This is a genomic window from Cupriavidus numazuensis, from assembly GCF_905397435.1.
Classification (GTDB): Bacteria; Pseudomonadota; Gammaproteobacteria; order Burkholderiales; family Burkholderiaceae; genus Cupriavidus; species Cupriavidus numazuensis.
Genome location: NZ_CAJPVI010000012.1, coordinates 114,195 through 167,277, shown reverse-complemented (window position 1 = coordinate 167,277; position 53,083 = coordinate 114,195). Strand labels below are relative to the sequence as shown.

Sequence of the window (53,083 nt, the reverse complement as noted above, 5' to 3'; positions counted from 1 at the left end):
AAAATCAACTCATCGTGACCGCGCCCTCTACAATCTGAACCGCGTAACATCCCCTCGCGCGCAACGGTCACGTTGCGCCGGAATCGTCGGTCACGTTCACCGGAATACGCAGTTCGCAAAATCTCTGGGCAACAAAAAGCCCGCCGAAGCGGGCTTGGTGATCCGTGACGCTACGAGTCAGAAGGCCTTCGGTAGGCCTGCCTGCTTGAGAACAACGTTTGCAGTGTGGCGGGACTTGATGTTCGCGTCTACCGGGAACCGCTTGCCTGAAATGGGGTTTTCCCAGATGTCATGGTCACCTTTCCCATGACGAACAAACCTGCAACCAGCTTGCTGGAGTAGACGCTTTACCTGGTCGGCGTAATTGTTGCCCATCAGGCTTGTCGTCTGGTTTCCAACAGCGCTTCCGATATCAGGTGGTACTGGACCGTCTCTCCGTCTTCAATTTCATTTTCCTCAAGCATCTCTGGGACGCGATTCTGGAGTAGCGCAATCATCTCTTCGACGCTTTCCGCTTCCCCCGCCAGACCTGGAACATCACTATCCGCGACGTACCAAACCTTGGCATCGGCATCCCATGCGACTCTTACCTCATAAGCTTTCATGGTTGGCCCTAGACAATCGTGTAGGTATGACTCGAGTGTAGAAGCAACGTTCATACCGGTAAACATACAACCGTTGCGAACCTCATACAGGGTCTTGCCAGATTCCGGTGATGGGAAGTCCGAGATGTGGTGTTACTCCTAGACCACCCGCGGTTGTGCCGGGAACATTGTCGTCGCTTGGCAACCGTGGCGCAAGATTGGCCCGAAGAAGCTGCTTCCGCCTCACAAATCGGTCACTTGCTCAGGCACTGAAAGAATTTTAGGGTGTGCAAGGCGGTACGAGCTTCTCCGCAGGCTTGCCGTCGCGAAGAATGACCACCTCCGCGTCCACCCCCTGTCTACGGCCTCGATAAGCCTGGAAAGCTGCCCCCGGCTTCAAGCAAATCCACGACGCGCATGGCAATTTCCAGTCAGTTGATCCTGCGTCGGGGTATGGGACGCGAGCGTGAATCCTCAACTCATGCACAGTTCGCGCGACTTCGCCTCGAAGACCGAGACGTCGAAGCTCTACGCCTATCCGCTCAACTACCCGCTGTCGTCGCAGGGCCAGACCTGGGACCGCAACCGCACCGGCAGCGCCAAGCTCGGCGACCTGATATCGCGGGCATGGGCATCGAGCTCGAGAAAAACAGCATCCACGGCACCCCCAGCGCGGCTACGACGTGGGCCAACGTGATCAAGCTGAAGAAGACCGTGCTGCTCGATATGAACGCGCTGGGCTGGAGCGCCGAGAAGCTGGAAGCCATGACGCTCATCGATGGCCAGACGCTGGCGATCATGAACGACAATGACTTCGGCCTGCGCTCGACGCTGGTGGATGCCAACGGCAAGCTCATCGACGGCGATCCGACTTCGTGCACGGTCGACGCCAACGGCGCCATCCTGAACGACGGCAACTGCACCACCGGCGCCGTCAGCGTGCGCGCCACGCGCGGCGATGCGGTCAACCGCCTCACGCGCATGTGGATCCTGAAGTTCCCGAAGGCGCTGTCGAACTACTCGGCATCGTAAGCAGCGGCGCTGCCACGGCAGCGTCCGCTGGCTGCACGCAAATCGGGCTCCCGCGCGGGAGCCCGTCCTTCTTGGTCCAAGTTGCCTCCAGATTGCTTCGTGTAGAATGCAGGTCCAGTTGCCCAGCCAGTCCGGTTGGGCTTTGTTGTTTCTGGGCGTCATGTAGCTGCCTGCGGTGCCCGTGGGCACGAATGGAGAGCGCACAGTGAAATTCCTGAGAATCGCGACGGCACTCGCCTGCCTGGCGTCAGCCGCTTGCACCACCACGGCCCCCCACTACTCCGGCCGCCAGATGTCGACGTATGACATGGCAACGGAGTACACGGTGGAATATGTGCCCGATGGCTTCACCCTGAAAGTCGACTACCGCTACCTGCAATTCACGATGCTGCCCGGTACCGCCGCGGCCGAGTGCAAGGCAGCCGCCGTCAATGTGGCCAACAGCCTGGCCGACAGACGGCAGCGGCAGATCGAGCCGATCGACGAGCAGCGCATCAAGCTGAACACCAGCAGGAACTGGTTCGGCAAGGTGACCGCCTGCAACGCGACTGCGCCGGTAGCCTGGAAGCACTGAGTTGCCGGCTGCGCGGAAGCGCAGACACGCAAAGCTATTGCCGTACTCGTCGCGCCCACCAGTAACGGAAGGGATGATCGAGATCCGGGTAGAGCACCGGCCGGTCGAAGCAACCGGCCCACTCCATGAGGCGATGGGCGGCAATCATTGCGCCCCAGTACAGAAGCAAGTCAAGCATGGCAGCCACCCTCGTGACTTCAGTGGCCTGCCTTCATTCTAGTGCCCTGCAAGCCCGCCGCCGGGCAGGGTCTGCGACCAGATCCGTATCAGCGTGAATTGAACACGGGATGCCGCGCACAGGCCGCGAGCACGATGCGCTCCGACTGCCCGAGATAATCGTGAAGCGCCGTGGCCGCCTCGTCGAGCTTGCCGGCCTCGAACAGCTGCAGGATGCGTCCGTTCATGTCCACATAGGGCGCGTGGAGGAACTCGGGGTCTTGCAGCATCCCGAAGGCCAGCCGCAGTTCGGCGAGCAGGCGCGAGAACATCTCGTTCAGCCGCTCGCTGTCCGCCAGCTCCACGATGGCCATGTGGAATTCCATATTGGCCGACCCTACCCCCATCCAGTCGCCCTGGTCGCGGCATTGCGCCGCCAGTTCCACGGCCTTGCGCAGGTGCTTCCCGGCCGGGTGGCGCGGATACGCCTGGCGCAACGCCTGACACTCGATCAGACGACGCACACGGTAGATATCGATGATGGCCGCGATACTGGGGATCGCCACCGAGACACCACGGTTGGGCTCATGCTTGAGCAGCCCTTCCTTGGTCAGCAGCCGGAAGATCTCGCGCAGGGTATTGCGGGAAATCTGAAGACTGTCGCTCAACGCCGCCTCCGACAAGCGCTGCCCGGGAGAAAACTCGCCATGCACGATCTTCTGGCGAATGTCTTCGGCCACGCGTTCGGTCAGGTTCTTCGTGTCAGGACTGGATGTCATCTCGGGTGAAGCTCGCGTTGGCAGGTCGGCCCCAGCTGGGAGAGGGTCCGAACCTCAGCATGTTAGCGCACTTTGATGGACCGACCGCCCCACCTTGATGAACGGATTGCACCACTTTGGTGACAAAGCTGCCTGCTTTGTCTGGCTAGGTGTATACCACAACAGTAAATCACTCACGATTGTTCAACAATACAAGCGTTCTGGTTGAGTTATATGTGATGTTTAAACCGATATGGCATACAGATTGCTAAACCAGACCACATGACCGCAGCGCTGACACCTGGCGCCGCAGGCTGACCCGGACATCGTCGAGAAAGTGGGTGCGAGACGACGTCCACCCTACATCCGCCGTCTTCCCGGAAGGAGAACGCAACCATGTGGCTTAAGGAAACAAACCGAGAGGAGCGCCGGACGCTCTTCGCCGCCTTCGTCGGCTATGGCGTCGATGCCTTCGACTACATGATCTACACGTTCATGATCCCGACCTTCATCCTGGTCTGGGGCATGACCAAGGCCGAGGCTGGCTACATCGCCACCGGCGCGCTTATCAGTTCCGCGATCGGCGGATGGCTGGCCGGCATCCTGGCCGACAAGTACGGCCGGGTCCGGATTCTCCAGCTCACGGTGCTCTGGTTCAGCTTGTTCACGTTCCTGAGCGGATTCACCCAGTCGCCCGACCAGCTGTTCATCACGCGCATGCTGCAGGGGCTCGGCTTCGGCGGCGAATGGTCCGTCGGTTCCGTCCTGATCGCCGAGATGATCCGCGCCCGCCATCGCGGCAAGGCCGTGGGGCTGGTGCAAAGCAGCTGGGCGGTGGGCTGGGGAATTTCCGCCATCGCCTTCTGGGCGGTCTACGCGCTGGTCGACCAGCAACATGCATGGCGCGTGCTGTTCTGGCTGGGCGCGCTGCCGGCCCTGTTCATCCTCTATATCCGCCGCAATATCAGCGAGCCTGAGGTGTACCGCGAAACCAAGGCCAAGCTTGCCCGCACGGGCGAAAGCAACAGCTTCATGCTGATCTTCAAGCCGGGCGTGCTGGGTGTCACGCTGATGGCAAGCCTGCTGGCCACCGGCATGCAGGGCGCCTACTACTCCGTCACGACCTGGCTGCCGACCTATCTCAAGATGGAGCGCCATCTCTCCGTGCTCAACACCAGCGGCTACCTGATGGTGCTGATCGCGGGATCGTTCGCCGGCTACCTGACCAGCGCATGGCTTTCCGACCAGCTGGGCCGCAAGCGCTGCTTCATGCTGTTTGCCGTGAGTGCCGCCGTGCTCGTGATCTGCTACACCCAGTTGCCGATTACCGACGGGGCCATGATGGTCCTGGGCTTCCCGCTCGGATTCTTCCTGTCGGGCATTTTCTCCGGCATGGGCGCTTACCTCACGGAACTGTTCCCCAGCCATATTCGCGGCTCCGGCCAGGGCTTTTGCTACAACTTCGGGCGTGCCGTGGGTGCGGTATTTCCTGCGATGATCGGCCACATGAGCACGTCGATGCCATTGGGCACGGCTATCGGTTACCTGGCCGCCGGCGCCTACACGCTGGTCGTGATTGCCTGCCTGCTGCTGCCGGAAACCCAGGGACGCGATCTGACCGACGATTCGGAGCCGTCGAATCCGCAATTGGCACCGGCCGGCGCCACGCAAGTCGCCGAGCATTGAACCGGGACGGCATGCGATTCGGCTGGCCCCTGTTTGCCCGCAACACGAAGAAGGGATATCACCATGACAAACCACGTGCTTGACGAGGTCCGGTCGGCCGCTGTCGCGGCGGCAAGGACCGCGCGCGAAAGCTATCGCGCCGGCAAGGTCCAGCCCACGGCAGGCGTCGCGCCCGGCATGACGCAGGCCAACATGATCGCGCTGCCGCGCGACTGGGCGTGGGACTTCCTGCTCTACGCCCAGCGCAATCCCAAGGCGTGCCCGGTGCTCGACGTGATCGAAGCCGGTGCGCATCACACCGTGCTGGCCGAAGGCGCCGACATTCGCACCGACATTCCGCTTTACCGGGTGTGGCGCAATGGCCGGCTCGCGGAAGAAGTCGCCGACGCCGCGCCGCTGTGGCAGGAACACCCTGACCTGGTCACGTTCCTGATCGGCTGTAGCTTCACCTTCGAGACACCGCTGCTGGAAGCGGGCATCGAGGTGCGCCACATCACGGACGGGTCCAATGTGCCGATGTATCGCACCAATCGCCAGTGCCGCCCTGCCGGGCGTTTGCACGGCGAGCTGGTGGTGTCCATGCGGCCCATTCCCGCCGGCCGCATCGCCGATGCAGCCATGATCTCCGGACGCTTCCCCTCGGTGCATGGCGCGCCCGTCCACGTGGGCAACCCCGAAGCGCTGGGCATCGCCGACATCCACCGCCCCGACTTCGGTGATGCGGTGCGCATCGAACCCGGCGAGATACCTGTCTTCTGGGCCTGCGGTGTCACGCCGCAGGCTGCGGTGATGGCCTCGGGCGTACCGTTTGCGGTCACCCATGCCCCGGGCCATATGTTCATCACGGACGTGCCCGACAGTACGTACCACGTCTGATCGCTTGCGGAGCCTCAGTTGCGTTTCCTTCCTGTCTCCCTAAACGCCGTGCTGGTGGAGCTGGCCGATCTGGACCAGACCCTGGCCCTGCTGGCCTCGCTGCAGCGCGATCCGCTTCCCGGCGTGGAAGAGCTGGTCCCTGCCGCGCGCACGATCCTCGTGCGTTTTCGCCCCGCTTCCTGTGGCCTGTCGCAGCTGGTGCAGGCCGTCGCCACGCGCGATGTGACATCGCGCGCGCAGCGCGGCAGTACCCTGATCGAAATCCCCGTGCGCTACGACGGCGAGGACCTGGCGGAGGTCGCCCAACTGCTGGGCATCACGCCCGAGGAAGTCGTGCGGCGCCACACTGACAGCGAATACACCGTCGCCTTCACCGGCTTTGCACCGGGCTTTGCATACCTGTCAGGCGGCCATCCGAGCCTCGATGTGCCGCGCCGCAGTACGCCGCGCACGCGCATTCCGGCCGGCGCGGTGGGCCTGGCCGGCACCTTCAGCGGCGTGTACCCGCAGGCCAGCCCCGGCGGCTGGCAGATCATCGGCGTGACACCCGTCGCCATGTGGGACCTGGGCCGCGAGCAGCCCGCGCTGCTGCAGCCCGGCTATCGCGTGCGTTTTGTCGATATCGCCACGCTGGATGCCACGGCAGAAGCCGCCATCCGGGCCGAGACACTGAAAGACTCCGTCACCTCGCCCGCCAGCGACCGCATGCGCGACGCGCTGGCGCCCGGGCAGACGGCACTGCAGGTCAAAGCCACGGGCCTGATGACCTTGTTCCAGGATCTGGGCCGCCACGGCCAGGCAGGCCAAGGGGTCTCGGCCTCCGGCGCCATGGACCAGGCTGCCCTCAAGCTGGCCAACCGCCTCGTGGGCAACCCCAGCGACAGCGCCGCGCTCGAGACCGTGGGCGGTGGCCTGCAACTGCAAAGCCTCGGCGAGACCGTGGTTGCCGTGACCGGTGCCGACGCGCCCCTGACGCTGCGCACGGCGGATGGCCACCAGTGGAATCCGCCTTCCCATCAGGCGCTGGCGCTCGCCGACGGCGACGTGCTCAGCATCGGCCAGCCCGTTGCCGGTGCACGCAGCTACGTGTCCGCGCGCGGCGGCTTTGCGATCGCACCCGTGCTGGGCAGCTGCGCCACCGACACACTCGCCAACGTAGGCCCTGCACCGCTGGCAGTGGGAAATGTCCTGTGCCTGCACCCGGCATCGACCGGCATGGTGGTGAGCGAACCGGCCCTGCCTGCCGCGGACCTGCCCACGCTGGAACAGGAGGTGCTGCTCGATGTGGTCATGGGCCCCCGCACCGACTGGTTCACGCCTGAAGCCGTGGCACGCCTGGCCGCGCAACGCTGGCAAGTAACGCCCCAGTCCAACCGCGTCGGCCTGCGACTGGCCGGCGATACGCCGCTCGACCGTGCCATCAGCGGCGAACTGCCCAGCGAAGGCACGGCCCTGGGCGCGTTGCAAGTGCCCCCGAGCGGCCAGCCCGTGCTGTTCCTGGCCGACCACCCGCTCACCGGCGGCTACCCCGTGATTGCCACGATCGCCCCCTATCACCTCGACCGCGCCGGTCAGATCCCCGTGGGCGCCTGGCTGCGCTTCAACCCGATCCGCGCGTTTGAAGAACTCTCTCCGGCCGCCGCCCATAGCGAAGCCGGCACCTTCCGAGATCTCCGATGAAAAAAGTCCTGATTGCCAACCGTGGCGAAATCGCCGTCCGCGTCGTCCGCGCCTGTGCCGACTACGGCGTGCAGTCCGTTGCCGTCTACGCCAACGCCGACATCGACGCCTTGCACGCGCGCATGGCCGACGAGGCCTACGGGCTGGATGGCGACCGCCCCGCGGACACGTACCTGAATATCGCCAAGCTGCTGGAGATCGCGCGCAAGAGCGGTGCCGATGCCGTGCACCCTGGCTATGGCTTCCTGTCGGAAAGCGAGGCCTTTGCCCAGGCCGTGATCGACGCGGGACTGCGGTGGATCGGCCCCTCGCCGGCCACGATCGCCAAGCTCGGCGACAAGGTCGAAGCGCGCAAGATCGCGCTGCAGGTCGGCGCCCCGCTGGTGGCGGGCACGCCGGACCCGGCCAAGGATGCGGGAGAGGTACTGGCCTTTGCCGAGCAGCATGGCCTGCCCATCATCATCAAGGCCGCGTTCGGTGGCGGCGGACGGGGCATGAAGATCGCCTGGCGCATGGATGAGGTCGAGGAGCTATATCACTCGGCCGTGCGCGAAGCCGTTGCCGCGTTTGGCCGTGGCGAATGCTTCGTCGAACAGTTCCTCGACAAACCCCGCCATATCGAGGCCCAGGTGCTGGCCGACACCCACGGCCATGTCGTGGTGCTGGGCACGCGCGACTGCTCCCTGCAGCGCCGCAACCAGAAGCTGGTGGAAGAAGCCCCTGCGCCCTTCCTGTCCGATGCGCAACGCGAGCGCATCCATACCGCCGCACGCGACATCTGCGCCGCCGCGGGCTACACCAGTGCGGGCACGGTGGAATTCCTGCTAAGTGCAGGCGGCGCGATCTCCTTCCTGGAGGTCAACACCCGCCTGCAGGTGGAACACCCGGTGACCGAGCAGACCACCGGCATCGACCTCGTGGTCGAGCAACTGCGTGTGGCCGATGGCCTGCCGCTCACCATCACGGAAACGCCGGCGCCGCTGGGCCACTCGATCGAGTTCCGCATCAACGCCGAGGACGTGGGCCGTGGCTTCCTGCCGACGCCGGGCCCGGTACGGTGCTTCGAGCCGCCGTCCGGCCCGGGCGTGCGCGTGGACGCTGGCGTGCAATCGGGCTCGGTCGTGCCCGGCACGTTCGACTCGCTGATGGCCAAGCTGATCGTCACCGGCGCCACGCGCGAACAGGCCCTGACCCGCGCCCGCCGCGCGCTGCGCGAATTCCGGATCGAAGGCGTCGCCTCGGTGCTGCCGTTCCACCGTGCCGTGATCGACAACGCCGACTTTGTGGGCACCAATGGCTTCAACGTGCACACGCGCTGGATCGAATCCGATTTCGCCGAGCCGCTGGCCGCCGCCGTCCGTGCGGAGCCCCAGCCCGACAGCAGCCTGCTTCGCACTGCCATCGAGATCGATGGCCGGCGCGTCATGCTGGGCCTGCCGGCTCAACTGCTGGGCGGACTGGCCAATGCGCAGGCGGCAAGTCCGGTCACCGCGCCGGCCGAGGCCGCCGAAGCCGACGCCAGGGATGTGCCGGCCCCGGTCGCCGGCACCGTGCACGCCTGGAAGGTATCCGACGGTGACGAGGTCAAGGAAGGCGACCTCATCGCGGTCATGGAAGCCATGAAGATGGAGATGCAGGTCCACGCGCATCGTGCCGGCCGCATCGTGCTGCGCGCCGCCGCGGGCATCTTCATGGCCGCGGGCGCGCCGATCGCGACCATTGGCTGAGCCACGGCCGATCCGGTGGACTAGCTGGCCAGCACGTTCACCGCATCTTCGAGCGCCTGGGCCTGCTGCTTCAAACCCGTCGCCGCCGCGGCAGATTCCTCGACCAGCGCCGCGTTCATCTGCGTGATGTGCGCCATCTGCTCGACCGCCGCGCTGGTCTGCTCGATCTCCACGCTCTGCCCGCGGCTGGCGTTGGCAATGGCGGAAATCGTTCGCGTCAGCGCCGACACCGACTGCTCCACGCGATCCATCTCGCTGCCGGCACTGATGGCCGCATCGCTGCTGGCCTGCACGACTTCGAGCGAGTTCTCGATCAGCGCCTTGATCTGCTTGGCAGCCGCTTCGGCGCGCTGCGCGAGCGATCGCACCTCCCCCGCCACCACGGCAAAGCCACGCCCGTGCTGGCCCGCACGCGCGGCCTCGACAGCTGCGTTCAGCGCGAGCAGGTTGGTCTGGATGGCGATGTCGTCGATCACCGAGGTGATCTCGGCAATCCTGCGGGACTGCGTGGTCACCTGCTCCATCAGAGTCGCCGAGCGGCGCACGCCGCCTGCCGCTGCCGATGCCGCGTCTGCCGTACTGCGCCCTTCCTGATGTGCACGCTCGGCATCGCTCGCATTCTGCCGCGCGGTTTCGGTGATCTGCGCGAGCGTCGCCGTCGTCTGCTCGATGGCGCTCGCCTGCTGTTCGGTGCGCTCCGACAAGTCCGCATTGCCGCTGGCGAGCCCGACCGAAGACTGCCATACGCTCTCGATCGAATTCCGCGTGTCCAGCAGCACGCCCACAAGCCGTGCGTTCATCTGGTTCAGGAAGCGGCCGAGCAGCCGCGTCTGCGCGTCGCCGCATTCAGGGAAGCGGTGTTGCAACTGCCCGGACAACACGGCGAGCGCGCTGCGGTTCAGGCGCATCACGGGCTGCAGGATGTTGAACGCGAGGTAGCAAGCGGCAGCGCCGCACATCGCCACTGCCGCGCCCGCGAGCGACCACGTGACAACGGGCGGCGCCGCCCAGAGCGTTGCGCTCGCCGCCGCCAGCGCGATCAGCACGACCTGCGCAGCCTGCACCACGAGCAGGCGCGCCACCACAGGCAGCCGCAACAGTCGCTGCACGACCCCGGCCGCGCCCTTACGGAAGACCTCACCGCCGGACAGCCGCCAGCGCGACTGCGCTTCACGCTTCAGGTCCGCATAGAGCCGGGTCGCCGATGCGATCTGCGCCTTCGTGGGCGCCGTCCTCACCGACAGGTAACCCGATGGCTTGCCGTCCTGGAACACCGGCGTGACGTTGGCCAGCACCCAGTAGAAGCCGCCATCCTTGCGCCGGTTCTTGACCACCCCGGTCCACGGCGTCCCGGCGCGAACCGTGGCCCACAAGTCGGCGAATGCGGCGGCCGGCATGTCGGGGTGGCGGACAATGTTCTGCGGCTGGCCAATGACCTCGGCACGGTCGTAGCCGCTGCTGCGAAAGAACGCCTGGTTGGCGTATTCGATATTGCCTTGCGTATCGGTCCTGGTGATGATGACTTCGTCCGATGGCAAGCGGTACTCGTTGTCGGTGACCGGAAGATTCAATCTCATATGCTGGTTGTCTGTGCTGTTGCAACCTTGACTCCGACTTCGCTACGGAAGTCGCCCCTGGTAGTTCCCGCCTGACCCGGCATGGCGTCCGGCCGCGGGCGAGTATTCCCGAAGGGCTGCATCAGGACGAGAAGGGCCGCTTCGAACATCGTCACGATTTGATGGCGCGCAAATGAGCGCCATGCCTACCCCTTCCGGCGGATTGCATTCGCACATGTGTTGACCGGACTGGACCACCGGCAGATGGCAAGAAAAAGGCCCCGGAAGCATGATGCTTTCGGGGCCTTTTTCTGTCAGCGGCAACCAACACCGGCACCGCGGCCGGCGAGGTTCCAGCGACGCCTTCCGCGGCTATTTCAGCGACTGCGCATACGCTTCGAGCTGGGTGATGCAGGTACCCCATCCGTCGAAGAAACCCATTTCCTCATGCTGGTCGCACGAAGCCTTGTCCTTGTGCAGGACCCTGGCCACGTAGCGCGTATGTTCGCCCTCGTCTTCCATGGTGATGTACGCGGTCATCGGCAGCCAGGGGTTGTCGGCGGGGCGCCACTGCGCGACCAGCGCCGTGGTCCAGACGATGCGCGAGCGCGGCACCACATCGAGGAAGGAACCCGGGTTGTCGCTGATGCCGCCATCGGGGCCACGCATCAGCGTGTGGAAGGCGCCGCCCGGCACGAGGTCGAAGGCGAGGACTTCGGTGGTCCACGGCTTCGGGCACCACCATTCCTTCAGGTGGCTCGGGTCGGTCCAGGCTTTCCAGACGAGGTCCCGCGGCGCCTTCAGCACGCGCGAAATTTCGAGGTCGAGATCCTGCTTACTGCTCATTACGAGTCTCCTTGGCATGCAGCGCTTCCACGTAGTCAGCCAGGCGATCGGTGCGCGCTTCCCAGATCGCCCGCTGTTCCGCCATCCATGTCTCGGCGGCCTGCAACGTTGCCGGTTCCAGCTCGCACATGCGCACGCGGCCCAGCTTGTGCGAGCGCACCAGGCCGCTGCGCTCGAGCACGGTCAGATGCTTGAGGAACGATGGCAACGCCATGGCAAACGGCGCCGCCAGTTCCTTGACCGGGGCAGCGCCCAGTCCGAGCCGCGCGACGACGGCGCGACGCGTGGGATCCCCCAATGCGAGGAAGACCTGGTCGAGCGGAAAATAGTTAGCCATATGGCTAACTATATCGGCAAATGCGTCGACGTCAAGGTCGGAAATCCAAAAGGTGCAAAAGCGGGAATCAGCAAGGATCAGGCAGCCGCGCTTTGCCCATGCGAGCCGCGCGCAGAAGTACAAAGGCCAGCCCGTTGGCTGGCCTTTGGTGATTCAGTGCCACGTGAGTCGGTTCCGTGTAACGCTTCCACAGATTGTTCATCCGCTTCTGCATTCACTGCCCAACACTAGCCATCGCCTATCCTGCGGCACCCCAGGACACGACTGCAGCTTAGTACAAATTCCGGCAGATGGTACCCCCGGAATGCCGCCATGCCGGTCAGGTCACTGCGATGCGGTCATCCACGAGGCGAATGTTGCCGCCAGGCTTGTCCTCCATCACCTTGAGCACGCGGTTGCCCACCTGCAGTGTGACGCCGCCGTGGATGCGCCGGCCGGCTTCGATCACCGCGTCGGCGGCCGGGTTCATCTGTGTGCCGAGTTCTGCGATCTTCGCGTCGAGTTCGAACAGGTCGCTCGATGACTTGAACAGCGTGGCGCGCGCCTTCTCGCGCAGGTCGCCGACCGCGCGTTCCGGATGCTTGGCAAAGAAGGCCACCAACTGCTTGACCTTGTTCTGCTCCTCCAGCAGGCGCCGGCGCTCTGCTTCGAGTGCGGCGCGCTGGGCATCCGCGTAAGGGTTCAGTCCGACCTGCACGATGGTGGCGCTGCCCGCGGGCGCGCCGAGCACCGCCGCACGCACGCCCAGCAGCGCGCGGCTGCGGCCGCCGCTGATGCTGCCCATGCCGCTGGTGCCGCCCACCACGATGCGCTCGCCCGCCGCCACATCGCTCTGGCGGATGCCGCTTTCCACGGCCACCTCGGTGCCGGCCTCGACCACGGCGTTCTCGATGAAACGCGCCTGGACGGCGCCCTGGCAGCGCACGCTGGCGCGGCTGATGGTACCGCTCGGTTCCGCATGCCCGGTTTCGGACTTGCCGATGATGCCGCCCTTGACCACGATGCTGCCGCCTGCCTCGATCGTCGCGGCTTCGATCGTGCCCTCCACGAGCACGTCGCCCGTGACCTTCACCGACATGCCGGTGCGGATATCGCCAGAGACACGCAGCGTGCCGTCGAACGCCACATTGCCCGAATGCAGGTCCACGGATTCCACCTGCACCACCGGGCTAACGGCGATGCCATGCATGCCCACCACCGGCGAACCGGCAAGTACTGCCACGAGCAGGTTTGGATCGTTGGGATCGGCAGCGGCGCCGGTCAGGCCTTCGGCAAACGGCGTGTCCTCGACAGTATCTGCAGGCAGCGGCTTGCCAAAGACGTCGACGCCGTCACTGCCCGGCTCGGCCGGTATGCGGCGCATCAACGGCGTGCCGGGGCTGACCAGCATCAGGTTGCCGAGCTCGCGCAGATCCATGGGGGCATCGTCGTCGGACTGTACCGGCTTGCGCGGCTCCAGCAGATTGACGAAGCGCGCCGGCTGGCCCTGCCTGGGCGCCATGCCCGCGGCGATCTCGCGCAACTCGCAGCTCCGTTCTGCCAAGGAGGCTTCGAGCACCAGCGCCTTGATCTGCGCGGTCACGCCGCGTTCGGCGACGGCGCTCCGGATCTCGGTCTCGGTCACCGGGCGGCCGCCTTCCGGGCGCATCAGCGTCAGGCGGACAGCCAGGCCATCGTCGCTGATGTCGAGTTCGAATGCACCGTCGATCAGCGCGCCGACCGTGGCATCGATTTCGCGATCGGCCTGCTGGCACTGGCTCAGGAATTGCGCGACGGCGCGCTGGTCCAGCCTGGCTTCGCTCCAGCCATGGCTGGCCAGGCATTCGCGGAATGCGGTGTGATCGGGCGGCATCCGCCCCGCTTCGGGCACGTAGCACGCACGCACCTGCTCGCCCGGCTCGCTGAGCTCCAGGCGCAACCCTGACTCGTGACTCATGAGTCCCCCAAACAGTTCTTTTGTGCAGCGGGGCAGTCTTCTGTCGCCGCTGGCAAGGCGCAGCGGCGCAGGCTGGTGTGGACGTGCGCCACCCCCGCTTGTTGTCATTGCATTACCTACGGCAATTCACAACAAAACTTGAGGTAGAACAAACCCGGGACTTGCGGCCCTGCCGCCACCAGATGCGCGGACTGTGCCGGCGTTTTCGGTAAACTGTCGGTCTTCGAGGCGTCTGCCGCCTCCCGCATTCCCCGCAGTCATGCCAAATACCCACGAAATCCGCCCCGGCCAGTCGATCGAACTGCTCAAGGAACTCCATATCCTGACGCGCGACGGCAAGATGAACCAGGACAGCCGGCGCAAGCTCAAGCAGGTCTACCACCTGTTCCAGTTCATCGAACCGCTGTTGCAGGAGGTCAAGGCCGAGCGCGACGCCGTCACGCTGGTCGACCACGGCGCCGGCAAGTCGTACCTCGGCTTCATCCTGTACGACCTGTTCTTCAAGAGCTTGCACGACCAGTCGCACATCTTCGGCATCGAAACGCGCGAGGAACTGGTGCAAAGCTCGCAGGCGCTTGCAGCGCGCCTCGGCTTTCCGGGCATGTCCTTCCTGAACCTGTCAGTGGCGGACTCCATCACCTCGGCGGCACTGCCCGAGACCGTCGACGTGGTCACCGCGCTGCACGCCTGCAACACGGCGACCGACGATGCGATCCGCTTCGCGCTGGCCAAGCGTGCGCGGCATATCGTGCTGGTGCCGTGCTGCCAAGCCGAGGTCGCGAGCGTGCTGCGCAAGAACAAGGGCCGCCTGCTCGCCGGCAATCCGCTGACCGAGATCTGGCGCCACCCGCTGCATACGCGCGAATTCGGCAGCCAGGTGACCAATGTGCTGCGCTGCCTGCAGCTCGAAGCGCACGGCTACCAGGTCAGCGTGACCGAACTGGTCGGGTGGGAACACTCGATGAAGAACGAGCTGATCATCGCCCAGTTCAAAGACCTGCCGCGCCGCCGCCCTGCCGAGCGGCTCGAAAATGTGCTGGGCACGCTCGGCCTCGAAGAGATGCGCGAGCGGTTCTTCACTGCCCCTGCGTAGACCGCGGCGTTACTCGTCAGTCTTGCGCGGCGCTGCCGCGTCGTCGTCGCCATCCATCCAGCGCCGCCAGCCTTCATGGCCAAGGCGGCGCACGGTTTCCATATTGCGCTCGTAGATATCGGCCGCGTCGGGGAATGCGTCGGCCGCGCGCGCGATGCTGTCCTCGCGCAGCAGATGCAGGATCGGATATGGCGCGCGGTTGGTGTAGTTCTCGATATCGTCCGGCTCCGTGTCTTCGAACTGGTACTGCGGATGGAAGCTCGCGATCTGCAGCGTGCCTTCCAGGCGCAGGCTCTTCAGCAGGCGTTCGGCGAAATAGAGGAAGTCGTTGTAGTCGATGAAATCGCCCAGCGCATCGGGCACGATCAGCAGCGTGGTATCGACCTGCGCCGCGTCGGTCTCGGCCAGCAGCTTCAGTTCGCGTTCCAGGTCGTCCAGCACGTCAGGCGCTTCCGTCGCATTGCTGACCACGTAGCGGACCTGTTCCTTCACATACACGCTCTTGGCAAAGGGACAGAGATTGAGCCCGATTACCGCGCGCGCGAGCCAGTGGCGCGTGGCGGCAATGACGGCGTCTTGATGGCTGGCGGAGGACGACATGGCGGCAAGGCAGAGACAAAGCACCATTTTAGCGCTCGCGCACGCTCTATAATCCGCGGCGTAGTGCGCCCTCCTTTCTATTGCCATGCCGCCCACCGATATCCCGACCACCACGACCAGCACCTTGCCGGTAGAAGCCGCCGTGATCGGCGGCGGCCCCGCGGGCCTGATGGCGGCCGAGGTGCTGGCCTCCCGCGGCGTGCGCGTGCATGTGTTCGACGCCATGCCGTCGGTGGGCCGCAAGTTCCTGATGGCCGGCAAGAGCGGCATGAACCTCACGCACGCCGAACCCGAACCAGCATTCACCGGGCGCTATGGCGAACGCGCGGATGTCATCGCGCCGATGCTCGCGGATTTCGGCGCACAGACGCTGCGCGAGTGGGTGCACGGGCTTGGCATCGAAACCTTCGTTGGCAGTTCGGGCCGTGTGTTTCCGACCGACATGAAGGCCGCGCCGATGCTGCGCGCGTGGCTCCATCGTCTGCGCGACAGCGGCGTGGAGTTCCATATGCGGCACCGCTGGCTCGGCTGGACGGACGATGCATCGCGCGCGCTGCGCTTTGCCACGCCGCAAGGCGAACAGCCCGTGCAGGCGAACGCCGTGATCCTGGCGCTCGGCGGCGCAAGCTGGGCGCGGCTCGGATCGGATGGTGCGTGGGTGCCGCTGCTCGCGCAGCATGGCGTCGATATCGCCGCGCTGCGGCCGGCGAACTGCGGCTTCGATGTAGCGTGGAGCGCGATGTTCTCCGAGCGCCATGCCGGCCATCCGGTGAAGCCCGTTGCGCTCGCCGTGACCGACGTAAATGGCAACGCGCACTACCGGCAGGGCGAATTCGTGATCAGCGCCGGCGGCATCGAAGGCAGCCTGGTCTATGCGCTGTCCGCGCCGATCCGTGACTTGATCGAGCGAGACGGCGAAGCAGTTGTCCACCTGGATCTGCTGCCGGACCACGATGCGCAGCGCGTGCTGACAGAGGTATCGCATCCGCGTGGCTCGCGCTCGCTGTCGAGCCATTTGCAGAGCCGGCTAGGCATCACGGGCGTGAAGGCCGGGCTGCTGCGCGAATGCCTGTCGAAGGAAGCCATGCATGATGCGGCGGCGCTGGCGGCAGCGATCAAAGCGCTGCCATTGCGCCTGCTGCGTGCACGGCCGATCGATGAAGTCATCAGCAGCGCAGGCGGCGTTCGCTTTGAAGCGATGAACGCGCACCTGATGCTCAATGCGCTGCCCGGCGTGTTCTGCGCCGGCGAGATGCTGGACTGGGAAGCGCCGACCGGCGGCTACCTGCTCACGGCGTGTTTCGCCAGCGGCCGCACCGCAGGCCGGGGCTCGGCCGACTGGCTGATCAACGGCCGTTGACGATGGCCAGGGCTACGGCCTCGGCCACTTCGATGCCGTCGATCGCGGCGGAGTAGATGCCGCCTGCATAGCCAGCACCCTCGCCTGCGGGATACAGGCCTTCGACGTTCACGCTCTGGTAGTCAGCCTTGCGCTCGATGCGCAGCGGCGACGACGTGCGCGTCTCCACGCCGGTCAGCACCGCGTCGTGCATCGCAAAGCCGGCGATCTTCTTGTCGAGTTCCGGCAGCGCCTCACGGATCGCTTCGATGACATAGTCGGGCAGCGAGGTGCTCAGGTCGGTCGGCGTCACGCCCGGCTTGTACGACGGCTCGACCGAACCGAGCGAGGTCGACGGACGGCGCGCGATGAAGTCGCCGACGAGCTGGCCCGGTGCGCTGTAGTTGCGACCGCCCAGTTCAAACGCGCGCTCTTCCCACTTGCGCTGGAACTCGATGCCGGCCAGCGGACCGCCGGGATAATCGTCCGGCGTAATGCCCACCACGATGCCCGCGTTCGCATTGCGCTCCGCGCGCTTGTACTGGCTCATGCCGTTGGTCACCACGCGGCCCGGCTCCGAAGCCGCCGCCACCACGGTGCCGCCGGGGCACATGCAGAAGCTGTAGACCGCACGGCCGTTGCTGCAGTGATGCACCACCTTGTAGTCGGCCGCACCGAGCAGCTTGTTGCCGGCGAACTTGCCGAAGCGGCTGCGGTTGATCAGGCCCTGCGGATGCTCGATACGGAAGCCCAGCGAGAACGGCTTGGCTTCCATGAACACGCCGCGGTCGTGCAACGCATAGAACGTATCGCGCGCGCTGTGTCCCACGGCGAGGATGACGTGCTCGGCCGGCAGGTAATCGCCGGTGGACAGCTTCAGGCCACGCAGCTTGCCCTGTTCGATGTCGAAATCATCGACGCGGGTTTCGAAGCGGACTTCGCCGCCAAGCTCGCGGATCTCCGCGCGCATCTTCTCGACCATGCTGACCAGTCGGAACGTGCCGATGTGCGGACGCGCCTTGAACAGGATGTCTTCCGGCGCGCCGGCGCGCACGAACTCGTCGAGCACCTTGCGGCCGTAGTGCTTCGGGTCCTTGATCTGGCTGTACAGCTTGCCGTCCGAGAACGTGCCCGCGCCGCCTTCGCCGAACTGCACGTTCGACTCGGGGTTCAGCACGCTCTTGCGCCACAGGCCGAAGGTGTCCTTGGTGCGCTCGCGCACTTCCTTGCCGCGCTCGAGGATGATCGGGCGGAAGCCCATCTGCGCGAGCAGCAGCCCGGCCAGCAGGCCACACGGCCCCATGCCGATCACGACCGGCCGCGGCGTGTTGCCGCCCTGCGGCGCCTGCGCGACGAAGTGGTACGCCATGTCGGGCGTAACGCTCCAGTTCGGCTTGCCCGCCATGCGGCGGATAGCGGCGGGCTCGTCCTTCACCTCGATGTCGATGATGTAGGTGAGCTTGATGTCGGAGCGCTTGCGCGCGTCGTGCGCGCGGCGGAACACGGTGTATTGCACAAGCCCGTCGCCCTTCACGCCGATCTGGGCCAGCGCGCTGCGCACGGCACGATCGAGATCGTCTTCGGTGTGTTCGAGGGAGAGCTTGAGTTCGGAAAGGCGAAGCATGGAAACCTGCGAGGATGCGACCACAGTGGTGGCCGGAACGACCGCGTCACCCGTGCCACGTGGCATCAGGAGAGGGCCAGAAAAGGGCACCGGCCGGGCAAAGCCGGCCGGTGCGCCATTCTATCGGGTTTCCGCTTCGACGGGGCTGGTGGTGGCCTGCCATTGGCGGCGCTGTAGTCGTGCGAGCAGTCGGTTCCACAGGCGCTGCCACATGCCCGGCTCGGGTGCATGCCACATCACCTCTGCGGCACCCGATGCGGAAACAATGATCCATCCGCTCTCGCTGACGACGATCACGCCGCCAGCAGTCAGCGAGTGGCTCAGCGCGAAGGCCCCGACAGCGGCCCACTGCGGCGGCAATGTGACCTCAACCCGACCTTGGGCCACATGGAGGACGGTGCCGCGCGCAGCATGGCGGCGCAGGGCTTGCCCCGGGCCGAGCGTGTAGCCAAGCGGGGAATTCGGGTGGGAGGTCGAGGCGGGCATGAGCGGCTCCTGGGCAGGGTTCAGACAGGTTCCAGCGTATCGGCGCCCCCTTCGCTCACACAGCCACAACAGTCCCGGCCGCGGACCAGAACAGTGCAGGTTTTTTCCGTCTGTTACGATGCAGATGCCTGCCGTCTGTATCTGTTCACGCGCCCGCCCGCCGGGCGATCATGCCGCATGGACTCCGCCCCGCTCTACCAGCAACTCGCCGACCAGTACCGCCACGCCATCCGCGCCGGCACGCTGGCGCCGGGGCACCGCATGCCGTCCGTGCGTGCGCTGATGACCACCCATGACGTGAGCCTGTCGACCGCGCTGCAGGCGTGCCGGCTGCTCGAGAGCGACGGCCTGCTCGAAGCCCGCCCGCGCTCTGGCTATTTTGTGCGGACGGCCACGCCGCTGCGCCTGGCGCCGATCACCGAACCGGCGCCCACGCTGCCCGATCCGGCGCAGTACATCGGCATGCACCAGCGGATATCGTCCGTACTCGCCCGCAGCCAGCAGGATCCGTCGACCTTCAGCCTCGGCGGCGCCCGTGGCGCGCCCGCGCTCTATCCGCTTGCCGCACTCCAGCAAGCAGCCGGACGCATCCTGCGGCGCGACCCCACGCTCTTCGGCGAAGCCGCCGCCCCAGGCGGCCACCCGGCCTTGCGCGCCGCGCTGGCACGGCTGGCGCTGCGGCACCGCTTCACGCTGTCGCCCGATGAAGTGCTGATCACGCACGGCTGTACCGAGGCCCTGCAACTCGCGCTGCGTGCCGTCGCCAGCCCCGGCGATGTGATTGCCGTGGAGTCGCCGACCTACTACGGGCTGCTGCAGATTCTGGAAAGCCTGGGCATGCGCGCGCTCGAGATCCCGTGCAGCGCGCAGACCGGACTCTCGCTGGAAGCGCTGGAACTGGCCGTACGCACGTACGACAACATTCGCGCCGTGGTCGCCATGCCGAACCTGCAGAACCCGCTCGGTTCGATCATGCCGGACGCGCACAAGAGCCGGCTCGTGCAATGGTGCGAGGATCACGGCGTGCCGCTGATCGAGGACGACTGCCTGTCCGGCACCGCCGACTTCGACACGCCGCTGGCCGCCGCGAAGGCATGGGACCGCACTGGCAACGTGATCTACTGCTCGTCCGTGCACAAGACCCTGGCACCGGGCGTGCGGCTGGGCTGGATCGCGGGCGGCAAATGGCATGCGCGCGTGGAGATGCTGAAGTTCGCGCTATCACGTCCCAACGAAATGCTGTCGCAGGCGGCGGTCGCCGAATTCATGGCCGCGGGCGGCTATGAGCGCCACCTGCGGCGCTTGCGCGTAGCCCTGCGCCAGCAGCGCGAGTGGACGGCACAGGTGATCGCAGCAACCTTCCCCGCCGGCACGCGACTGACATTACCGCGCGGCGGCTTTCACCTGTGGGTCGAACTGCCGGCCGGCGTAACGTCGGAAGCCGTGTTCGAGCAGGCTCTGCGGGAGGGCGTCTACGTCGCTCCGGGCCTTATGTTCTCGAACTCCCCGCGCTGCGACGGCTTTATCCGCATCAACTGCGGCACGCCGCGTTCCACACAGGTCGAGCACGCGCTCGCTACCCTGGCCGCGGTGGTCCATCGGCTGGCGGCATAGGCGGCGGCATCGGAATTTCACGAGATCCTGATGCAGGACAAGTCGGTCCGGCGGGCAAGCCGATACCATCTGGTGATCCCCTTCCCGGCTTGACCAGGCCGCGCCATGTACGAACCCGACGCCCCCCACCCCCTCCTCCAGAACGAATTGCGCGCGCTTGCCCCGGTGCTGACCGCGGGCTCCCTGCTCCAGGCCATCGCCCTGCAGTTGCTCGCCGAGAGCGAACAGGCTGCCAGCCGGCAGGTGATTGTCCGCGTAGAGCACGTCCGGGCCGCCTGATTGACCGGCGTCACCGCGGCGCCAGGCCTGCCGCTCCCCTTTTTGCAACACCGCTCCCTTTTTCGTTTGTGCTGGCCTATCCTTGTCCGCTGGCGCGGCTGACCGTTCCTGGAGGGTCCCCAGGGGGCTGGCCGCATCGCCGCAGCACCCCAGCGATCAACGGGAATACAAGAAGAAGGGAGAATGGCCTTGCGCAGTGCAACCGCGGCGTCGTGCGTCGACGACGACTACCAAACCCTGTTTCAACTCGCGCCGGTCTCGCTCTGGCTGGAAGACTTCAGCGCCGTGCGCGAGCATTTCGAGCGGCTGCGCGCCGAAGGTGTGACGGACTTGCGGGCCTACCTGCGGGCCAATCCGGATGAAGTCGCGCACTGCTCGTCGCTGATCCGCGTGATCGCGGTGAACCGCCGCACGCTGGACCTGTTCCGCGCGGCCGACCTGGAGGATCTGGTCGCCAATCTGGACACCGTGTTCCGCGACGACATGTTCGACCAGCACGTCGAGGAACTCGGCCAGCTCTGGGATGGCGGCAACCGCTTTGCGAGCCAGACCGTGAACTACACGCTCGAAGGCGAGCGCCTCGACATCCGGCTCGAAGCCACCGTCATGCCTGGGCATGAGGCCACCTGGGAACGCGTGCTGCTGTCGATCGAGGACATCACCGCGCGCGTGCGGAGCGAGCGCGACCTGCGCCGCAGCGAGCAATACGCGCTGGGGCTGTTCGAACATTCACCGGTGTCGCTGTGGGTGGAAGACTTCAGCGTCGTGAAGATGCTGCTCGACGAAGTCCGCGCGGCCGGCATTTCGGACTTCCGTACCTTCCTCAACGTGCATCCGGACTTCGTCTCGCGTTGCATGCAGGAAATTCGTGTGCTCGACGTCAACCAGCAGACGCTGCTGATGTTCGGCGCCGAATCGAAGGAAATCCTGCTCTCGCGCCTGGGCGACGTGTTTCGCGATGACATGCGCATCCACTTTGCGGAGCAACTCATCGACCTGTGGCACGAGAAGCTGTGGCAACAGCGCGAGGTCGTCAACTACGCGCTGGACGGACGTTCCGTCGACGTCTTCATGCAATGGTCCGTGTTCCCCGGATGCGAGCAGGACTGGGACCAGGTGCTGGTGTCACTCACCGACATCACGGCCCGCAAGAAGGCTGAGGCCTACGTCGAGTTCCTGGGCAAGCACGACGTCCTGACCAAGCTGTACAACCGCGCCTTCTACGAGGATGAACTGGCCCGCCTGGGCCGCAAGGGCCCGTGGCCGGTCAGCGTGGTCGCCGTGGACCTGAACGGCCTGAAGACGGTCAACGACCAGTTCGGCCATGGCGATGGCGATGCGCTGCTGCGGCGCACCGGCGAGGTGCTCAAGAAGGCCGTGGGCGAACAGGTCTGCGTGGCCAGAATTGGCGGCGACGAGTTCATGGTGCTGCTGCCCGGCCGCGACGAACGCGGCGCGGCCATGGTGGTGGAGCAGATCGAAAAGGTCGTAGAGCTGAACAACCAGTTTTACCCGGGAACCGCACTCAGTTTCTCGATCGGCCATGCGACCTGCCACCAGGGCGAGCGCCTGAGCGACACGGTCAAGATCGCCGACAGCCGCATGTACGAGGCCAAGCGCGCCCACTACGAAGGCCTGGGGGATCGCCGGCGGGACTGATCGGCAGCCTCATCGCAAAAGAGCCGGCAAATGCCGGCTCTTTTCGTATCCGCACCGGTCTGCCGGCGCTTACAGGTAGATGATCAGCGCGATGCCCGCGATGATCAGTCCGAACTTCGTCACGTAGTAAAGCTTGCGGTTCCACGCCTTGTAGCGGCGCCGATACTGCCCGGCCAGCCAGACGAAACGGAACAGCTTGTTGATCATGCCGGTCTGGTCGTTCTCGTCGTTGGGCGAGCTTGCCGCGGTCATGACCTTGCGGCCCAGCCAGTGGTTGATCTTGCTGGCCCAGCCAAAACGCATCGGGCGCTCGATATCGCAGAACAGGATCAGGCGGTTGGCATCGCTCTTGTTCTCGGCCCAGTGCAGGTAGGTCTCGTCGAACACCACGCCCTGCCCGTCGCGCCAGCTATGGCGCTCGCCGTCGACCTCGATGAAGCAGCGGTCGTCGTTCGGCGTGGCCAGGCCCAGGTGATAGCGCAGCGAACCGGCGAACGGGTCGCGGTGCGGGTTGAGCTTGCCGCCCGGCGGCAGTTCCGCGAACATCGCGGCCTTCACGCTGGGGATGTCACGCAGCAGCGATACCGTCTTGGGGCACAGCACTTCGGCGGACGGATGCTGGGCTTCGTACCACTTCAGGTAGAAGCGCTTCCAGCCGTTCTTGAAGAACGAGTTGAAGCCGGCGTCGTCGTTCTTCTCGGCGGCCTTGATCTTGCGCATCGCGGCCAGGGCCAGGCCCTCGTCACGGATCTCCGGCCAGGCGGCACGGATCCGTTCCAGATCGGGGAAGCGTTCGACCGGAATATAAGGCGTGCGCGGCACGCCTGAAAACGCATACATGAAGCAGTTGACCGGCGCAACGAGCGCCGAATGGTCGAGCAGCTGGCGCCAGATGCGCAGGCGGGCCTTGCCGCGGAAATGCACATACAGGATGGCGCCGAGATACCCGGCGACGATTATCCACTTGATCACCCGAATTTCTCCAAGGCAGCCGCGAGCCGCGCGCGTGCGTAGTCACGCCGCCGGCCGGGGCCAAAACGCGTATTTTAAGCGAAATGGCAGGCCTGCCGCACCGTGATACGGCGGCGCCACATAGCCACCCTTTGCGAGCGGGCGGCGTGCTAGCCGCGCGACTGGCGCGAAATGCGCTCGATCAGCGCGCGCGCATCGTCGGGCATGCCCTGCAGGGTCAGCAGCCTGGCGTTGAGCACCAGGTTTTCCAGCACCAGCTTCGCAGTGGACGCCCACATCGCCGCCAACTGCGCCTCGGCCGGCATGCCGGACGCCTCAAGCTCGTTCGAGCGCTCGGCAATCAGCCGGCACGCGAGCTGGCGCAGCGCGGCATCGTCGAACGGCAGGTTAGCGTAGTCGATGGGGTCTTCCTTCTCCACCTCGACCATGAGTTGCATCAGGATGTCTTCGGTCATCGGCAAGCGCTCCCGGCAATCCACTTCTGATCACACGACTCATCCGCGTCACACGCGGAAATCCGCAGCCATGTCCGCATCGGTGCGCGCTTCGAGCCGACCGGAACGGCAGGCGGCCACAAAGCGCTCGTAATCCTTCTCGACCTGATCGGCATAGCTGTTGGAGTAGCCTACCATCACTTCGGCCATGCGGTCGCTGGTGCCCAGATAGCCGCTGATTTCCGCGGCCAGGCCGCCAGCCTTGGCGTGCGCGCGGGCCAACACCCAGCCACAGAGCGCGCCGTATCTGCCGAGCGCCTCGACATCCATCAGCTCGATCTGCGGTGACAACTTCATGTCGCGCAGCTGGCGCACATAGAAGTCGCGGCCAAAGGGCCCTTTGGTCCACCCAAGGAAGAGATCGCTCGCAGCCTGCATCAGGCGCTGGCCTTCCACGACGCGTCGGCCATCGTGCGACACCGCAGGGCCCTTGAAATAGCGCGCCACGACGGAGCGCGTCGCTTCCTTGATCTGCAGGAACATCGGTTTGCCATGGCTGTCGATCATCAGCTGGATCATGCACCGCGTGCCGACGCTGCCGACGCCCACCACCTTGAAGGCCCGGTCATGGAGCGTGAAATGACTGAGCAAACGCTGGCGGTCAGGGGCCAGGGTGCCGAGATATTCCTTGTAGACCTTCTCCGCGGCGGCCTGAATGTCCTTGGCGGTCATCCAGTCATCGTCCACATCGAATAGCGTATGGGCGCCGCGCACGTGGAAGACGGCCGGCGGCGCGTCGAGGATGGTCCATTTGTCGCCCACGAGCTCCGCCAGCTTGGGCAGCAGCGCCTCGCTGGTGCGATCCGCCGCGCGCTCCATGCCGCGCCGGATACGGCGCTGAATATTCGGTGAGGTCTCTTCCTCGAGCAGGCGATCGAAGGTGATGTGGTCGTACCAGGTGTCGAGGATGCCCATCTCGCCATAGCCCTGCATGCGTGCCTGGTAGCTGCGCACGAGCTGGTAGACGAGGTCATCGGCAACCCCCTGCTTGTGGCGCAGATGCCTGGCCGCCACGACGAAGCTAGCGGCCAGGCGCTTGAGATCCCACTCCCACGGCCCGCGGCTGGTTTCGTCGAAATCGTTCAGGTCGAACAGCAAGGCCCGCTCGGGCGTGGCAAAGCCGCCGAAGTTGGCAAGGTGGCAATCGCCGCAAATCTGCATGTGCAGGCCCGAGTTCGGCGTACCCGCCAGATCGTGCGCCTGCACGATGGCACTGCCGCGGTAGAACGCGAACGGCGATTCGATCATGCGCCCGTAGCGCAGCGGCACCAGTCGCCGCACCCGGCCTTCGCTGCTGATCTTCAGCAACTCGACCGGGTCGCGGTCCACATTGCCGATTTCCGCGTGCGCGCCGCGCGGGACTTTGCGGCGCACGGACTTGCCGTTGTCACGCCGATCGCCGGATTCTTCCGTTGTCGCCACAATGCCTCCATGCCGGGGGGCCGGCCATCGCCATTTGTGCAGCATCTGCAACAGAAGCTAGTTCACGCCCTGCGGCTTGTCAATTTCCATGGAGGATGGGACGGCGCGCAGGGAAAGCCACCTGGTCGGCCAGCGCACGTTCTTCTCAGGGATATCACTCTCTCCACTTCGCGCGGCAGATGATACTCTGCCCGCTGTTCCGAGACCGCCAGGCCGGGACGTGACGCACTCCGCACGAAGTTGGCGGCGGTGTTGCGTATCAGGAATTTCCGCGCCTTTTGCGAGCGCATCAAAAGATGCACTGAACAAAGCGAGCGAGCTGCAGTCTCATTCGCTTTCCACACAAAGAGTCGCGTCCATGACCAAGCGTTTGTTGTCCGCCATGCGTCAGTACGCATGGTTTACCGGTGTCAAACACCATGTCGTCCAAGGCGTTGAAGCCCTGGCCGAGTTGCTCAAATCCCCTTCTGCCGCAGCACGCGCGGTTGCCGCAGTGATTTCCGAGACCGAGCACGGGGTTCAGGTCTGGGTGTCGTACTTCGGCAAGCCGCTGGACCCGCATACGAACTATGTGCTCTGGCCCGGCCGGGCTCTGCGTCCGGCGCGCCGACGCGTCCAGCCCACGCCGCTCGAGTACATGCAGCGCAGACAGGACGACTGAACGTTGGCCTTCGGGCCTCGGCATCATGCGGACTGGAAGGGGCTCGCCCCTTCACTACAATGACTGTTGTGTTCCCGTCGTAGACAAGGAGCGGACATGCCCGAACCGAAACATGACGAAGCGCTGGTCAATCTCTACCTCGAACGTATTTCGGCGCTGTCGGTCAGCGCATTCGACGGGGCCGACGTCAGTAATGAGCTCGATGAAGTCGTGCGTGAAGCCACCTCACGCAGCGGCGGAGACAGCGGCACGCTGAGCGTGCTCGCAAGCCGGCTGCGCGAGCGCGCCGAAGCCGCCGATCGGGAAGGCCAGCCGCTCGTGCGCGACACCTTCGTACAGGCGGCGAGGCTGATTCCATTGAAATAAGAGATAAGCAGATTCGCTCGTTCCGTGCGCACGTGACAAGGCGAATGACATCAGTCCGCGCTATGCATGCGAGGACGAAATCTGCGTGAATTGCTTTGGGAAATTTGGCCGATCGGCCTGAGGAACCAACCACCTGAAGGTGGTGGTTGCGGGGGCAGGACTTGAACCTGCGACCTTCGGGTTATGAGCCCGACGAGCTGCCAACTGCTCCACCCCGCGTCTGAAGAATGAGATTATGCAGGGTTCGCGTGCAGTTGGCAAGTATTTTCTTGCCAACTCGCGAATTTCTCATCCAAGGCGCACGCAAGCGCCATCGCAACCATCAACGCATCATGCGACGCGCCGCTGCTTCGCTTCAGTTCCTGCTTCGGCAAGCACGGTTTCGATGTACTGGTTCACCTGGTCAAGCGCTTCGAGCTTCGTGTCGAACGGATGGTTGGGAAACGGATTGTGCCGCGGTGCCAGTACGCCGCCATCCTGCCTGTGGATGATCTCCACCAGGATCGACCACTTGCCTTTCGGCAAGGCGATCACCTCATAGACGATCTTGTAACCTTCAAATTCCGGCATGGCGTGTACTCCTTTACTGCGTGGCGGACCGGACATCGCCCGCCTCCACATCCAGAGTAGGAGTGCACCCCCGAGACAAAAATGATCTGCGTCAATAGCCGCCGATCAAGGTAGATCACAGCATGATATAAGCCATTGCCGACATCGGAATAATAAAAAGAAGCGCAGGACGGTGCGCATGGATTGCGCACAAGCGACGCCGACACTACCGGCAATGCGTTACCTGGCGGAACCGATGATCCGATCGACAAGCGCATAGCCCGCACTGAATGCGGCAACTTCCGCCGCATGACGCGTCGCGAAATGCTGCGTGCCGCTGACGAGCAACTCCGTATCGCCGGCATCCGCAGGGTCCGCGCCCTCCTGGCTGACGCGAACCTCATATCCCCAGTACGTCGATGATGGCCCCATGCTGACCACACCATCATCGCTTTCATGCTGCTGCGTCACGAGCACGTACACATCCATGTCGCGATACGCCTCCACACGCCATTCGGTCTGGGCCATGCCGATCTCCTTTCTCGATGCTATGCCCTGCTGTTCGAGCCTATGCGCACACGCGACAGATCGCAAGACGAGCCCCTTCGCGCGCAAGGCTAGCGCGTGGGCTGCATCGATGGGAATGAATGTGGCGCGAGATGCGCGGCAAGCAAGGCAGACCGCAAGCGCGCGATAATGAAGAGAAACCGATGGGAACGCCGAAATGGAAAAAGGGCTTCCGTTTCCGGAAGCCCTTTTCTTTCTGCATAGGTGGCGCGGCTGGCAGGATTCGAACCCACGACCCCTTGGTTCGTAGCCAAGTACTCTATCCAACTGAGCTACAGCCGCACTCGAGAAATGAGATTATATCTGAGTTTTGATTTTTGTGAACCCCCTGCGGCACATTTTTTCGTTTTTTCTCGCATACGCGGCCTGCGCGCGCGGTTTTCTATAATGGCTGACCGAAGATGTGATCCCGACCATGAACAAGGCATTTGTCAAAGAGTCGTCTGATGACGACGAAGACGATCTTCCCGAAGGCGCCGCACCGCTGCCAGCGGGCACCAAGAACTACATCACCGCCGACGGCTACCACCGCCTGCGCAATGAACTGATGCACCTGATCGACGTCGATCGTCCCGATGTCGTGCAGATCGTGTCGTGGGCCGCCTCCAATGGCGACCGTTCCGAGAACGGCGACTATCTTTACGGCAAGAAGCGCCTGCGCGAGATCGACCGCCGCATCCGCTTCCTGACGCGACGCCTGGACAAGGCCGAAGTGGTCGACCCGTCGCTGCAGGGCGACAACGACCAGATCTTCTTCGGCGCGACCGTCACTTACGCCAACCAGTCCGGCGAGGAAACGACCATCACGATCGTCGGCATGGATGAAGTGGATCTCGACACGAACCACGTGAGCTGGATCTCGCCAATCGCCAAGGCGCTGATCAAGGCGCGTGAAGGCGATACCGTGGCACTGCGCACGCCGGTCGGCGTCGAACAGATCGATATCCTGGATGTCACCTACCCGCCGCGCAAGGCGGGCTGATTGCGCAATGGCGGCGCTCAGCCGTCGTTGCGGTCGCGGAAGATGCGGATTACGTCCGGGTTCCGCCGCAGGGCACGCATCACGTTAGCCAGGTGCAGGCGGTTCTGTACCTGGATGATGAATTGCATGTAGGTCGCCTCCTGGTGGCCGGCGTCCTGCTGCTCCATCGACACGTGTGCCACGTTGGCATCCGCCGAGGTCAGATCCGCGGCCACGCGGGCCACGATGCCCTTGACGTTGCGCACCATCACCTTGATCGACACGTCGAATGCGCGCGCGGTCTTCTTCGCCCACATGACGTCGATCCAGTGCTCCGGATCCTTGCTGTGCAGGCGCTTGGCCACCTTGCAGTCCTGCACGTGGATCTGCAGGCCTTCGCCCTTGCCCAGGTAGCCGACAATCGGATCGCCGGGGATCGGACGGCAGCACGCCGGGAACAGGATCGACATGCCCTCGTCGCCCGTGATCGGCACCGCCGGCGCTTCTTCGCCCGAGAAAGTCTGCACGGCGGCCAGCAGCGCGCTGTCGACATCGCCTGACAGCTCCTGCAGCAGGATCTCCATGCGCTTGGCCACCACGGCCGGCACACGCCGGCCCAGCGCCAGGTCGGCGAAGATGTCTTCGCGGTGCTTGTTGCCCGTCCACTGGATCATGCGATCCCACACGGTCTGCGGCACGGCCTTCAGCTCGATGCCGAGCTGGCGCGCCGACTGCTCCAGCAGGCGCTCGCCAAGCTGGATCGCCTCGTCGAGCTTGGTGGTCTTCAGGTAGTGGCGAATCGCCGCGCGCGCCTTGCCGGTGCGCACGAACGACAGCCACGACGGGTTCGGCTTCGAGTACGGCGCCGTCACCACTTCGACGATGTCGCCGCTCTTGAGCTCCGTGCGCAGCGGCAGCAGCTCGTTGTTGATCTTCACCGCGACGCACTGGTTGCCCAGGTCACTGTGCACCGCGTACGCAAAATCCAGCGCCGTGGCGCCTCGCGGCAGCGCGCGGATATGGCCCTTGGGCGTGAACACGTAGACCGCGTCCGGGAACAGGTCGATCTTGACGTGTTCGAGGAATTCCTGCGAATCGCCGGTCTGGCTCTGGATATCGAGCAGCGACTGCAGCCACTGGTGCGCCTGCTGCTGGATATCGTTGGCGTGGTCCGCCTGCGTCTTGTACATCCAGTGCGCGGCCACGCCGGCCTCGGCAATCTGGTGCATCTCGCGCGTGCGGATCTGGAACTCGACCGGCGTGCCGAACGGACCAACCAGCGTCGTATGCAGCGACTGGTAGCCGTTGATCTTCGGGATCGCGATGTAGTCCTTGAACTTGCCGGGCATCGGCTTGTACAGGCTGTGCAGCGCGCCCATCGCCATGTAGCAGTGCATCTGCGTTTCCACGACCACGCGGAAACCATACACGTCGAGCACCTGCGAGAACGACAACTGCTTGTCGTGCATCTTGCGGTAGATGCTGTAGAGCGTCTTCTCGCGGCCGGAGAGTTCGGCGACGATGCCAGCATCCGCCAGCGCTTTCTGCGCGGCTTCAAGGATGCGCTTGACCACCTCGCGGCGGTTGCCTCGCGCGGCCTTCACCGCCTTCTCGAGCGTCGCGTAGCGGAACGGCGAGCCGACCTTGAACGACAGTTCCTGCAGCTCGCGGTAAATCGTATTGAGACCCAGCCTGTGCGCGATCGGCGCATAGATCTCCATGGTCTCCAGCGCGATGCGGCGGCGCTTCTCCGGCGGCACGAAGTCGAGCGTGCGCATATTGTGCGTACGGTCGGCCAGCTTCACCAGGATCACGCGCACGTCGCGCGCCATCGCGAGCAGCATCTTGCGGAAGCTCTCCGCCTGCGCCTGCTCGCGGCTCTGGAATTCGAGCTTGTCCAGCTTGGTCAGGCCATCGACCAGTTCGGCGACCTTGGGACCGAATTTCTCGGCCAGCTCGCTCTTGGTGATGCCCTGGTCTTCCATCACATCATGCAGCAGCGCCGCCATGATGGATTGCACATCGAGCCGCCAGTCGGCGCACAGCTCGGCCACCGCCACCGGATGGGTGATGTACGGTTCGCCGCTCTGGCGGTACTGGCCCAGGTGGGCCTCGTCGGAAAACTGGAAAGCCTCGCGCACGCGGGCCTGGTCGGGCACCTTCAGGTAGGCCAGCTTCTCCATCAGCCGCGTGATGGAAATGACCTGCTGGCGCGGCGGCACCGCGGGCTGTGACGTCGGCCCGAAGAAATGCCGGTATGACTGCGCCAGCACAGCATCGATGAACAGGCTGTCGGCTGCCAGTGCCGCCGGCGCCTCCTCCACGGCCGTCAGCTCGTCGTGCATGGCCGATGCCGCCATGCGTGCCTTGCCCTGCGCAATGGGCGGCACGACGGCACGCTCCCCGACAACATCGTTGCCGAGCGGATCAGGGAGATTGGGAGCGCCGGTGCGCGCGTTCACGGATGCCTGGCCGGAAGGAGAGCGCTTACGCGCGGACGCCGCTCCGGCATCGCTGCCCGTCTCGCCGCGCGCTGGTGCGCCGGGGGAGTCGGTTGACGAGGATGGCTGTGACGAAGGCATGGGGACGGCCCCTGGAATCCGGTTGCGGGATGTGTATGCACACGATGCAAGGATGAACCACGGGCCGCCCGGGGAATCAGGTCGGGACCTTCTTGAGCATCTCGATGCCGACCTGGCCCGAGGCGATTTCGCGCAGGGCAACCACAGTGGGCTTGTCCTTCGCTTCCACCTTCGGGGTGTGGCCCTGCACCAGCTGGCGCGCACGATACGTGGCTGCCAGGGCGAGCTCAAAGCGGTTCGGGATGTGTTTCAGACAATCTTCGACGGTAATACGCGCCATATCAAATCCACCTTGGGACAAAACCTGTTGGGTTGCTATTTTACAGCACCGCGCGCGAATCGCCCGGCAGGGCCCCGCGCGCACCGGCGCTCAGTGAATGCCAAGCTCGATGAAGAGCTCGGTATGGCGCGCTTTTTGCGACGAAAAGCGCAGGCGCGTGGCACGCACCACGTTGCGCAGTTCCTCGAGCGCGTTGTCGAAGACCTCGTTGATGATGACGTAGTCCGACTCGGACGCATGCGACATTTCGCTGCCGGCGGCCAGCAGGCGCCGCACGATCACGTTGGGCTCGTCCTGCCCGCGCTTCTTCAGGCGTTCTTCCAGCGCAGTCAGCGACGGCGGCAGGATAAAAATCTCGACGGCGTTCGAGAACCGCTGGTGCACCTGTTGCGCGCCCTGCCAGTCGATCTCGAGCAGCACGTCGTTGCCCTGCGCCATCTGCTCCTCGATCCACACGCGCGACGTCGCGTAGTAATTGCCGTGGACCTCGGCCCACTCGAGGAACTCGCCGCGGTCGCGCGCAGCGCGGAAGGAATCCACGGTACAGAAGTGGTATTCGCGCCCGTCCTGTTCGCCGGGGCGCGGCGCACGCGTGGTGTGGGAGATCGACAGGCGGATCGCCGGGTCCTGCGCGAGCAGCGCGTTGACCAGCGTCGACTTGCCGGCTCCGGAAGGTGCCACCACCATAAACAGGTTGCCGGGGTAGACGGTATCGATGGCGGTGTGAGGCGTATCGCTCATGTGAATTCTTTGGTTCTTCAGGCGCCGTAGCGCCGGGTGAAACGGATGCGTTGAACGGGGCGTTACTCGAGGTTCTGGATCTGCTCGCGCATCTGCTCGATCAGCAGCTTCAGCTCCATCGAAGCGTCGGCCAGCTCCTTGGCGGCGGCCTTGGAACCGAGCGTGTTGGCCTCGCGGTTGAGCTCCTGCATCATGAAGTCGAGCCGCTTGCCGACCTGGCCGCCCTTCTTCAGGATATGCCGGGTCTCGTTCAGGTGTGCCTGCAGGCGCGACAGCTCTTCAGCAATGTCTATGCGGATGCCGTAGACCGTGGCTTCCTGGCGAATGCGCTCGGCGATCTCGTCGCGGCTCATCGACGGCATGCCGGTCGGCGCTGCCAGGTTGAATGCTTCCTGCAGGCGCTCCGTCAGCTTTTCCTGATGATGCGCGATCAGCTGCGGGATAGTCGGCGTGAGCCGCTCGACGATGCCGAGCATGGTGTCGATGCGCTCCATCAGCGTGGCCTTGAGCGCATCGCCTTCGCGGCGGCGTGCCTCGCGCAGCTGGTCCAGCGCTTCGCGCGCGGCACCCATCACGGCTTCGCGCAGCGAATCCTGCGACAGTTCGGGTTCGACCAGCACGCCAGGCCAGCGCAGGATCTCGCCCATGCGCAGCGTGCCGGCGGTCGGAAAGGTGTTCGCGACCGTCGATTCGAGCGCGCGGATCTGCCCAAGGAGGCCCTCATTGAGCGCGAGCGTGGCGCCGCCGGTGTCGGTGCGCTGCAGGTTGATGCGGCATTCCAGCTTGCCACGCGACAGCTCGGCCATCAGCATCTCGCGCAGCGCCGGTTCGAACGCGCGGCATTCTTCGGGGGCACGGAACAACAGGTCGAGGAAACGCGAATTGACAGTCCGGAATTCCACCGAAACGGAAGCCGTTCTGCCGCTGGGCTCACCCTGCGCGTTTGTCAGCGGCGCCTGGCGGGTAGCCAGGCCATAACCTGTCATGCTGTGGATCATTGAATGTTCTCGCGAAATGGCGCGGGCCGGGGGTAGGCTGGCCCGCCGCAAAGGCGTCTTGTATCCGCCGAAAAGGGGCAACAATGCCCGCTATTGTGTTCTTTACAAGTGACCGATTAGCCGTGACAATCCCGAGGCAAATCCGGTCCGATTCCTATGACAGAGTCCAAGGGCGCTACACAACCCAAGAGTGCACCGCTGCCCGTCGGCACGCTGTTGTCCAACTATCGTATTGTAAAGAAGTTGGCCAGCGGGGGGTTCAGTTTCGTCTACCTGGCCACCGACGAGACCGGCGCCCCCGTCGCCATCAAGGAATACCTGCCCTCGTCGCTGGCGCGGCGCAGCCCCGGCGAACTGATCCCGCTGGTGCCCGAAGAAAACGCGGCGTCGTTCCGCCTGGGCCTGAAATACTTCTTCGAAGAAGGCCGTTCGCTGGCCCGCATCTCGCACCCGAGCGTGGTGCGCGTGGTGAATTTCTTCCGCGAGAATTCCACCGTCTACATGGTCATGAACTATGAGATGGGCAAGACGCTGCAGGAGCATATCCTGGCCGCGCGCCAGCAAGGCCGCGCCAAGGTGCTGCGCGAGCATTTCATCCGCAAGGTCTTCCATGACCTGATGAGCGGCCTGCGCGAAGTCCATATCCACAAGCTGCTGCACCTGGATATCAAGCCCGGCAACATCTACCTGCGCGAGGACGAATCGCCGATCCTGCTCGATTTCGGCGCCGCGCGGCAGACGCTCACCATGGAGGCGAAGCGCTTCCAGCCGATGTACACGCCCGGTTTTGCCGCACCCGAACTCTACGGCAAGCACAATGAGCTTGGTCCGTGGACCGACGTCTACAGTCTGGGCGCGACGCTCTACGCCTGCATGGCCGGCATGCCGCCGCAGGAAGCCAACCAGCGCGAGAAGGACGACCGCATGGGCGATGCCGTCGCGCGCCTGCGCAGCAGTTACACCAATGGCCTGGTCGACCTGGTCGAATGGTGCCTGCGGCTGGTCCCCTCCGAGCGGCCGCAGAGCGTGTTCCGTCTGCAGAAGGAGCTGCGCGAGCAGACCAATGCGCTCGGCGAACAAGCCGCTCAGGCAGCGCCGACAGCCCCGCTGGAGCGGCCCGAGCGTACCGGCCCGTCGAGCCGTTTCCTGACTTTGCTGCGCCGACGCGACGATACGGTGGCGCCACCCACGCGACAGCCCGCCAAGACAAGCGGCGATTGAGTCACCTCACTTCACGTCCTTCCCGCACTTCCGTCCCAAACCCATCCGAACAGCCAGACAGCCAACATGCGATTCTCCGTCTATCAGGAAAGCAGGAAAGGCGGCCGCCGCATCAATCAGGACCGCATGGGCTACTGCTTCACGCGCGACGCCCTGCTGATGGTGCTGGCCGATGGCCTCGGCGGCCACGCGCTCGGCGAAGTCGCCGCGCAACAAGCGCTGCAGACACTGGCGCGGCAGTTCCAGACCCAGGCCCGTCCGACCATCCGCAACCCGGCGGATTTCCTGCAGGACACCATCATGCTGGCGCACCGCGAGATCCACCGTTACGCGGAGGCCCACCGGCTATCCGACGTGCCCCGGACCACGGTCGTTTGCTGCCTGGTGCAGCAAGGCCACATCCACTGGGCCCATGCCGGCGATTCCCGCTATTACCTGGTTCGCAAAGGCCGGCTGCTGACGCGCACGCGCGATCACTCGAAGATCGAAAACCTACTGCAGCAGGAGCGCGTGCTGCCGATGGAGGTGGCCAACCACCCGGAGCGCAACAAGCTCTACAACTGCCTGGGCTCGCCGAACCTGCCGCTGATCGACATCGGCGGACCCCTGCGACTCGAACCGGGCGATGTCGCGCTGCTGGGCTCCGACGGCTTGTGGGGACCGCTCGATGAACCGGAGATCGTGGACAGGCTCACGCGGCTGTCGGTCGTCCAGGCCGTGCCCGAACTGATTTCGCGTGCCCTGGAAAAAGCCGGCGAAGGCGCCGACAACACCACTGGCATCGCCATGATGTGGGAGCTGGACGCGAGCGTAACGGGTGACGAATCCGTCATGACCGATACGCTGCCGCTGAACGCCTTCACGACCTCCATCCTGGAACGGCCCGGCACGGAAACCGACCTGCTCTCCGAAGAAGAAATCGAACGCTCGATCGCCGAGATCCGCGCGGCCATCGACAAGACCAGCAATCTGATGCGCTGAGCGCAAACCCCGGGACGGCGGGCACGAGAGGCCTGCCGGCGTTAGAATCGCGGTCTCTACCCGATTCGAGCGAACCATTCCCATGCGACCCAGCGGACGCGCAGCCGATGCGCTGCGTTCTATCAGCCTGACCCGTCACTACACCCGCCACGCCGAGGGCTCCGTGCTGTGCGCCTTTGGCGACACCAAGGTGCTGTGCACCGCCAGCGTACTGGCCAAGGTGCCGCCGCACAAGAAAGGCAGCGGCGAAGGCTGGGTCACGGCCGAATACGGCATGCTGCCCCGCGCCACGCATACGCGCTCGGACCGCGAAGCCGCACGCGGCAAGCAAACCGGCCGCACCCAGGAAATCCAGCGCCTGATCGGCCGCGCCATGCGCTCGGTGTTCGATCTCGCCGCGCTGGGCGAATACACGCTGCATCTGGACTGCGACGTGCTGCAGGCCGACGGCGGCACCCGTACCGCCGCCATCACCGGCGCGTTCGTGGCCGCGCACGATGCCATCTCGACCATGCTGCGCGACGGCCTGATCACCGCCAGCCCGATCCGCGATTTCGTCGCCGCCGTCTCGGTCGGCATGGTCGACGGCGTGCCGGTGCTGGATCTCGACTATGCCGAAGACAGCAACTGCGATACCGACATGAACGTGGTCATGACCGGCAGCGGCGGCTTTGTCGAAGTACAGGGCACGGCCGAAGGCGCGCCCTTCAGCCGCGCCGACCTGGACGCCATGACGCGCCTGGCCGAGGACGGCATCGCGCAACTGGTCCGCCACCAGCGCCAGGCGCTGGGCCTGGCCTGAAGAACGGAACGGAATACGCCATGCAACGCCTGGTACTCGCCTCCAACAACCCCGGCAAGCTGCGCGAATTCGGCGCGCTGCTGGCTCCGCTCGGCTTTGACGTGGTGCCGCAGGGCGAACTCGGCGTCCCCGAAGCCGAAGAGCCCTTCGCTACCTTCGTCGAGAACGCACTCGCCAAGGCCCGGCACGCGAGCCTGCTGGCAGGCATGCCGGCGCTGGCGGACGACTCGGGCATCTGCGTACAGGCGCTGGACGGCGCGCCCGGCGTCTACTCCGCGCGCTATGCGCAGATGGCCGGCAAGCCCAAGTCCGACCAGGCCAACAACCTGCACCTGATCTCGCAGCTCGCCGGCAAGCTGAACCGCCACGCGCACTACTACTGCGTGCTGGTGTTCGTGCGCCATGCCGCCGATCCGTGCCCGATCATCGCCGAAGGCGTATGGCATGGCGAAGTCGTCGATGCCCCGCGCGGTGCCGGCGGCTTCGGCTATGACCCGCACTTCATGCTGCCGGACCTGGGCAAGACCGCAGCGGAGCTGCCGGCCGAAGAAAAGAACGCCGTCAGCCATCGCGCGCTCGCGCTGCGTTCGCTGGTGGCGCGCCTGCAGGGCGAAAGCCGCGGCAAGGCTGCGCGATGATCCCGATCGTACCGGCCGGCGCCGCGCCGGCCGCCACGCCCGACAACACGCAGCTCTGGCTCAAGCCCGGTCAGATCGCACTGCCGGGCTCGCCGCCACTGTCGCTCTACGTGCATGTGCCATGGTGCGTGCGCAAGTGCCCGTACTGCGATTTCAATTCGCATGCCGTGCCTGGCAAGGACGGCAGCCACGACATTCCGGAAGACGCCTACCTCGACGCGTTGCGTGCGGACCTGGAGCAGTCGCTGCCGCTCGTGTGGGGCCGCCCGGTCCATACCGTGTTCATCGGCGGGGGCACACCGAGCCTGCTGTCTGCGGCCGGCATGGACCGGCTGCTGTCGGATATCCGCGCACTGCTGCCGCTCGATGCCGATGCCGAGATCACGATGGAGGCCAACCCCGGCACCTTCGAAGCCGAGCGTTTTGCGAGCTATCGCGCGAGCGGCGTCAACCGGCTATCCATCGGCATCCAGAGCTTCAACGACAGCCACCTGGAGGCCCTCGGCCGTATCCATGGTGAACGCGAGGCACGCGCGGCCATCGATATCGCACAACGCAGCTTCGACAACGTCAACCTCGACCTGATGTACGCGCTGCCCGGCCAGACGCTGGAACAGTGCCGCAGCGATCTTGAGAGCGCGTTGTCGTATGGCACCACGCATCTTTCGCTCTACCACCTGACGCTCGAGCCGAACACGCTGTTCGCGAAGTTCCCGCCCGCGCTGCCCGACGATGACCTCGCCTACGAGATGCAGGACCTGATCGAGGCCCGCACCACGGAAGCCGGCTACCGGCACTACGAGACCTCGGCCTACGCACGCGCGCACCGCGAGGCGCGGCACAACCTGAACTACTGGCGCTTCGGCGACTACCTCGGGATCGGCGCCGGCGCGCACGGCAAGCTGTCGTTCCCCAACCGCATCCTGCGCCAGATGCGGCACAAGCACCCTGCCACCTACATGGCGCAGGCGATGGCCGGCAATGCGGTGCAGGAATCGCGCGAAGTCGGCGCGGACGAACTGCCTTTCGAATTCATGCTCAACGCACTGCGCCTCACCGATGGCGTGCCGGCTTCCAGCTTCCACGACATGACCGGCCTGCCGCTGCATGCGATCAGCCGGCAGCTCGCGGCGGCGGAGAAGAAGGGATTGCTCGACGCGGACCCGACCGTGATCCGCCCTACCGAACTCGGCCGGCGCTTCCTCAATGACCTGCAGGAGATGTTCCTGAAGGACTGAAGCGTCAGGACAGCGGCACGAAAGCACGAAGGCCACGGCATTGCCGTGGCCTTCGTTGCTTTGCGGACCCGATTCAGGATCAGTACGGCATCGCCATGTCGTTCGCCACGCGCGCGCGCATGCCGACCTGCAGGTTGCCCAGGTTGCTCTGCGTCACCGTAGCCACACGGCCATCATCAAGACGGACATTGACGCGATATGCAGTCTGCGTGTTGCTGCCGGCACGCTTCTCGATCTGGTTGCCGGCCACCGCGCCGACCACGGCGCCGCCGATCGTTGCCGCAGTCTGTCCGCGCCCGCCACCGACCTGATGGCCCAGCAGGCCACCGGCTGCGCCACCGATCACGGTGCCCAGCAGGCCCGAACTGTTCTGTGTATTGGTGATCGGCTCAATCGACTCCACACGGCCGTAGTAGACCGAACCTGCCGGGGCCTGCGTGGTGTAGCCACCGTTGCTCGCCGGCGGCGGAGGCGGCGCGTTGTAGCCGGTGTTATAGCCGGTATCGTAGCCGTTGTTGTAGGGCGCCGCGCAACCGGCCAGGCCGATCGCGGCCAGGGCGGCCGCCATCGCGATCCGATTCTTCGACTTGCTTTGCATCTGGGGTTCTCCTCTGTTGCCAGGTAAAGCCGGGAAAGCGGCACTTGATGCTGCACTTGGTGCAATCCCGGCACACCGGTATGAGCCATGCCACGGCTGTAAGGTTCCGCCGTGTCGGACAGGCACCGACAAGGGATCCGCAGATTTGCCCAACGATCCGCACAGGCCTTGTATAATGCGCGGCCGTACTGGTCCTTGCGCCAGCGGCATGTCGCGCAATCCGCGCTACAATGCCGGCACTCCAAGGAAGCGTGGCCGAGTGGTTTAAGGCAGCAGTCTTGAAAACTGCCGATGGGGTGACCCATCCGTGAGTTCGAATCTCACCGCTTCCGCCAATCCTCATTCCGCAGCGTTCCGATACCTTCCCAAGAACTACCCGCAAGCCCAATAACGGCGCGGTTTTGGGGGTATTTCTCTTCTTGCCGGTTCCCAACCACTCCGACAAAATCTTCTCATCGAACAGGGGTGAGAATGGGGGTGGGAAATGGCGACACGGCAGCTGCATCGGCTTACGGCGCTCAAGATCGGCAAGCTGGATGCACCCGGTCATTAGCCGGACGGCGGCAACCTCTACTTCCAGATTTCTGAGACAGGCTCGCGGTCCTGGATATTCAAATGCACGCTGCGCGGCCGATCGCGCGAAATGGGATTAGGACCCTGTCTTCAGTCTCGCTACGCGGAAACATGCCAAGAGACAAAACGAATAGAGGCGCTGCGCGCGCCTCTATGAGACACCACCGGCATGATCATCCCGGCGGCCTGGTGACGGAACGTCAGAAGTCGAGTTGTTGCGGAAAGATGCCGAGGGCAGCAGCGATCTTGTCGCGCGACGATTTGCGCAGCTTGTCGCTGCCCTCCTGCTGCGCGTAGGCACCCTGCGTGATGCCCAGGCGCGACGCCACCTCTGCCTGCGTCAGGCCGAGATGTTCGCGCCAGGCCTTCACGGGAGTGGCACCGTCGACCGTACGCGACACCACTTCGTGCGGAATCACCTCCGGGTCGCGCTGACGTTCGGCCATGTACTGGCCATAGGGGATCACCACATATTCCGGCTTGCCGTCCGGGCCGTTGATGATCTGGATGTTGGTCGGTGCGTTCATTCTGTACCTCTGTTCGTATGAGGGGGGGCAGTGGGCCGGCTTCAAGCCAGCCCCTCACTCAGTAGGTTTGTTCGTTACGGGCTTTCACTTCCTGAACCTCTACAACCCTGATCCCGCCATCCCAGTCAAACAACACTCTGTAGTTTCCGACTCGGAGGCGGTAGCCATGTTCGTGATTCGTTAGCTGTTTGACATTCGAGCAATTCGGCATCTCCTCCAAGGCTTTCACTGCGTCGCGGATCGGTCCCTGATGCTGGTGGTCCAACTTGCGCAGTTGCTTGGCTGCTTTGCGAGTCCAGAGGATTGTGTTCATGGAACTCGATTATACGTTTAATATTAGTTTTATCAAAGAAATATTAGTTTTATCCATGCGCCGCTTTACCTCTGCGCCCATGGTGGTGGCCCTCAAATCGGACTACCTTCTCCCCGAGCCAATCGGTGACCTCCATGAGCCGGTCCTGCAGCGGCTCGACTTCATTGCGCGCGAACGCCGAGCGCGACAACAGCCTGTGCGGGATGAACGTCGGCAACAGGATGTTTCGCTTCACATAGCATCGGGCCAGGTAGCGGGACTTCCACCACGGCCAGCGGTGCCAGGCATGCGTTCCTATGGACGTCGGCAGATGACATGGTCGAGCTCAACAACAAAGTCACCATAGTGCCAGCTTGGCTGGAGTTGATTGCCGCCCTAGCCATCTCGGACAACGGACAGATCGCCGCAGACTCACCGGGCTCGCTTTGATTGAAGGGTCATCGACAGCGCCGTTCGCCGGGGCCATTACGTCGAACTCACGGACCTGGTGGATCTGGTGCGCTCGCGCGAAAGGTTCCTGGGCTCTCAAGTGCTCCCAACCTTCGCTTACACTTGCCCCCTGCCGCAACCTCACACAAAGAACCATGAGAAAAGCAGGTCGGGTCAAGTCATGGCATGCCGATAAGGGCTATGGTTTTATCGACATCCACGCGGACGTGAAGGATGTCTTTTTCCATGTTTCGGCGCTGCAAACGCGCGCCGTTGCACCGAAGCCGGGTGACCGCGTGAGCTTCGAACTGGCTAAGGGCAAAGATGGCCGGATGCAGGCTCTGAATGTAGCGATAGCCGGCGCACCGAAATCCCAGGCAGCGTCCAGCGCAAGCTGGCGGCCGGCATTGGTGGGGCTGTTGGCCCTGGCGATCATGGTGGGAGGCGCGCTTGCCGGTTACCTACCCCGGCCTGCCGCGATTGCCAGCGTGCTGGCCAGCGTCGTCGCGTTTCTCGCCTACGCCACCGACAAGGCGCGAGCGAGCCGTAACGCGTGGCGCATACCTGAGGCTCATCTACACCTGCTTGCGCTGTGCGGCGGATGGCCAGGCGCGCTGGCCGCCCAGCATCTTCTGCGGCATAAAAATCGGAAGCAGGAATTCCAGGTCGTTTTCTGGGCAACGGTCGCCCTGCATACTGGCGCGCTCGCCCTTTGGAGAACAACTCTATCGACGTAAGCAAGTGCGCACCATGTCATGGGCCCGCAGATCAAGGCGTCTGCCTGCGAGCCACGCGCACATCGCTACCGTCCCTACTCCGCATTGTGCTCCGCGGCCTGGAGAACGCTTCTCGCATGCAGACTGCCGCCTGCGCGGCCATTGGCGAGCTCAGGCGTGACGGCTTGCGGCGGCGTCGCGAATCTTCCGGCTTCCTGTTTGAAGCGCGCGGCAATATGCCGTGACATATGGGGAACGGCATATCGCGCGCCGTAGATGAAGCGCAACGCAGGACCAAAGCTCATCGCGGCGGCGGGTCCGAGCACATACAGGTCGCGCACGCTGGTTTCGAAATTCGATGTCAGGCTTGGCGAGCCATCGATGAGCGACAGCGAGCTCAGGATTTCCGATGACATGAACGGGTGCCTGGCCATGTCGACCTTGAAGCCGGTCGCAAGCACGACATGATCGGCGCTGAGGGTAGACGTGCGATTTGCGGAATCGACCTCGATCACGATCCGGCCGTTCCTGACCTCGGCGCTCCTCACCTCTGTCTGCGTCGAGACCTCGAGCTTTCCTTCGACGCGATTGCGCAGCCACCATGCACCAGACGGGCCCCACGATGTCTCGAGAATCCTCTTGCGCTGCTGCAGACTCAGCTTGTGGAATGTCGCGGGATACTCGGACAGCAGGTACGACATCGCCAGCAACCACGGACTGTTCGAATCCCATCCGCGCCCGAGTCCCACACGCGCCCTGAGCAGCCGGGACATGATGCCGTTGGAGGTACGCGGTTCCTTGCTCCAGTTGACCGCGTCGCCGCGTACCAGCAGCCGCACCTTTGCGCCGACCTCGCTCATCAGCGCAGCCAGCCCGATTGCCGACTGGCCGCCGCCGACAATGATGATCTCCTTGCCTTTCGACCACTTCAGGTCGCCGAAGTCACCGGAATGCAGCACGTATGGCTTGGGCACGCCCCGCAGCGCCGATGGCGCCTGTCCGAACGATTTCAGGCCCAGCGAAAGCACGACGCGTCGCGCTACCAGCGTGCTTCCGTCACTGAGGCCCAACCGAAAGTACCCGTCCTTGCGGCACAGGTCCGCCACTTCCAGCGGGCGGATATGCCCGACCAGTTCCGACTGGAACCACTGGCCGTAATCCACGAACGTTTCCACCGGCAGATGCAGGCCCACCGACTTGTATTCCATTCGATTGCGCCGGCAGTAGTCTTCAACCGTATATCCGGCCCACGGCGCGTAGAGATTCGACGCAAAGGCTTCGGAGCGCAGTAGCATCCCGGGCGGCGTGAAGTTCTTCCAGGCGTGCATGGGATGCCCCAGGATCTGATGGGGCACACCAGCCTCTGTCAGATAGGTCGAAGTCGACAACCCGTAGGGACCTGCCCCGACAATGACAGTATCTGTGGACGAGATCATTATTGCTCTTCCCGATAAATATGCCCACTTGCGTCTTCGCGCCGGGCGGGCCACTGCCTGACCATGCTCGGCAGTGGGTGGATCCAGATTCGCATCTCCGGTACGGCCCCGCGCACGCAAGGATCCTGCTGCGCGGCGGGCGGCGCGCCGCTGCTTTCCCGTTGCAGCGATCACGTCACTCAACCAGATGGCGGCAGTCTGGAACCCCCTTGCCGCGCCGTCCGTACGGGCGCGCACACTGCGATGACACATGCGGCCCCTGCCCCGCCTGCACGAATGCGGCGCGGCAGGAACACGCGAGCGAACGTGGCCTTGGCCACATTGGGCGCTTCACAGGGACAGCGAGCCTTGGTTAGATAGGCCATGGAGCAAAAGTCGGAAGCCGTGCATCGGTGATCCGCGAATTCCGCTGCTCCGCGACTCTGGCAGACCGACCATGAAGCGCTTGTTCGATATCGTTTTCGCCGCCCTGGCCTTGCTTGCGCTGGCCATTCCCTTGTTGATCCTCGCGGGCTTCGTGCGCCGCAAGCTGGGTTCGCCGGTGTTGTTCCGGCCGACACGGATAGGCTTGGGCAGCAAACCGTTCAAGGTCACGAAATTCCGGACCATGACCGATGAGCGCGGGCCCGACGGCGAACTCCTGCCCGACGAAGACAGGCTGACGCCATTCGGCCGCTTCCTGCGCCGCTCGAGCCTCGATGAACTGCCGCAGTTCTGGTGCGTGCTGATCGGCACCATGAGCGTGATCGGTCCGCGGCCGTTGCCGCCGAAATACCTGCCGTACTACTCGCCCGAGCAGGCACGCCGGCATCTCGTGCGTCCGGGCATTTCCGGCTGGGCGCAAGTGAACGGCCGGAACTCCCTGTCGTGGGAACAGAAATTCCGCCTCGACACCTGGTACGTGGACCACCAGTCGTTCCGGCTGGACATGAAGATCCTGTGGCTCACGATCGGTACCGTCATACAGCGCCAGGGCATCAACGCCGCTGGCGAAGCAACGGTTCCGGATTTCAAGGGCAGCCAGGTCAGCGCGCAGGAAGACAGCCATCTGGAAACCTCGCCGCGCGCAGACGTTCCGGCCCACTCCGCTGGATAAGCAGACCCGGACACTATCGGGCCTCGCCATCTGTCGTTTCTTCAACGGCGCGCCATGGCGCCGGATGCCACGTGAGGGCCATCACACGGCCCTTCACCACCCACGCCCCCGGTACGTTGAAAGTGCTTCGCTGCCATTCGTGGACGAGCGCACATATCGTGCTTCTTTCTTGCAATGCCTTCTGATTAGATGACACATGCTATGCACCTTCCGGCAAGTGCCGGAAGAATTGCATGACGGACCTGCCGGCAAGAGACAGGACGATTGTGATTGAAATGCCACTGGGGACTGATATGAACGTGCTGCTGACGTGCGTAGGGAGAAGGCGCTATCTGGTCGAGTACTTCAAGGCGGAACTGAACGGCGGCGGCATGGTGTTTGGCGTGGACAACCAGCACAGTGCGCCGGCGGCGAGCATTTGCGATGCGTTCGTGGTTGTGCCGGACATCTATGCGGAGAACTACATCGATGTGCTGGTCGACGTCTGCAGAACAAACCGCATCTCGGTCCTGCTGTCGCTCAATGACCTTGAACTGCCTTTGATCGCGGAGCACGCCCATCGCTTCCGCGAAGTCGGCACCGTTCCCGTTGTGTCGCCCGCGGAGGTCATTCACCTCTGCGCTGACAAGTTCCTAACCGCACAGTTTGCGGAGTCAGTCGGCATATCGACTCCCCGCAGCTATGCGACGCTGAAAAGCGCCGAAGATGCAATCGAAGCCGGCGACATCGACTTTCCACTCGTGGTGAAACCCCGCTGGGGCAGCGCAAGCTTTGGCATCTTCTTCGTCGAGAACCGCGACGAGCTTCGCTTCGCCCATGCCTATTGCGAGCGCATCTGGAAGCAGTCCAAGTTCACCCGCATGGGCCAGCCGGATGCACTTGTCCTGATCCAGGAAATGATCTCCGGCCAGGAATATGGGCTGGACGTCTTCAACGATCTCGAAGCCCGGCCCGTCGGGGTGGCCGTGCGCAAGAAGCTATCCATGCGCGCCGGAGAAACCGACCGTGCCGTCACCGTCGATAGCGACCCGTTCAGCGACATGGCGGGGCGCATCAGCCGCGGACTCCGCCATATCGGCAACGTCGACTGCGATGTCATCGTCCGCGACGGACGCCAGTACCTGCTGGAAATGAATCCCCGGTTCGGCGGCGGCTATCCGTTTACGCACATTGCTGGGGCCAATCTGATCCGCGTGCTGCTGAACTGCATGCGCGGCACGCATCAGGGCGAGCAGATCCGCTATCAGGCCGGGCTCGAGTTCGCCAAGTGCGATTTCCTGGCCAGCGTGGAGCCGCCTGCCGGGCAAAGGTGAACGCCGCAAGGGCATTCACCGCCTTTCATTTGCGTTCAGGGATAGGCCTGGAACACCTTGGCCTTCCCGTCCCGCATCACCAGCAGCACGTCATACGGCGTCCTGCGCCCGCCATACTCCGGGCCGTCCATGCCCGGCGACCCCAAGGGCATGCCGGGCACAGCCAGCCCGACAGCCGTCGGGCGTTCGCGCAACAGGCGACGGATCTCGCGCGCCGGCACGTGGCCCTCCAGCGCATAGCCTTCGACCACCGCCGTATGGCATGAGCCGTAGCGGTTGGGCATGCCCGCCTTGCTGCGTGCAGCGGGGAGGTCGTCCACTTCGTACGTCGTGACCTCGAAACCGTTCGACTGCAAATGCGCGACCCAGTCCTTGCAGCAGCCGCACGTCGGACTCTTCCAGACTTTGACGGCAGTTGCCGACTGGGGCGAAGCGGCCCACGCGGCGGCGGGCAACAGCGCCAGGGCAGCGAGAATGGTTCTGCGTCGGGAATCGGCACCAACAGGTTCAGTGGTCATGGATCGAAATGGATAGCGGGTTCAGAAAATCGGCAGCTAGATCAGGGCACGGGGGACAGCGTGCCGAGCCATGCCACGAGTAACAGCACAAGCATGGCACAACCAGACTCGAACCGCAGGCTTCGGCGCAATGCAGCCAGGGCGGTCCTGTTATCGCCAGTGCGTACGGCGTGCGCGAGCCGCGGGCCCAGGCGGTAGCGATTGACGGCTGCCAGCGCCAGCATGACACCGAACAGCGCGAGCTTGGCCAGCAGCAACGTGCCGTAGCGCGTGGTCAGCAGGCCGGACAAGGTCGGGCCGGCGATCATGACGTAGTTGACAGTCCCCGTCAGCACCAGCGCAAACACGATGCCGGTACCGATGTGCGCAAAGCCGTTCGCGGCCCGGCTCAGTTCGGCAACGCTGTCGTCCGTCGCCGTACAGCCCGGCGATGACATCCGTACGAAGGCGACCAGCGCACCGACCCACGCGCCCGCCGCCAGCAGATGGATGATATCGGCGCTCAAATGGACGGTGTGCCGGATGCCTTCGTCCATCACGCCATGTCCACCCCACGCCAGCGTGGACAGCGCGATCGCGGCAGCCGGCAACTGAATGACCCTGACCCGCCGAAGGCACGGGGCCAAGGTGGCAAGCAGGCACGCCAGCAGTGCGAACACCCTCACTTGCCACGCAACGCCGAAGTCGGTCTCGGCCGCGATCATCCAGACAGTATCGCTGTCGATCTCCCCGTATGACGCCACACCGGTCATCGTTTTCACCGCGAGCACCAGACTGGCGAAGGACAGCACAATGCCCGCCCCCGCCGCCCATGCGGCAACGCGACCGCCATGCCAGCCAGGACGCCCCTCGACGCGCAACCACAACTTCGCGGCAAGCGGAACACCGAACAACAGCATCAGGTCCACATACAGCGCAAAGCGCACGGCGATGGTTGCCCAGTCGGCCTCCATGCGATCACTTGACGGTGAAGGAGAGCTTGCCGGTGATCGGATGCGTATCGGCCGATACCGCGCGCCAGTCCACGCGATAGGTGCCCGGCACAAGCGGACTGGCCGGCGTGATCACCATCGTCTTCGGGTCGTCGCCGGCTGATACCCGCGTCGTCACGTTCATCGGCGCATGGTCGGCCATGCCAGGCATCCCCGTCATGACGAGCTTCGCCCCCGAGACACGCGCTACCAGCGTCTCCGAGAACTGCAATTCGATGCGCGCCGGCGCCGCGATCTCGGCGTTCTCTGCAGGCGTGGAGGCAAGCAATTGCGGATGGGCGAGAGCCTGCCCGGCAGCGAGCAGCGCCGCCGCGGCGAGCAGCGCAACTGCAGTGGTACGAATGGGGGTCATAGGGGTACCTGGATGGAGGATTGGATGGACTGCATTCGCATGGTTCAGAACCAGAGCCGCACGCCAGCCACGAAACGCGTCTCGCCACTGCGGCCTCCGGCTGCCCTGACCATGTCGGACGTGTTGCCGAAGGTCTGGTATCGCTCGACGCCGATATACGGCGCGAACTGCCGGTTGATCTCATAGCGCAGGCGCAGGCCAACGGCACCGCTCGACAGGCCGCTGCCCGTGCCGGTCTCGGGATCGTTCCTGCCATAGAGATTGGCCTCGATGCGCGGCTGCAGGATCAGCCGCTGCGTGATCAGCAGTTCGTACTCTGCCGACAGGCGCAGCGCGGTGCGGCCGCTGTCGCCCACGTAGGCCGTGGCATCGACTTCGAACCAGTAGGGCACCAGGCCTTGCACGCCGAATGCGAGCCAGTTTCGCGCCGGGCGTCCGCTGCCCACATCATTGCGCCAGCCGAGTTGTGTGTCCCAGTACGGGGCGATAGCGTGGCCCCACAGCAGTTCGGTACGCGCATCGTGCACCTTGCCGCCAGCGGCTTCACCCTCGGTCTTGATGACGAGCCGGTTGTAGGTGCCGCCGAACCACGCCTGCGCTTCCCAATTCGCAGCGTTAGCGCCGTTTGCATGTGCCCATTCCAGCCGGTCGACCAGCACCGCGGCGAACGTATGCTCGTCGGCCATGTGGAGGTGGCGTGCGGAACCCAGTGCATACTGGCCGACTCCGAGCTGATAGCCATCGGAGTACGCGTGCGGGTCGCGCGCATCGGCCGGTGCGCTGCCGCCCTGCATCTTCATGTCGGAATGGTCCATGGACGGTGCAGCACTGGAACGCGGCATGGCCGCTGCAGGTGCCGGCCCCTCTTCCATGCCTTGCATACCGTCGTCTTCTGCAGCCGGGGCAGTGGCCGCAGCGTCGGACGAAGGGTGGCCGTGATGTCCGGCATGTGGATCCTGCGCCCAGGCCGATCCGAAGCCTGCCGCGGCGACAATGGCGGCGAGCAGCTTCACCGTGGAACGATGCAAGGCAATGGTGCGTGCGGATCGTTTCATCACGACACCACCACTTCGCGGAACATGCCCGCATCCATATGGAGCATCAGGTGGCAATGCCAGGCCCAGCGCCCAAGGGCATCCGCCGTGACCAGGAAGCTGATGCGCTGCGCGGGCTGCACGGGGATCGTGTGACGGCGTGCCTGGAAGGTGCCGTCAGGCGCCTCCAGGTCGCTCCACATGCCATGCATGTGCATCGGGTGGGTCATCATCGTGTCGTTGTGGAGAATGACGCGCAGCCGCTCGCCATGGCGGAAATGCACGGGCGTCGACTTGCCGAACTCGACGCCATCGAACGACCACGTGTAGCGCTCCATGTTGCCGGTGAGGTGCAGTTCGATCTCTCGCCCCGGCCCGCGCGGATCCGGCGGGCCGCCGAGCGAGTGCATGTCCGCCAGCGTCAGCACGCGCCTGCCGTTGTTGCGCAGGCCGATGCCGGGGTCGTCGAGATTCGTGCGCGGCGTATCCACGCGCATGTCGGTGCCTGCGCCGTATTCCGTGCGGGCGTGGCGCACGGCCTTGCCGGGGACCTTGAGGGGGTTGTCTGCTGCCGCGCCATGCGTCGCATGCTGGCTGTGGTCCATCGCGTGCTGGCTGTGATCCATGGCCATGCCGCCATGGTCTGCACCATGCATGCCGGCCATGTCACCCATCATGTCGCCCATCGTCAGCCACTCGGCCTTGTCCAGCGCAGGCACCGGTGCCGGCAAGCCGTCGCGCACGCTCAGCGTGCCCCTGGCATAGCCGGTGCGATCCATCGACTGCGAGAAGATCGTGTAGGCGTCGTCGCGCGGCTCGACCACGACATCGCACGTTTCGCCGGGTCCGAAGCGGAATTCATCGACCGTCACCGGTTCGATGTTGATGCCGTCGACCTGCACGACCCGAAGCTTCAGGCCCGGGATGCGCACGTCGAAGAAGGTATTGCCCGCACCGTTGATGAAGCGCAGCCGCACGCGTTCGCCGGGCCGGAACAGGCCCGTCCAGTTGCCCGCCGGTGTGAGGCCGTTGGTCAGGTAGGTGAGCGTGGCACCCGACAGGTCCGCGAGATCGGTCGGGTTCATGCGCATCTGGTTCCACATGCGGCGCTTGTCGAGCGCGGCCTTCAGGCCGTCGTTCGACACGTCGCGGAAGAAATCGACAGCCGTGGGCTGGTTGTAGTTGTAGTAGTCGCTCTGGACCTTCAGCTTCGACAGCACCCGCATCGGGTCCTCGTCGGTCCAGTCGGACAACAGCACGGTGTAGTCGCGGTCGGCGCGCACCGGATCTTCCCCGGCGGGGTCGATGATGATGCCGCCGTACAGCCCGATCATCTCCTGGAAGCCGGAATGCGAGTGGTACCAGTAGCTGCCGCTTTGCGCGACCTTGAAGCGGTAGGTGAAGGTCTCGCCGGGCGCAATGCCGCCGAAGCTGATGCCGGGCACGCCGTCCATCTGGTACGGCAGGATGATGCCGTGCCAGTGGATCGACGTCTGCTCGCGCAGGCGGTTGGTCACGCGGATGGTGACCGTATCGCCTTCACGCCAGCGCAGCGTGGGGCCGGGCAACATGCCGTTGATCGTCGTGGCCAAGGCAGGCTTGCCCGTAAAGTTGACCATCGATTCGGCGACCACGAGGTCGAATTCCGTGCCACGCAGCACGGGAGCCGTGCCGAATGCCGTCGCCGCCGGCTGCGCGTGTGCGCTGCCCTGCCACACCGGCAAACCGGCCAGCACGCCACCGGCCGCAAGCCCTTGCACGAAGCGCCGGCGCGACAGGTTGGGCAGCAGCAGGCCAGTTGTGGGATCGCGTCGCATCGAAAATCAGTCCTTGAAAAGTCCATCGCCGCATAGGAACGTGGCAGGCAAAGCATACGGAATGGCGGTGAACGTGCACATGACCCCGAAATTACAATCCGGTAATCTTGGCGTCATCTTGATGTTCACTGCCCTGCGCTACAGTCGCCGCTAGCTTGCGGTGCGCGGCGGCAACAAGGAAAGCGCAGATGAAACTGCTAGTAGTGGAAGACGAGGCCAAGACCGGCGAATACCTGCGGCAGGGCCTGACGGAGGCCGGCTTCGTGGTGGACCTGGCAGCGAACGGGCTGGACGGCCACCACCTGGCCATGAGCGAGGCCTACGACCTGATCATCCTGGACGTGATGCTCCCGGACGTGGACGGCTGGCGCATCGTGCAGACGCTGCGTGCGGCCGACAACCGCGTACCCGTGCTGTTCCTGACCGCGCGCGACAGCGTGGCGGACCGCGTCAAGGGACTTGAGCTCGGTGCAGACGACTATCTGGTCAAACCGTTCGCGTTCGCCGAACTGCTCGCGCGCGTGCGCACGCTGCTGCGCAGGGGCAGCGCGCAGGCAAGCGTGGACCGTGTGCAGGTCGGCGACCTGGTATTGGACCTGCCCCGCCGACGGGCCTCGCGCGGCGGGCGCCGCATCGTGCTGACGAGCAAGGAGTTCTCGCTGCTCGAACTGCTCGTGCGCCGGCGCGGCGAGGTGCTGCCGCGCTCGCTGATCGCCTCGCAGGTCTGGGACATGAACTTCGACAGCGACAGCAATGTGATCGACGTCGCCATCCGCCGCCTGCGCGCCAAGATCGACGACGACTTCGACACCAAGCTGATCCAGACGGTACGCGGCATGGGCTACGTGCTGGAAGACCCCGAGGACACGGTGTGATGCGGCGGTTCTCCCTGACCACGCGCCTGACTGCGCTGTTCTGCCTGTCGTCGGCCGGCGTGCTGCTGGGCCTCGGCATCCTGATCGCGACGGCCATGGATCAGCATTTCGCGGAAGAGGACTTCGCGAGCCTTGGGGACAACGTGCGCCTGATCGAGCGGATTGCCGCCGAAAACGCGGCCGCGTCCGTGCCCGAGCGATTGGCCGTGGCACTCGAGCATCATCCCGGATTCATCACCCATGTCAGCGCGGCCGATGGCCGGCTCCTGTATGCGAGCAACGGCTTCGATTTCCGCACGGTGCTCGGCACTGCTTCGGTACTGCCGGCCGAGCGCGACAGTTTTGTCTGGGATCAGGACGGCAAGGTGTATCGAGGCCTGCGCGCCACCGCGCAGGCGACAGGCGACGCACACACGCCGCTGACCATCGTGGTCGGCATGGACACGGAAATCCACGCGCACTTCATGCGTGCATTCCGCCGATCGCTGGCCTTCTACGTGACGCTGGCCGCGCTGGCCAGCGGCCTGCTCGGCTGGTGGGTGGCGCGTCGCGGGCTGGCGCCGTTGCGCACCATGGCCAGCCGTGCGCGTGCCGTGACTGCGCACAAGCTGGACGCGCGCATGCCTGTGGACGCAGTGCCGGTGGAAATGGCAGACCTGGCCGGTACGCTGAACGCAATGCTGGAGCGCCTGCAGAGCGACTTCGGACGGCTGTCCGATTTTTCCTCCGACATCGCGCACGAACTGCGCACCCCGCTCACCAACCTGATGACGCAGACGCACGTGGTGCTCTCGCAGCCACGCGCTGCCGAAAAGTACCGCGACGTGCTGGCATCCAATGCCGAGGAACTGCAGCGCCTTTCACGCATGGTGTCGGACATGCTGTACCTGGCCCAGATGGAGCACGGCCTGACGCTGCCCAGCGCCGAGCCGATCGACGTCGCGGTCGAGGTCCATGCCTTGTTCGAGTTCTATGACGCGCTGGCCGAAGACAAGGCGGTGCGCCTGCAGTTGCGCGGCGAGGGGCATATCGTCGGCGACCGGCTGATGCTGCGCCGCGCGCTCAGCAACCTGTTGTCCAACGCGCTGCGCTATACGCCGCCAGGTGGAGATATCGTGATCGAGATCGGCGGCAGCCCGGATGCCATCACGGTCTCGGTGGAGAACGACGGACAGGAAATCCGTCCGGATCTGCTGCCCGTCATTTTCGACCGCTTCTCGCGCGGCGATAAATCGCGCGTGCGGCCGGATTCGGACAGCGTGGGGCTGGGACTGTCGATCACGCGCGCCATCATGGCCGCGCATGGCGGCAGCATCGTCGTGCAGTCGGCGCGCGGCAAGACGCGCTTTACGCTCGCGTTCCGCCGGCAGGCAGCGCCTGCTGCGGCGACGGCCTGACGCGTCATTCGCTGCCGGTCAGCAAGCGATACGCCTCGTCTTCCGTGATGTTCAATCGGTATTTGGTGGACAGCATGTGTGCCATCGACCGTGCGGCGTCGGGTGGGCAGTGCCGGAGCTGCTCGCGATAGGCCTCGACTTCGTAGCGCAGGCGCCAGCGCCGGCTCAGCAGATAGAGCACACCCATCAGGCCCCAGCTGCGCCAGAACTGGCGCACATGCACCTTCTCATGCTCGATCAGCGCGTGGCTCGCGCCGGGCCGCAGCAGGATCAGCGGCCCGGGCGTAAAGCCATCAAACCCGCGTGGCACGAGCCAGCGGGTTTCGATCATCAGGCACAGTGGAGAGCGGCAATAGCGCACTTTGCGGACCATGGCCCGAGCATAGCGCGAATCGGGTGGACGCTCACGCCGCGGCGCGCAGTGCCTCCTGCGGTCGCTGGATGGTGGTCGCACCGCCGCGCGAGCGGCCAGAACTCAGATAGCCCGCGATCGAATCCTGCGTCACTTCGCCCAGATAGGCGCCATCGGCGTCGACCACCGGCAGCCAGCTCGTGTTGTGCTGGTACATGCGCGACAGCAGGATGCGCAGGTGCTCGTCGGACGCGGCAGTCGCAGGGAACGCGCGCACCACATCGCTGCAGCGGCCGTTGCCCGCCCGGGCATCGCGCCGCGTGACATAGCCCAGCGTGCGCTGAGCATCATCGACCACCGGCAGGTGGCGCACGTCGGCATCGTCCATCACGCCAAGGGCATCGGACAGGGCCATGTCTGGATTGCAGCTCGGCGGCATGGTGGCCGCATCGCCGGCGTTCACGAGCAGCAGGCGCTTGAGCGTGTTGTCGTGCCCGACAAACGCCTGCACGAACTCGTCGGCCGGGTGCGCGAGCAACGCATCGGGATGATCGAACTGCACGAGCTTGCCGCCCCGGAACACCGCGACCTTGTCGGCCAGCTTGATGGCCTCGTCGATATCGTGCGAGACCATGATCACGGTCTTGCCGAGCTGGCGCTGCATCTGCAGGAATTCGTTCTGGATGCTCTCACGATTGATCGGGTCGACCGCGCCGAAAGGCTCGTCCATGAGCAGCACAGGCGCATCCGCCGCGAGTGCGCGGATAACGCCGATGCGCTGCTGCTGGCCGCCCGACAGTTCGCGCGGATAACGCGACAGCATGCGGTCG

Annotated in this window: 55 protein-coding genes and 3 tRNA genes (1 of these 58 running past the window's edge); 26 read left to right on the top strand and 32 right to left on the bottom strand. The window is 64.7% G+C overall.

Annotated elements, in window-relative coordinates:
* Positions 1–177: 177 nt before the first annotated feature.
* Positions 178–375: a type II toxin-antitoxin system HicA family toxin gene (locus tag KHO41_RS41885; RefSeq protein WP_211953535.1), complete on the bottom strand. Its 198-nt coding sequence runs from the start codon at positions 373–375 to the stop codon at positions 178–180.
* Entirely contained in the window at positions 375–605 is a 231-nt protein-coding gene (locus tag KHO41_RS12190; RefSeq protein ID WP_211953534.1) for a DUF1902 domain-containing protein, read from the bottom strand. The genes KHO41_RS41885 and KHO41_RS12190 overlap by 1 nt, the downstream gene beginning before the upstream one ends.
* A 606-nt stretch (positions 606–1,211) precedes the next feature.
* On the opposite strand from KHO41_RS12190, the gene KHO41_RS12185 reads away from it, so the two are divergent.
* Together KHO41_RS12185 and KHO41_RS12180 are read left to right on the top strand one after the other, a co-directional pair.
* Positions 1,212–1,616: an esterase-like activity of phytase family protein gene (locus KHO41_RS12185; protein WP_211953533.1), complete on the top strand. Its 405-nt coding sequence runs from the start codon at positions 1,212–1,214 to the stop codon at positions 1,614–1,616.
* Between the two features lie 205 nt (positions 1,617–1,821).
* Positions 1,822–2,190 carry a hypothetical protein gene (locus tag KHO41_RS12180; protein WP_211953532.1) on the top strand — a complete coding sequence of 123 codons (369 nt, stop codon included), beginning with the start codon at positions 1,822–1,824 and terminating at the stop codon, positions 2,188–2,190.
* 266 nt (positions 2,191–2,456) lie between these two features.
* Here the strand turns inward: KHO41_RS12180 and KHO41_RS12175 are convergent, their stop codons facing one another.
* A complete protein-coding gene (locus KHO41_RS12175; protein ID WP_211953531.1) occupies positions 2,457–3,125 on the bottom strand; it encodes a GntR family transcriptional regulator in 669 nt (222 codons plus the stop codon).
* Between the two features lie 375 nt (positions 3,126–3,500).
* On the opposite strand from KHO41_RS12175, the gene KHO41_RS12170 reads away from it, so the two are divergent.
* From KHO41_RS12170 to KHO41_RS12155, 4 genes are all read left to right on the top strand, one after another.
* Positions 3,501–4,790, top strand: a complete 1,290-nt coding sequence (locus KHO41_RS12170; protein WP_211953530.1) for an MFS transporter — start codon at positions 3,501–3,503, stop codon at positions 4,788–4,790.
* Positions 4,791–4,853: 63 nt separating this feature from the next.
* Entirely contained in the window at positions 4,854–5,666 is an 813-nt protein-coding gene (locus KHO41_RS12165) for a putative hydro-lyase (RefSeq protein ID WP_211953529.1), read from the top strand.
* 18 nt (positions 5,667–5,684) lie between these two features.
* Positions 5,685–7,346, top strand: a complete 1,662-nt coding sequence (pxpB, locus tag KHO41_RS12160; protein WP_211953528.1) for a 5-oxoprolinase subunit PxpB — start codon at positions 5,685–5,687, stop codon at positions 7,344–7,346.
* Positions 7,343–9,073: an acetyl/propionyl/methylcrotonyl-CoA carboxylase subunit alpha gene (locus KHO41_RS12155; protein ID WP_211953527.1), complete on the top strand. Its 1,731-nt coding sequence runs from the start codon at positions 7,343–7,345 to the stop codon at positions 9,071–9,073. The genes pxpB and KHO41_RS12155 overlap by 4 nt, the downstream gene beginning before the upstream one ends.
* Before the next feature lie 20 nt (positions 9,074–9,093).
* On the opposite strand, the gene KHO41_RS12150 is transcribed toward KHO41_RS12155, so the two are convergent.
* From KHO41_RS12150 to KHO41_RS12135, 4 genes are all read right to left on the bottom strand, one after another.
* Entirely contained in the window at positions 9,094–10,650 is a 1,557-nt protein-coding gene (locus KHO41_RS12150; protein WP_211953526.1) for a methyl-accepting chemotaxis protein, read from the bottom strand.
* Between the two features lie 351 nt (positions 10,651–11,001).
* Entirely contained in the window at positions 11,002–11,475 is a 474-nt protein-coding gene (locus KHO41_RS12145) for an SRPBCC family protein (RefSeq protein ID WP_211953525.1), read from the bottom strand.
* Entirely contained in the window at positions 11,465–11,812 is a 348-nt protein-coding gene (locus KHO41_RS12140) for an ArsR/SmtB family transcription factor (RefSeq protein WP_211953524.1), read from the bottom strand. The genes KHO41_RS12145 and KHO41_RS12140 overlap by 11 nt, the downstream gene beginning before the upstream one ends.
* Positions 11,813–12,131: 319 nt before the next feature.
* On the bottom strand, positions 12,132–13,748 hold the full coding sequence (locus KHO41_RS12135; protein WP_211953523.1) for a DUF342 domain-containing protein: 1,617 nt from the start codon (positions 13,746–13,748) through the stop codon (positions 12,132–12,134).
* Between the two features lie 259 nt (positions 13,749–14,007).
* Between KHO41_RS12135 and KHO41_RS12130 the strand changes: the two genes are divergently transcribed.
* The gene (locus KHO41_RS12130; protein WP_211953522.1) at positions 14,008–14,841 is read left to right on the top strand and encodes a class I SAM-dependent methyltransferase; all 834 of its coding nucleotides are present in this window, start codon (positions 14,008–14,010) and stop codon (positions 14,839–14,841) included.
* A 9-nt stretch (positions 14,842–14,850) separates the two neighbouring features.
* On the opposite strand, the gene KHO41_RS12125 is transcribed toward KHO41_RS12130, so the two are convergent.
* Positions 14,851–15,441, bottom strand: a complete 591-nt coding sequence (locus KHO41_RS12125; RefSeq protein WP_211953521.1) for a DUF1415 domain-containing protein — start codon at positions 15,439–15,441, stop codon at positions 14,851–14,853.
* A gap of 85 nt (positions 15,442–15,526) precedes the next feature.
* Between KHO41_RS12125 and KHO41_RS12120 the strand changes: the two genes are divergently transcribed.
* Positions 15,527–16,801, top strand: coding sequence for a TIGR03862 family flavoprotein (locus KHO41_RS12120; protein WP_211953520.1), 1,275 nt, complete (start codon positions 15,527–15,529; stop codon positions 16,799–16,801).
* On the opposite strand, the gene KHO41_RS12115 is transcribed toward KHO41_RS12120, so the two are convergent.
* Both KHO41_RS12115 and KHO41_RS12110 read right to left on the bottom strand, forming a co-directional pair.
* A complete protein-coding gene (locus tag KHO41_RS12115; protein ID WP_211953519.1) occupies positions 16,788–18,404 on the bottom strand; it encodes an NAD(P)/FAD-dependent oxidoreductase in 1,617 nt (538 codons plus the stop codon). The genes KHO41_RS12120 and KHO41_RS12115 overlap by 14 nt on opposite strands.
* Before the next feature lie 120 nt (positions 18,405–18,524).
* Entirely contained in the window at positions 18,525–18,890 is a 366-nt protein-coding gene (locus tag KHO41_RS12110; protein WP_211953518.1) for a hypothetical protein, read from the bottom strand.
* 177 nt (positions 18,891–19,067) lie between these two features.
* Between KHO41_RS12110 and KHO41_RS12105 the strand changes: the two genes are divergently transcribed.
* The 3 genes from KHO41_RS12105 (at position 19,068) to KHO41_RS12095 (ending at position 22,442) form a co-directional block, all read left to right on the top strand.
* Positions 19,068–20,504: an aminotransferase-like domain-containing protein gene (locus KHO41_RS12105; RefSeq protein ID WP_211953517.1), complete on the top strand. Its 1,437-nt coding sequence runs from the start codon at positions 19,068–19,070 to the stop codon at positions 20,502–20,504.
* A gap of 105 nt (positions 20,505–20,609) precedes the next feature.
* Positions 20,610–20,783: a hypothetical protein gene (locus tag KHO41_RS12100; protein WP_211953516.1), complete on the top strand. Its 174-nt coding sequence runs from the start codon at positions 20,610–20,612 to the stop codon at positions 20,781–20,783.
* 183 nt (positions 20,784–20,966) lie between these two features.
* Positions 20,967–22,442: a sensor domain-containing diguanylate cyclase gene (locus KHO41_RS12095; RefSeq protein ID WP_211953515.1), complete on the top strand. Its 1,476-nt coding sequence runs from the start codon at positions 20,967–20,969 to the stop codon at positions 22,440–22,442.
* 69 nt (positions 22,443–22,511) lie between these two features.
* Here KHO41_RS12095 and lpxO read toward each other — a convergent pair whose 3' ends face one another.
* From lpxO to KHO41_RS12080, 3 genes are all read right to left on the bottom strand, one after another.
* Positions 22,512–23,414 carry a lipid A hydroxylase LpxO gene (gene lpxO / locus KHO41_RS12090; protein WP_011298614.1) on the bottom strand — a complete coding sequence of 301 codons (903 nt, stop codon included), beginning with the start codon at positions 23,412–23,414 and terminating at the stop codon, positions 22,512–22,514.
* Positions 23,415–23,563: 149 nt separating this feature from the next.
* Positions 23,564–23,869, bottom strand: a complete 306-nt coding sequence (locus tag KHO41_RS12085; RefSeq protein WP_211953514.1) for a hypothetical protein — start codon at positions 23,867–23,869, stop codon at positions 23,564–23,566.
* A gap of 48 nt (positions 23,870–23,917) precedes the next feature.
* Positions 23,918–25,330, bottom strand: coding sequence for a DUF2252 domain-containing protein (locus tag KHO41_RS12080; protein WP_211953513.1), 1,413 nt, complete (start codon positions 25,328–25,330; stop codon positions 23,918–23,920).
* A 358-nt stretch (positions 25,331–25,688) separates the two neighbouring features.
* Here KHO41_RS12080 and KHO41_RS12075 point away from each other — a divergent pair, with 358 nt between their 5' ends.
* Both KHO41_RS12075 and KHO41_RS12070 read left to right on the top strand, forming a co-directional pair.
* Positions 25,689–25,991, top strand: a complete 303-nt coding sequence (locus tag KHO41_RS12075) for a hypothetical protein (RefSeq protein ID WP_211953512.1) — start codon at positions 25,689–25,691, stop codon at positions 25,989–25,991.
* 96 nt (positions 25,992–26,087) lie between these two features.
* Positions 26,088–26,357, top strand: coding sequence for a hypothetical protein (locus KHO41_RS12070; RefSeq protein WP_211953511.1), 270 nt, complete (start codon positions 26,088–26,090; stop codon positions 26,355–26,357).
* A gap of 143 nt (positions 26,358–26,500) precedes the next feature.
* Here the strand turns inward: KHO41_RS12070 and KHO41_RS12065 are convergent.
* The 4 genes from KHO41_RS12065 to KHO41_RS12050 all read right to left on the bottom strand — a co-directional run bounded on the left by KHO41_RS12065 (position 26,501) and on the right by KHO41_RS12050 (position 27,755).
* A tRNA-Met gene (locus KHO41_RS12065) sits at positions 26,501–26,576 on the bottom strand.
* Between the two features lie 111 nt (positions 26,577–26,687).
* On the bottom strand, positions 26,688–26,927 hold the full coding sequence (locus tag KHO41_RS12060; RefSeq protein ID WP_211953510.1) for a hypothetical protein: 240 nt from the start codon (positions 26,925–26,927) through the stop codon (positions 26,688–26,690).
* A gap of 219 nt (positions 26,928–27,146) precedes the next feature.
* Positions 27,147–27,434, bottom strand: coding sequence for a hypothetical protein (locus tag KHO41_RS12055; protein WP_211953509.1), 288 nt, complete (start codon positions 27,432–27,434; stop codon positions 27,147–27,149).
* 244 nt (positions 27,435–27,678) lie between these two features.
* Positions 27,679–27,755, bottom strand: a tRNA-Arg gene (locus KHO41_RS12050).
* Between the two features lie 133 nt (positions 27,756–27,888).
* Here KHO41_RS12050 and greB point away from each other — a divergent pair.
* Positions 27,889–28,455, top strand: coding sequence for a transcription elongation factor GreB (gene greB, locus KHO41_RS12045; protein ID WP_211953508.1), 567 nt, complete (start codon positions 27,889–27,891; stop codon positions 28,453–28,455).
* A 17-nt stretch (positions 28,456–28,472) separates the two neighbouring features.
* On the opposite strand, the gene KHO41_RS12040 is transcribed toward greB, so the two are convergent.
* From KHO41_RS12040 to KHO41_RS12025, 4 genes are all read right to left on the bottom strand, one after another.
* Positions 28,473–30,896: a RelA/SpoT family protein gene (locus KHO41_RS12040; RefSeq protein WP_211953507.1), complete on the bottom strand. Its 2,424-nt coding sequence runs from the start codon at positions 30,894–30,896 to the stop codon at positions 28,473–28,475.
* Between the two features lie 196 nt (positions 30,897–31,092).
* Positions 31,093–31,296 carry a DNA-directed RNA polymerase subunit omega gene (rpoZ, locus tag KHO41_RS12035; protein ID WP_006578656.1) on the bottom strand — a complete coding sequence of 68 codons (204 nt, stop codon included), beginning with the start codon at positions 31,294–31,296 and terminating at the stop codon, positions 31,093–31,095.
* 90 nt (positions 31,297–31,386) lie between these two features.
* A complete protein-coding gene (gmk, locus tag KHO41_RS12030) occupies positions 31,387–32,037 on the bottom strand; it encodes a guanylate kinase (RefSeq protein WP_211953506.1) in 651 nt (216 codons plus the stop codon).
* Positions 32,038–32,099: 62 nt separating this feature from the next.
* Positions 32,100–33,035, bottom strand: a complete 936-nt coding sequence (locus KHO41_RS12025; protein WP_211953505.1) for a YicC/YloC family endoribonuclease — start codon at positions 33,033–33,035, stop codon at positions 32,100–32,102.
* Between the two features lie 156 nt (positions 33,036–33,191).
* Here KHO41_RS12025 and KHO41_RS12020 point away from each other — a divergent pair, with 156 nt between their 5' ends.
* The 5 genes from KHO41_RS12020 to hemW all read left to right on the top strand — a co-directional run bounded on the left by KHO41_RS12020 (position 33,192) and on the right by hemW (position 37,915).
* On the top strand, positions 33,192–34,256 hold the full coding sequence (locus KHO41_RS12020) for a serine/threonine protein kinase (RefSeq protein ID WP_211953504.1): 1,065 nt from the start codon (positions 33,192–33,194) through the stop codon (positions 34,254–34,256).
* 66 nt (positions 34,257–34,322) lie between these two features.
* Positions 34,323–35,237, top strand: coding sequence for a PP2C family protein-serine/threonine phosphatase (locus tag KHO41_RS12015; protein ID WP_211953503.1), 915 nt, complete (start codon positions 34,323–34,325; stop codon positions 35,235–35,237).
* An 82-nt stretch (positions 35,238–35,319) separates the two neighbouring features.
* On the top strand, positions 35,320–36,039 hold the full coding sequence (rph, locus tag KHO41_RS12010; RefSeq protein WP_211953502.1) for a ribonuclease PH: 720 nt from the start codon (positions 35,320–35,322) through the stop codon (positions 36,037–36,039).
* 20 nt (positions 36,040–36,059) lie between these two features.
* A complete protein-coding gene (rdgB, locus tag KHO41_RS12005; RefSeq protein ID WP_211953501.1) occupies positions 36,060–36,677 on the top strand; it encodes an RdgB/HAM1 family non-canonical purine NTP pyrophosphatase in 618 nt (205 codons plus the stop codon).
* Positions 36,674–37,915 carry a radical SAM family heme chaperone HemW gene (gene hemW / locus KHO41_RS12000; RefSeq protein WP_211953500.1) on the top strand — a complete coding sequence of 414 codons (1,242 nt, stop codon included), beginning with the start codon at positions 36,674–36,676 and terminating at the stop codon, positions 37,913–37,915. Before rdgB ends, hemW begins: the two co-directional genes overlap by 4 nt.
* 79 nt (positions 37,916–37,994) lie before the next feature.
* Here the strand turns inward: hemW and KHO41_RS11995 are convergent, their stop codons facing one another.
* Positions 37,995–38,513, bottom strand: coding sequence for an outer membrane lipoprotein (locus tag KHO41_RS11995; RefSeq protein WP_211953499.1), 519 nt, complete (start codon positions 38,511–38,513; stop codon positions 37,995–37,997).
* 245 nt (positions 38,514–38,758) lie between these two features.
* Here KHO41_RS11995 and KHO41_RS11990 point away from each other — a divergent pair.
* Positions 38,759–38,848 (top strand) — tRNA-Ser (locus KHO41_RS11990).
* Between the two features lie 438 nt (positions 38,849–39,286).
* Here the strand turns inward: KHO41_RS11990 and KHO41_RS11985 are convergent.
* A complete protein-coding gene (locus KHO41_RS11985) occupies positions 39,287–39,613 on the bottom strand; it encodes a helix-turn-helix domain-containing protein (RefSeq protein WP_211953498.1) in 327 nt (108 codons plus the stop codon).
* Positions 39,614–39,671: 58 nt separating this feature from the next.
* The gene (locus tag KHO41_RS11980; RefSeq protein ID WP_211953497.1) at positions 39,672–39,926 is read right to left on the bottom strand and encodes a type II toxin-antitoxin system RelE family toxin; all 255 of its coding nucleotides are present in this window, start codon (positions 39,924–39,926) and stop codon (positions 39,672–39,674) included.
* Positions 39,927–40,166: 240 nt separating this feature from the next.
* On the opposite strand from KHO41_RS11980, the gene KHO41_RS41665 reads away from it, so the two are divergent.
* Both KHO41_RS41665 and KHO41_RS11970 read left to right on the top strand, forming a co-directional pair.
* Positions 40,167–40,355 carry a hypothetical protein gene (locus tag KHO41_RS41665; protein WP_211953543.1) on the top strand — a complete coding sequence of 63 codons (189 nt, stop codon included), beginning with the start codon at positions 40,167–40,169 and terminating at the stop codon, positions 40,353–40,355.
* Between the two features lie 155 nt (positions 40,356–40,510).
* Positions 40,511–41,092: a DUF1294 domain-containing protein gene (locus KHO41_RS11970; RefSeq protein ID WP_211953496.1), complete on the top strand. Its 582-nt coding sequence runs from the start codon at positions 40,511–40,513 to the stop codon at positions 41,090–41,092.
* Positions 41,093–41,166: 74 nt separating this feature from the next.
* Here the strand turns inward: KHO41_RS11970 and KHO41_RS11965 are convergent, their stop codons facing one another.
* Positions 41,167–42,507 carry an NAD(P)-binding domain-containing protein gene (locus KHO41_RS11965; protein WP_211953495.1) on the bottom strand — a complete coding sequence of 447 codons (1,341 nt, stop codon included), beginning with the start codon at positions 42,505–42,507 and terminating at the stop codon, positions 41,167–41,169.
* Positions 42,508–42,943: 436 nt separating this feature from the next.
* Between KHO41_RS11965 and KHO41_RS11960 the strand changes: the two genes are divergently transcribed.
* Entirely contained in the window at positions 42,944–43,603 is a 660-nt protein-coding gene (locus tag KHO41_RS11960; protein ID WP_211953494.1) for a sugar transferase, read from the top strand.
* Positions 43,604–43,896: 293 nt separating this feature from the next.
* Positions 43,897–44,916, top strand: coding sequence for an ATP-grasp domain-containing protein (locus KHO41_RS11955; RefSeq protein WP_211953493.1), 1,020 nt, complete (start codon positions 43,897–43,899; stop codon positions 44,914–44,916).
* Between the two features lie 35 nt (positions 44,917–44,951).
* Here the strand turns inward: KHO41_RS11955 and KHO41_RS11950 are convergent, their stop codons facing one another.
* The 5 genes from KHO41_RS11950 to KHO41_RS11930 are packed head-to-tail and all read right to left on the bottom strand — an operon-like array spanning position 44,952 to position 49,629.
* Positions 44,952–45,434, bottom strand: coding sequence for a DUF411 domain-containing protein (locus tag KHO41_RS11950; RefSeq protein WP_211953492.1), 483 nt, complete (start codon positions 45,432–45,434; stop codon positions 44,952–44,954).
* A 41-nt stretch (positions 45,435–45,475) separates the two neighbouring features.
* Entirely contained in the window at positions 45,476–46,387 is a 912-nt protein-coding gene (gene copD, locus KHO41_RS11945; RefSeq protein WP_211953491.1) for a copper homeostasis membrane protein CopD, read from the bottom strand.
* Between the two features lie 4 nt (positions 46,388–46,391).
* Positions 46,392–46,778, bottom strand: a complete 387-nt coding sequence (gene copC / locus KHO41_RS11940) for a copper homeostasis periplasmic binding protein CopC (protein WP_211953490.1) — start codon at positions 46,776–46,778, stop codon at positions 46,392–46,394.
* Positions 46,779–46,822: 44 nt separating this feature from the next.
* Positions 46,823–47,833, bottom strand: a complete 1,011-nt coding sequence (locus tag KHO41_RS11935) for a copper resistance protein B (RefSeq protein WP_211953489.1) — start codon at positions 47,831–47,833, stop codon at positions 46,823–46,825.
* Positions 47,833–49,629 (bottom strand): copper resistance system multicopper oxidase, encoded by a 1,797-nt coding sequence (locus tag KHO41_RS11930; RefSeq protein ID WP_211953488.1) that lies wholly within the window; start codon positions 49,627–49,629, stop codon positions 47,833–47,835. Before KHO41_RS11930 ends, KHO41_RS11935 begins: the two co-directional genes overlap by 1 nt.
* Positions 49,630–49,817: 188 nt before the next feature.
* Between KHO41_RS11930 and KHO41_RS11925 the strand changes: the two genes are divergently transcribed.
* Entirely contained in the window at positions 49,818–50,504 is a 687-nt protein-coding gene (locus KHO41_RS11925; protein ID WP_211953487.1) for a heavy metal response regulator transcription factor, read from the top strand.
* Positions 50,504–51,901, top strand: a complete 1,398-nt coding sequence (locus KHO41_RS11920; protein ID WP_376989593.1) for a heavy metal sensor histidine kinase — start codon at positions 50,504–50,506, stop codon at positions 51,899–51,901. The genes KHO41_RS11925 and KHO41_RS11920 overlap by 1 nt, the downstream gene beginning before the upstream one ends.
* Before the next feature lie 4 nt (positions 51,902–51,905).
* On the opposite strand, the gene KHO41_RS11915 is transcribed toward KHO41_RS11920, so the two are convergent.
* Complete coding sequence (locus KHO41_RS11915) at positions 51,906–52,274, bottom strand: hypothetical protein (protein WP_211953485.1); 369 nt, start codon at positions 52,272–52,274, stop codon at positions 51,906–51,908.
* Positions 52,275–52,305: 31 nt separating this feature from the next.
* Positions 52,306–53,083 carry the 3' portion of an osmoprotectant ABC transporter ATP-binding protein OsmV gene (locus tag KHO41_RS11910; protein WP_211953484.1) on the bottom strand. Its footprint extends 389 nt past the window's final position, so 778 of the gene's 1,167 nt are visible here — the last part of the coding sequence; its start codon lies off the right edge, out of view; it ends in the stop codon at positions 52,306–52,308.

Bases quoted from the DNA above. Each gene is read 5' to 3' on its own strand.
- KHO41_RS41885 (WP_211953535.1), bottom strand. From the start codon at position 375: ATGGGCAACAATTACGCCGACCAGGTAAAGCGTCTACTCCAGCAAGCT.
- KHO41_RS12190 (WP_211953534.1), bottom strand. From the start codon at position 605: ATGAAAGCTTATGAGGTAAGAGTCGCATGGGATGCCGATGCCAAGGTT.
- KHO41_RS12185 (WP_211953533.1), top strand. From the start codon at position 1,212: ATGGGCATCGAGCTCGAGAAAAACAGCATCCACGGCACCCCCAGCGCG.
- KHO41_RS12175 (WP_211953531.1), bottom strand. From the start codon at position 3,125: ATGACATCCAGTCCTGACACGAAGAACCTGACCGAACGCGTGGCCGAA.
- KHO41_RS12170 (WP_211953530.1), top strand. From the start codon at position 3,501: ATGTGGCTTAAGGAAACAAACCGAGAGGAGCGCCGGACGCTCTTCGCC.
- KHO41_RS12165 (WP_211953529.1), top strand. From the start codon at position 4,854: ATGACAAACCACGTGCTTGACGAGGTCCGGTCGGCCGCTGTCGCGGCG.
- KHO41_RS12155 (WP_211953527.1), top strand. From the start codon at position 7,343: ATGAAAAAAGTCCTGATTGCCAACCGTGGCGAAATCGCCGTCCGCGTC.
- KHO41_RS12150 (WP_211953526.1), bottom strand. From the start codon at position 10,650: ATGAGATTGAATCTTCCGGTCACCGACAACGAGTACCGCTTGCCATCG.
- KHO41_RS12145 (WP_211953525.1), bottom strand. From the start codon at position 11,475: ATGAGCAGTAAGCAGGATCTCGACCTCGAAATTTCGCGCGTGCTGAAG.
- KHO41_RS12140 (WP_211953524.1), bottom strand. From the start codon at position 11,812: ATGGCTAACTATTTTCCGCTCGACCAGGTCTTCCTCGCATTGGGGGAT.
- KHO41_RS12135 (WP_211953523.1), bottom strand. From the start codon at position 13,748: ATGAGTCACGAGTCAGGGTTGCGCCTGGAGCTCAGCGAGCCGGGCGAG.
- KHO41_RS12130 (WP_211953522.1), top strand. From the start codon at position 14,008: ATGCCAAATACCCACGAAATCCGCCCCGGCCAGTCGATCGAACTGCTC.
- KHO41_RS12125 (WP_211953521.1), bottom strand. From the start codon at position 15,441: ATGTCGTCCTCCGCCAGCCATCAAGACGCCGTCATTGCCGCCACGCGC.
- KHO41_RS12120 (WP_211953520.1), top strand. From the start codon at position 15,527: ATGCCGCCCACCGATATCCCGACCACCACGACCAGCACCTTGCCGGTA.
- KHO41_RS12115 (WP_211953519.1), bottom strand. From the start codon at position 18,404: ATGCTTCGCCTTTCCGAACTCAAGCTCTCCCTCGAACACACCGAAGAC.
- KHO41_RS12110 (WP_211953518.1), bottom strand. From the start codon at position 18,890: ATGCCCGCCTCGACCTCCCACCCGAATTCCCCGCTTGGCTACACGCTC.
- KHO41_RS12105 (WP_211953517.1), top strand. From the start codon at position 19,068: ATGGACTCCGCCCCGCTCTACCAGCAACTCGCCGACCAGTACCGCCAC.
- KHO41_RS12100 (WP_211953516.1), top strand. From the start codon at position 20,610: ATGTACGAACCCGACGCCCCCCACCCCCTCCTCCAGAACGAATTGCGC.
- KHO41_RS12095 (WP_211953515.1), top strand. From the start codon at position 20,967: ATGGCCTTGCGCAGTGCAACCGCGGCGTCGTGCGTCGACGACGACTAC.
- KHO41_RS12085 (WP_211953514.1), bottom strand. From the start codon at position 23,869: ATGACCGAAGACATCCTGATGCAACTCATGGTCGAGGTGGAGAAGGAA.
- KHO41_RS12075 (WP_211953512.1), top strand. From the start codon at position 25,689: ATGACCAAGCGTTTGTTGTCCGCCATGCGTCAGTACGCATGGTTTACC.
- KHO41_RS12070 (WP_211953511.1), top strand. From the start codon at position 26,088: ATGCCCGAACCGAAACATGACGAAGCGCTGGTCAATCTCTACCTCGAA.
- KHO41_RS12060 (WP_211953510.1), bottom strand. From the start codon at position 26,927: ATGCCGGAATTTGAAGGTTACAAGATCGTCTATGAGGTGATCGCCTTG.
- KHO41_RS12055 (WP_211953509.1), bottom strand. From the start codon at position 27,434: ATGGCCCAGACCGAATGGCGTGTGGAGGCGTATCGCGACATGGATGTG.
- greB (WP_211953508.1), top strand. From the start codon at position 27,889: ATGAACAAGGCATTTGTCAAAGAGTCGTCTGATGACGACGAAGACGAT.
- rpoZ (WP_006578656.1), bottom strand. From the start codon at position 31,296: ATGGCGCGTATTACCGTCGAAGATTGTCTGAAACACATCCCGAACCGC.
- gmk (WP_211953506.1), bottom strand. From the start codon at position 32,037: ATGAGCGATACGCCTCACACCGCCATCGATACCGTCTACCCCGGCAAC.
- KHO41_RS12025 (WP_211953505.1), bottom strand. From the start codon at position 33,035: ATGATCCACAGCATGACAGGTTATGGCCTGGCTACCCGCCAGGCGCCG.
- KHO41_RS12020 (WP_211953504.1), top strand. From the start codon at position 33,192: ATGACAGAGTCCAAGGGCGCTACACAACCCAAGAGTGCACCGCTGCCC.
- KHO41_RS12015 (WP_211953503.1), top strand. From the start codon at position 34,323: ATGCGATTCTCCGTCTATCAGGAAAGCAGGAAAGGCGGCCGCCGCATC.
- rph (WP_211953502.1), top strand. From the start codon at position 35,320: ATGCGACCCAGCGGACGCGCAGCCGATGCGCTGCGTTCTATCAGCCTG.
- rdgB (WP_211953501.1), top strand. From the start codon at position 36,060: ATGCAACGCCTGGTACTCGCCTCCAACAACCCCGGCAAGCTGCGCGAA.
- hemW (WP_211953500.1), top strand. From the start codon at position 36,674: ATGATCCCGATCGTACCGGCCGGCGCCGCGCCGGCCGCCACGCCCGAC.
- KHO41_RS11995 (WP_211953499.1), bottom strand. From the start codon at position 38,513: ATGCAAAGCAAGTCGAAGAATCGGATCGCGATGGCGGCCGCCCTGGCC.
- KHO41_RS11985 (WP_211953498.1), bottom strand. From the start codon at position 39,613: ATGAACGCACCGACCAACATCCAGATCATCAACGGCCCGGACGGCAAG.
- KHO41_RS11980 (WP_211953497.1), bottom strand. From the start codon at position 39,926: ATGAACACAATCCTCTGGACTCGCAAAGCAGCCAAGCAACTGCGCAAG.
- KHO41_RS11970 (WP_211953496.1), top strand. From the start codon at position 40,511: ATGAGAAAAGCAGGTCGGGTCAAGTCATGGCATGCCGATAAGGGCTAT.
- KHO41_RS11965 (WP_211953495.1), bottom strand. From the start codon at position 42,507: ATGATCTCGTCCACAGATACTGTCATTGTCGGGGCAGGTCCCTACGGG.
- KHO41_RS11960 (WP_211953494.1), top strand. From the start codon at position 42,944: ATGAAGCGCTTGTTCGATATCGTTTTCGCCGCCCTGGCCTTGCTTGCG.
- KHO41_RS11955 (WP_211953493.1), top strand. From the start codon at position 43,897: ATGAACGTGCTGCTGACGTGCGTAGGGAGAAGGCGCTATCTGGTCGAG.
- KHO41_RS11950 (WP_211953492.1), bottom strand. From the start codon at position 45,434: ATGACCACTGAACCTGTTGGTGCCGATTCCCGACGCAGAACCATTCTC.
- copD (WP_211953491.1), bottom strand. From the start codon at position 46,387: ATGGAGGCCGACTGGGCAACCATCGCCGTGCGCTTTGCGCTGTATGTG.
- copC (WP_211953490.1), bottom strand. From the start codon at position 46,778: ATGACCCCCATTCGTACCACTGCAGTTGCGCTGCTCGCCGCGGCGGCG.
- KHO41_RS11935 (WP_211953489.1), bottom strand. From the start codon at position 47,833: ATGAAACGATCCGCACGCACCATTGCCTTGCATCGTTCCACGGTGAAG.
- KHO41_RS11930 (WP_211953488.1), bottom strand. From the start codon at position 49,629: ATGCGACGCGATCCCACAACTGGCCTGCTGCTGCCCAACCTGTCGCGC.
- KHO41_RS11925 (WP_211953487.1), top strand. From the start codon at position 49,818: ATGAAACTGCTAGTAGTGGAAGACGAGGCCAAGACCGGCGAATACCTG.
- KHO41_RS11920 (WP_376989593.1), top strand. From the start codon at position 50,504: ATGCGGCGGTTCTCCCTGACCACGCGCCTGACTGCGCTGTTCTGCCTG.
- KHO41_RS11915 (WP_211953485.1), bottom strand. From the start codon at position 52,274: ATGGTCCGCAAAGTGCGCTATTGCCGCTCTCCACTGTGCCTGATGATC.